At 51.9% G+C, this 56,884-nt stretch carries 48 protein-coding genes, 2 tRNA genes and 1 pseudogene (1 of these 51 only partly in view); 29 read left to right on the plus strand and 22 right to left on the minus strand.

Annotated features, from left to right (window positions below):
• The first annotated feature begins 573 nt into the window (after positions 1-573).
• The 4 genes from QJQ48_RS15130 to QJQ48_RS15145 all read left to right on the plus strand — a co-directional run bounded on the left by QJQ48_RS15130 (position 574) and on the right by QJQ48_RS15145 (position 5,599).
• Positions 574-891, plus strand: coding sequence for a DUF3067 family protein (locus QJQ48_RS15130; RefSeq protein ID WP_346292079.1), 318 nt, complete (start codon positions 574-576; stop codon positions 889-891).
• Positions 892-918: 27 nt separating this feature from the next.
• A complete protein-coding gene (locus QJQ48_RS15135) occupies positions 919-3,435 on the plus strand; it encodes a phospholipid carrier-dependent glycosyltransferase (protein ID WP_346292080.1) in 2,517 nt (838 codons plus the stop codon).
• 293 nt (positions 3,436-3,728) lie between these two features.
• Positions 3,729-4,721: a ribose-phosphate pyrophosphokinase gene (locus QJQ48_RS15140; RefSeq protein ID WP_346292081.1), complete on the plus strand. Its 993-nt coding sequence runs from the start codon at positions 3,729-3,731 to the stop codon at positions 4,719-4,721.
• 92 nt (positions 4,722-4,813) lie between these two features.
• Complete coding sequence (locus tag QJQ48_RS15145; RefSeq protein ID WP_346292082.1) at positions 4,814-5,599, plus strand: ABC transporter permease; 786 nt, start codon at positions 4,814-4,816, stop codon at positions 5,597-5,599.
• Here the strand turns inward: QJQ48_RS15145 and QJQ48_RS15150 are convergent.
• Positions 5,596-7,437: a hypothetical protein gene (locus QJQ48_RS15150; RefSeq protein ID WP_346292083.1), complete on the minus strand. Its 1,842-nt coding sequence runs from the start codon at positions 7,435-7,437 to the stop codon at positions 5,596-5,598. The two genes, QJQ48_RS15145 and QJQ48_RS15150, sit on opposite strands and share 4 nt — an antisense overlap.
• A gap of 153 nt (positions 7,438-7,590) precedes the next feature.
• On the opposite strand from QJQ48_RS15150, the gene QJQ48_RS15155 reads away from it, so the two are divergent.
• Both QJQ48_RS15155 and QJQ48_RS15160 read left to right on the plus strand, forming a co-directional pair.
• The gene (locus QJQ48_RS15155) at positions 7,591-8,292 is read left to right on the plus strand and encodes a response regulator (protein ID WP_346292084.1); all 702 of its coding nucleotides are present in this window, start codon (positions 7,591-7,593) and stop codon (positions 8,290-8,292) included.
• A gap of 113 nt (positions 8,293-8,405) precedes the next feature.
• On the plus strand, positions 8,406-9,059 hold the full coding sequence (locus QJQ48_RS15160; RefSeq protein ID WP_346292085.1) for a CHRD domain-containing protein: 654 nt from the start codon (positions 8,406-8,408) through the stop codon (positions 9,057-9,059).
• Between the two features lie 77 nt (positions 9,060-9,136).
• On the opposite strand, the gene rsmD is transcribed toward QJQ48_RS15160, so the two are convergent.
• Together rsmD and hisH are read right to left on the minus strand one after the other, a co-directional pair.
• The gene (rsmD, locus tag QJQ48_RS15165) at positions 9,137-9,679 is read right to left on the minus strand and encodes a 16S rRNA (guanine(966)-N(2))-methyltransferase RsmD (RefSeq protein ID WP_346292086.1); all 543 of its coding nucleotides are present in this window, start codon (positions 9,677-9,679) and stop codon (positions 9,137-9,139) included.
• 4 nt (positions 9,680-9,683) lie between these two features.
• A complete protein-coding gene (gene hisH / locus QJQ48_RS15170; RefSeq protein WP_346292087.1) occupies positions 9,684-10,328 on the minus strand; it encodes an imidazole glycerol phosphate synthase subunit HisH in 645 nt (214 codons plus the stop codon).
• A 153-nt stretch (positions 10,329-10,481) separates the two neighbouring features.
• Between hisH and QJQ48_RS15175 the strand changes: the two genes are divergently transcribed.
• Positions 10,482-11,183 (plus strand): pyroglutamyl-peptidase I family protein, encoded by a 702-nt coding sequence (locus QJQ48_RS15175; RefSeq protein ID WP_346292088.1) that lies wholly within the window; start codon positions 10,482-10,484, stop codon positions 11,181-11,183.
• Positions 11,180-11,872: a M15 family metallopeptidase gene (locus QJQ48_RS15180; protein WP_346292089.1), complete on the plus strand. Its 693-nt coding sequence runs from the start codon at positions 11,180-11,182 to the stop codon at positions 11,870-11,872. Before QJQ48_RS15175 ends, QJQ48_RS15180 begins: the two co-directional genes overlap by 4 nt.
• A 167-nt stretch (positions 11,873-12,039) precedes the next feature.
• On the opposite strand, the pseudogene QJQ48_RS15185 reads toward QJQ48_RS15180, so the two are convergent.
• Together QJQ48_RS15185 and QJQ48_RS15190 are read right to left on the minus strand one after the other, a co-directional pair.
• A pseudogene (locus QJQ48_RS15185) lies at positions 12,040-12,450 on the minus strand (ATP-binding protein); the annotation flags it as partial.
• Between the two features lie 2 nt (positions 12,451-12,452).
• Positions 12,453-14,147, minus strand: a complete 1,695-nt coding sequence (locus tag QJQ48_RS15190; RefSeq protein ID WP_346292090.1) for a SpoIIE family protein phosphatase — start codon at positions 14,145-14,147, stop codon at positions 12,453-12,455.
• A 347-nt stretch (positions 14,148-14,494) separates the two neighbouring features.
• Here QJQ48_RS15190 and QJQ48_RS15195 point away from each other — a divergent pair, with 347 nt between their 5' ends.
• Positions 14,495-15,415, plus strand: coding sequence for a hypothetical protein (locus QJQ48_RS15195; RefSeq protein WP_346292091.1), 921 nt, complete (start codon positions 14,495-14,497; stop codon positions 15,413-15,415).
• A 25-nt stretch (positions 15,416-15,440) separates the two neighbouring features.
• Here QJQ48_RS15195 and yvcK read toward each other — a convergent pair whose 3' ends face one another.
• On the minus strand, positions 15,441-16,823 hold the full coding sequence (gene yvcK, locus QJQ48_RS15200; protein ID WP_346292092.1) for a uridine diphosphate-N-acetylglucosamine-binding protein YvcK: 1,383 nt from the start codon (positions 16,821-16,823) through the stop codon (positions 15,441-15,443).
• Positions 16,824-17,013: 190 nt separating this feature from the next.
• Here yvcK and QJQ48_RS15205 point away from each other — a divergent pair, with 190 nt between their 5' ends.
• From QJQ48_RS15205 to QJQ48_RS15235, 7 genes are all read left to right on the plus strand, one after another.
• Positions 17,014-17,829, plus strand: coding sequence for an ABC transporter ATP-binding protein (locus tag QJQ48_RS15205; RefSeq protein ID WP_346292093.1), 816 nt, complete (start codon positions 17,014-17,016; stop codon positions 17,827-17,829).
• 23 nt (positions 17,830-17,852) lie between these two features.
• Positions 17,853-19,145, plus strand: a complete 1,293-nt coding sequence (locus QJQ48_RS15210; protein WP_346292094.1) for an MlaD family protein — start codon at positions 17,853-17,855, stop codon at positions 19,143-19,145.
• A 345-nt stretch (positions 19,146-19,490) separates the two neighbouring features.
• Positions 19,491-21,248 carry a hormogonium polysaccharide biosynthesis glycosyltransferase HpsE gene (hpsE, locus tag QJQ48_RS15215; RefSeq protein ID WP_346292095.1) on the plus strand — a complete coding sequence of 586 codons (1,758 nt, stop codon included), beginning with the start codon at positions 19,491-19,493 and terminating at the stop codon, positions 21,246-21,248.
• 80 nt (positions 21,249-21,328) lie between these two features.
• Positions 21,329-22,315 (plus strand): hormogonium polysaccharide biosynthesis glycosyltransferase HpsE, encoded by a 987-nt coding sequence (hpsE, locus tag QJQ48_RS15220; protein WP_346292096.1) that lies wholly within the window; start codon positions 21,329-21,331, stop codon positions 22,313-22,315.
• Entirely contained in the window at positions 22,305-23,111 is an 807-nt protein-coding gene (locus QJQ48_RS15225; protein ID WP_346292097.1) for a sulfotransferase family 2 domain-containing protein, read from the plus strand. Before hpsE (QJQ48_RS15220) ends, QJQ48_RS15225 begins: the two co-directional genes overlap by 11 nt.
• 13 nt (positions 23,112-23,124) lie before the next feature.
• Entirely contained in the window at positions 23,125-24,186 is a 1,062-nt protein-coding gene (locus tag QJQ48_RS15230; RefSeq protein WP_346292098.1) for a glycosyltransferase, read from the plus strand.
• Positions 24,187-24,199: 13 nt separating this feature from the next.
• Positions 24,200-25,117, plus strand: a complete 918-nt coding sequence (locus QJQ48_RS15235; protein ID WP_346292099.1) for a sulfotransferase family protein — start codon at positions 24,200-24,202, stop codon at positions 25,115-25,117.
• Between the two features lie 23 nt (positions 25,118-25,140).
• Here the strand turns inward: QJQ48_RS15235 and QJQ48_RS15240 are convergent, their stop codons facing one another.
• The 7 genes from QJQ48_RS15240 to ndhL form a co-directional block, all read right to left on the minus strand.
• Positions 25,141-27,543 (minus strand): DUF6923 family protein, encoded by a 2,403-nt coding sequence (locus QJQ48_RS15240; RefSeq protein WP_346292100.1) that lies wholly within the window; start codon positions 27,541-27,543, stop codon positions 25,141-25,143.
• Between the two features lie 78 nt (positions 27,544-27,621).
• Positions 27,622-29,670: an OmpA family protein gene (locus tag QJQ48_RS15245; protein ID WP_346292101.1), complete on the minus strand. Its 2,049-nt coding sequence runs from the start codon at positions 29,668-29,670 to the stop codon at positions 27,622-27,624.
• Positions 29,670-33,245, minus strand: coding sequence for a TonB-dependent receptor (locus QJQ48_RS15250; protein WP_346292102.1), 3,576 nt, complete (start codon positions 33,243-33,245; stop codon positions 29,670-29,672). The genes QJQ48_RS15245 and QJQ48_RS15250 overlap by 1 nt, the downstream gene beginning before the upstream one ends.
• Positions 33,242-34,189, minus strand: a complete 948-nt coding sequence (locus tag QJQ48_RS15255; protein WP_346292103.1) for a DUF7507 domain-containing protein — start codon at positions 34,187-34,189, stop codon at positions 33,242-33,244. Before QJQ48_RS15255 ends, QJQ48_RS15250 begins: the two co-directional genes overlap by 4 nt.
• Before the next feature lie 554 nt (positions 34,190-34,743).
• Positions 34,744-35,535 carry a tryptophan synthase subunit alpha gene (gene trpA, locus QJQ48_RS15260; RefSeq protein ID WP_346292104.1) on the minus strand — a complete coding sequence of 264 codons (792 nt, stop codon included), beginning with the start codon at positions 35,533-35,535 and terminating at the stop codon, positions 34,744-34,746.
• Between the two features lie 153 nt (positions 35,536-35,688).
• Entirely contained in the window at positions 35,689-36,021 is a 333-nt protein-coding gene (locus QJQ48_RS15265) for a DUF3007 family protein (protein ID WP_346292105.1), read from the minus strand.
• A 13-nt stretch (positions 36,022-36,034) separates the two neighbouring features.
• The gene (ndhL, locus tag QJQ48_RS15270) at positions 36,035-36,247 is read right to left on the minus strand and encodes an NAD(P)H-quinone oxidoreductase subunit L (RefSeq protein ID WP_346292106.1); all 213 of its coding nucleotides are present in this window, start codon (positions 36,245-36,247) and stop codon (positions 36,035-36,037) included.
• A gap of 1,078 nt (positions 36,248-37,325) precedes the next feature.
• Between ndhL and QJQ48_RS15275 the strand changes: the two genes are divergently transcribed.
• Complete coding sequence (locus QJQ48_RS15275) at positions 37,326-38,708, plus strand: hypothetical protein (RefSeq protein ID WP_346292107.1); 1,383 nt, start codon at positions 37,326-37,328, stop codon at positions 38,706-38,708.
• Position 38,709: 1 nt separating this feature from the next.
• Here QJQ48_RS15275 and larC read toward each other — a convergent pair whose 3' ends face one another.
• Entirely contained in the window at positions 38,710-40,023 is a 1,314-nt protein-coding gene (larC, locus tag QJQ48_RS15280; RefSeq protein WP_346292108.1) for a nickel pincer cofactor biosynthesis protein LarC, read from the minus strand.
• A gap of 83 nt (positions 40,024-40,106) precedes the next feature.
• Here larC and QJQ48_RS15285 point away from each other — a divergent pair, with 83 nt between their 5' ends.
• Positions 40,107-40,766: an L-threonylcarbamoyladenylate synthase gene (locus QJQ48_RS15285; RefSeq protein ID WP_346292109.1), complete on the plus strand. Its 660-nt coding sequence runs from the start codon at positions 40,107-40,109 to the stop codon at positions 40,764-40,766.
• 214 nt (positions 40,767-40,980) lie between these two features.
• Positions 40,981-42,360 carry a hypothetical protein gene (locus QJQ48_RS15290; protein WP_346292110.1) on the plus strand — a complete coding sequence of 460 codons (1,380 nt, stop codon included), beginning with the start codon at positions 40,981-40,983 and terminating at the stop codon, positions 42,358-42,360.
• 21 nt (positions 42,361-42,381) lie between these two features.
• Here the strand turns inward: QJQ48_RS15290 and QJQ48_RS15295 are convergent, their stop codons facing one another.
• Positions 42,382-43,095 (minus strand): response regulator, encoded by a 714-nt coding sequence (locus tag QJQ48_RS15295; protein ID WP_346292111.1) that lies wholly within the window; start codon positions 43,093-43,095, stop codon positions 42,382-42,384.
• Positions 43,096-43,516: 421 nt separating this feature from the next.
• Between QJQ48_RS15295 and QJQ48_RS15300 the strand changes: the two genes are divergently transcribed.
• Positions 43,517-44,125, plus strand: a complete 609-nt coding sequence (locus QJQ48_RS15300) for a CPP1-like family protein (RefSeq protein WP_346292112.1) — start codon at positions 43,517-43,519, stop codon at positions 44,123-44,125.
• Positions 44,126-44,158: 33 nt separating this feature from the next.
• Here QJQ48_RS15300 and QJQ48_RS15305 read toward each other — a convergent pair whose 3' ends face one another.
• Both QJQ48_RS15305 and hppD read right to left on the minus strand, forming a co-directional pair.
• Positions 44,159-44,866 carry an HAD family hydrolase gene (locus tag QJQ48_RS15305; protein WP_346292158.1) on the minus strand — a complete coding sequence of 236 codons (708 nt, stop codon included), beginning with the start codon at positions 44,864-44,866 and terminating at the stop codon, positions 44,159-44,161.
• Between the two features lie 64 nt (positions 44,867-44,930).
• A complete protein-coding gene (hppD, locus tag QJQ48_RS15310) occupies positions 44,931-46,031 on the minus strand; it encodes a 4-hydroxyphenylpyruvate dioxygenase (RefSeq protein WP_346292113.1) in 1,101 nt (366 codons plus the stop codon).
• 302 nt (positions 46,032-46,333) lie between these two features.
• Here hppD and psbQ point away from each other — a divergent pair, with 302 nt between their 5' ends.
• The 4 genes from psbQ to thyX all read left to right on the plus strand — a co-directional run bounded on the left by psbQ (position 46,334) and on the right by thyX (position 49,588).
• Positions 46,334-46,786, plus strand: a complete 453-nt coding sequence (psbQ, locus tag QJQ48_RS15315; RefSeq protein ID WP_346292114.1) for a photosystem II protein PsbQ — start codon at positions 46,334-46,336, stop codon at positions 46,784-46,786.
• A complete protein-coding gene (locus QJQ48_RS15320) occupies positions 46,783-47,868 on the plus strand; it encodes an NAD(P)/FAD-dependent oxidoreductase (RefSeq protein ID WP_346292115.1) in 1,086 nt (361 codons plus the stop codon). The genes psbQ and QJQ48_RS15320 overlap by 4 nt, the downstream gene beginning before the upstream one ends.
• An 82-nt stretch (positions 47,869-47,950) precedes the next feature.
• On the plus strand, positions 47,951-48,775 hold the full coding sequence (locus QJQ48_RS15325; RefSeq protein WP_346292116.1) for a hypothetical protein: 825 nt from the start codon (positions 47,951-47,953) through the stop codon (positions 48,773-48,775).
• A 90-nt stretch (positions 48,776-48,865) separates the two neighbouring features.
• The gene (gene thyX / locus QJQ48_RS15330) at positions 48,866-49,588 is read left to right on the plus strand and encodes an FAD-dependent thymidylate synthase (RefSeq protein ID WP_346292117.1); all 723 of its coding nucleotides are present in this window, start codon (positions 48,866-48,868) and stop codon (positions 49,586-49,588) included.
• Positions 49,589-49,592: 4 nt separating this feature from the next.
• Here the strand turns inward: thyX and QJQ48_RS15335 are convergent, their stop codons facing one another.
• The 3 genes from QJQ48_RS15335 to lpdA form a co-directional block, all read right to left on the minus strand.
• Positions 49,593-49,853 carry a DUF5340 family protein gene (locus tag QJQ48_RS15335; RefSeq protein WP_346292118.1) on the minus strand — a complete coding sequence of 87 codons (261 nt, stop codon included), beginning with the start codon at positions 49,851-49,853 and terminating at the stop codon, positions 49,593-49,595.
• Between the two features lie 27 nt (positions 49,854-49,880).
• Positions 49,881-50,762: an indole-3-glycerol phosphate synthase TrpC gene (gene trpC, locus QJQ48_RS15340; protein WP_346292119.1), complete on the minus strand. Its 882-nt coding sequence runs from the start codon at positions 50,760-50,762 to the stop codon at positions 49,881-49,883.
• A gap of 102 nt (positions 50,763-50,864) precedes the next feature.
• Positions 50,865-52,298, minus strand: coding sequence for a dihydrolipoyl dehydrogenase (gene lpdA, locus QJQ48_RS15345; RefSeq protein WP_346292120.1), 1,434 nt, complete (start codon positions 52,296-52,298; stop codon positions 50,865-50,867).
• A gap of 332 nt (positions 52,299-52,630) precedes the next feature.
• Between lpdA and QJQ48_RS15350 the strand changes: the two genes are divergently transcribed.
• On the plus strand, positions 52,631-52,885 hold the full coding sequence (locus QJQ48_RS15350) for a hypothetical protein (RefSeq protein ID WP_346292121.1): 255 nt from the start codon (positions 52,631-52,633) through the stop codon (positions 52,883-52,885).
• Here QJQ48_RS15350 and QJQ48_RS15355 read toward each other — a convergent pair.
• Entirely contained in the window at positions 52,882-53,682 is an 801-nt protein-coding gene (locus tag QJQ48_RS15355) for a TrmH family RNA methyltransferase (protein ID WP_346292122.1), read from the minus strand. The genes QJQ48_RS15350 and QJQ48_RS15355 overlap by 4 nt on opposite strands.
• Before the next feature lie 297 nt (positions 53,683-53,979).
• Positions 53,980-54,063: transfer RNA gene (locus QJQ48_RS15360), tRNA-Leu, on the minus strand.
• A gap of 188 nt (positions 54,064-54,251) precedes the next feature.
• On the opposite strand from QJQ48_RS15360, the gene murA reads away from it, so the two are divergent.
• The 4 genes from murA to QJQ48_RS15380 form a co-directional block, all read left to right on the plus strand.
• Entirely contained in the window at positions 54,252-55,643 is a 1,392-nt protein-coding gene (murA, locus tag QJQ48_RS15365; RefSeq protein ID WP_346292123.1) for a UDP-N-acetylglucosamine 1-carboxyvinyltransferase, read from the plus strand.
• A 102-nt stretch (positions 55,644-55,745) separates the two neighbouring features.
• Positions 55,746-56,618, plus strand: coding sequence for a M48 family metallopeptidase (locus QJQ48_RS15370; protein ID WP_346292124.1), 873 nt, complete (start codon positions 55,746-55,748; stop codon positions 56,616-56,618).
• Positions 56,597-56,678 (plus strand) — tRNA-Leu (locus QJQ48_RS15375). Before QJQ48_RS15370 ends, QJQ48_RS15375 begins: the two co-directional genes overlap by 22 nt.
• Positions 56,679-56,706: 28 nt before the next feature.
• Positions 56,707-56,884, plus strand: the 5' portion of a protein-coding gene (locus QJQ48_RS15380) for a hypothetical protein (protein WP_346292125.1). It continues 119 nt past the right edge of the window; the window shows 178 of its 297 coding nt (coding positions 1-178); it begins with the start codon at positions 56,707-56,709; its stop codon lies off the right edge, out of view.

A 56,884-nucleotide genomic window follows, 5' to 3' on the forward strand; every position in this document is an offset into this window, starting at 1 on the left:
GTCGATAGTTCGCGGGTCTTCAGAGGACTAACATTTCGCAAAATTTCGGAAGTAACCATCTTTTTACTTACCAGCTAGTTTTTTGAACCGTTCTGAGATCTCTTACCTTGCAAACGCTCTCGTCGTTTTACATTATTATGGACATCTTTTATACGTTTGAATAAAGTGTCTGCGAGTATTAGTCGTCTCATATGGACACTCCATCACGACCGTTGTCCGTCTACATAAGCACTCGTCAACGTCGCCGACCGACGAACTCACTTATGTAACGCCCGGACCCCAAAACTATGAAGTTCCATTCTCTAGAGTCTTGCCAAGTTTTTTGATCGACCATTCATTTTTCTACCAATGAAGGCTTTAAAACGCTTTACAATCAGGAGACTTCTGGGCGCTTGATAGCTGACAGTACCTGTCTATCAGCGTTCTCTAAACATCAGCCCGCATCAGTCCTGCACTTTTTGTTAATTAGTGTAAACATTGCAGTCCCTATAGGCAGTTTGCCTGCGGCCTAGCTTTGGCTAATAATCTGGCAGACTCTAGAGTATTTATGAGGGCTATGGGCTGAAATCAACTATGACCGGACAGGATCTACAGGAGCTGTTGCTAGACAAGTGGGGATATTCCTTCGATATTCAGCTGCGCAAGGCCCAGGGGAAAATCTTCGTTCAGATTATGTGGCGCTACTTGGAACAGGCGTCTTTCCCGATGGATGAGGCAGAATATTTGGAGCATTTGGACGATATTGCCACTTATATTGAAGGCTGGGACAGTGCCGCCTATGTCAAGCAATATATTGAGCAAACGTCGGAACGTCCGCGTTTGGGCAAGGCAGTCAGTATCCCTATTGATCTAGGAGAGCGGGCTTCAGAGTGGCTAATCACTGATTTTTAAGCAGCGATTCGATGAGCTGATTAGACTATGCGTGCTTGGCCTCGATTTTTCTCCAATCCTTGGTTAGTGATGCTGGTATTGTGGCTTTTAGTCGCGGTGGCAGACATCATCTGGTTGCATTTAGATCAGGCTCCTCCAGGGTGGGATCAGGGCGATCATCTTAGCCGCGCCCTGAACCACTGGCGATCGCTGCAGCAGCCCCAGTGGGGGTCACCGGACTGGTGGCAGACCCTATGGCAGCAGGCTCCAACCCAAAGAGGGCCACTGGTCTACTTATTGACGGTTCCTCTTTTCGGCCTCTTGAATCCAGGGGCCGACCAGGCAGTTTTGGTCAACCTGATGCTTACCGCGGTAATGCTGGTTAGCATTTACCTGATGGGCCGACGGCTGTTTTCGCCGCTGGTAGGTCTTTGGGCCGCTGGGTTGAGCTTGCTATCCCCAACGCTGGCGGCATTGCGAATTACCTATCTGCTGGACTTCGGCCTCGCGGCTGTGTTTTCAGTGGCGCTGATGAGTCTGACCTACTGGTGGATGGCCGAAAGCACCCGGCGACAATGGCTTTGGATGCCTATCTGGGGCATCAGCCTAGGACTGACTTTGCTGACACGCACCTCTGGTCTGCTATTTGTTATACCGCCGCTGGTGTGGGCCGTAGCGGTTAGCCTCTGGCAGCGGCGCTGGCAGCAGCTTTTACAGATTTTGGCGGGCGGGGCGATCGCAGTTTTGGTTATTTGGCCCTGGTTTAGCACCAACTGGCTAACGATTGTGTCTACCACGTTTGGCGGTGCTCAAGCTGGCGTGATCTATCGCAAGTCGCCCCAGGTTAATAGCTTAGCGGGCTGGCTGTTCTATCTGCAGGTCTTGCCGGAGATTGTTTCAATGCCTGTTTTGCTGGCATCCCTAGGAACTTGGCTGGCAGGAATAGGCGCGATCGCCTTGGGCAAGAAGTCTTCTGTAATTACAGCTTCACTAAGCACTGAGTCGGAGAAATTTTTAGGCGCAACGCGTCGAGGTTGGCTATGGCTGGTAGCTTTCCTCATCGGCATCTATTTATTAGGTACGATTGGCCCTAATAAGCAGCCGCGCATCATCATTGCCTTTTTCCCGGCAATGGCGATCGTTTTAGCACGAGGGCTAACCCTGAGGAGTACACTTCCCTGGCGGTGGCTGCGATGGGGCGCCGTGGCGCTGTCCGGCCTAGTCCTGCTGGGCAGAATGTTTGCGCTGCCAGATGTCGACCTGATTCAAGGGGCAAAGTGGCCTCCCTATAGGGGCGATCGCTGGCCGAACCATGCCGTCATCGAGACAATAACCCGCGATATGCCCTATTTGCAGTCAACCCTGGGCCTCGCGGTCAATACCCTCACGATTAATCCGCAGAACATGGACTTTTACGGGGCGCTGGCTGACTTTCAGGTAAATGGCCGCCAGCTCTCGTTTAGCTCTAAAACTGCTTTGCAGGATAGCCGTTATCTCAACTGGTATTTAACGAAAACAGGCTATCAGGGCGATTACGGCAGCATTGAAGCCGGACAGGCACGGCTGCGAGAAGCGCTAGAAACCTCCAATACGTTAGAAATCTTTCAGCGTTGGCAGTTGCCTGATCGGAGCGAGCTACGGCTACTGCGTCGAAAAACACCGCAGGTACGGGTAGAGCCGCTAGATCAAATTAAAACAGCAGTTGAAATTACCGTTGTTGAAGTGGCTGAGCAGCTAGCGCCGGGGCAGGCTTTTCCAATTACCTATCAGATTGAAGGCCCTTGGCAAGCTCTACAAAACGGCTTGCTGCTGCTGAGCTGGCAACCCCTGGAAACAAATAGCGATCGCCCGACCTGGATTAGCGATCACGGCATTGCGTTAGGGCAGCTAAAGGCGGGAGAGTCTAAGCCAAAATCCAACAGCGGCTTTCGCGTGACGGAGAGTTTGGCGGTGCTGCCACCGGCAAGCCTGCAGCAAGGACGCTATCAGCTTCAGGCCAGCTACCTCAATCGCAATACAAACGAGAGCTATGACTTAGCTTTACCCCCAGTCCAGGTGGAGCTACAGGCCGGTATAGCTGCTCCGGCTCAAGTACCGCCGCTTGATCTGGTCACTGTTCTGCGCCGACTGGCCGCCGATTTGCCGGTAGGTGCTATTGACCCCGTTTTTTCCGAGGTGGGACGCATCAACCAGTACGATGCCACGCAGGACTACCTGCGGCAGACCGAACAGGCGATGACTCACCGTCTTTCCCAATCCCCCGATCAGCTCGACTGGCTCTACTCGCTGCTGCTGGCTCAAATTCTGCAGCAAAAGGCTCCTGAGGCGATCGCCACCCTGGAAACCATCACTCGCCTGAATCCTGAAAATCCCTATAACTGGGCTTATCTAGGCTTTGTTCGCCTCTATCAGTGGCAGCCCTGGCGGGCTGATCAGGCTCTAGCTCAGGCCGAGCAGCTTCAACCTGATTTGCCCAATCTACGCTTACTGCAGGCGATCGCGGCAGCCCTAAAGCTCAATCTGCCACGCGCCCTCAAACTGCTGGAGCTAGAAGGCGCTCTGTAGGGCATCACATTGAGATGACCAGTTTCTTTAACAAGGCTTGCTAGCTGCGGTTTTAAAATTTTCTAAATAATCCTTTAACCGTTGCTTCACCAGGACGGTAATAAAAGCTACAATTGGGTGAAATTGAACGCTTAGTTTAGTTTCTACTGATTTTTAATTCGTTTTATTAATACTATTCACCGTACTTTTACTGGTTTAATACGCTGTTTCTCATCAGGGCCTATGAAAAATTTCTCAGAGACAATCTGAGTTAGGATGCTAGGATTTCCGTGAACACGCATTGAGGGCCTGTTGTGATTCGCTCTGCCACCCTATCACTTCAGACAGCACTTCCACAGATTGGTGACAACAACCGCTTGAAGCTATTCGCTGGATCTTCCAACGGAGAGCTATCTCGTGAAGTTGCTCGCTACTTAGGCATTGACTTGGGGCCAATGGTTCGCAAGCGCTTTGCCGATGGAGAACTGTACGTACAAATTCAAGAATCGATTCGTGGGTGTGATGTTTATCTCATTCAACCCACCTGCTATCCGGTGAACGATCACCTGATGGAACTACTCATTATGATAGATGCCTGCCGCCGGGCGTCTGCGCGTCAGATTACAGCCGTGCTGCCATATTATGGCTACGCCCGCGCCGATCGCAAAACCGCTGGCCGTGAGTCTATCACCGCCAAATTAGTGGCTAACCTGATGGCCCAGGCCGGGGCGAGTCGGGTGTTGGCGATGGATCTGCACTCGGCGCAGATTCAGGGATATTTTGATATTCCTTGCGATCATGTCTACGGCTCGCCGGTGCTAATTGACTATCTTGCCAGTAAGAGTCTGCCCGATCTGGTGGTGGTTTCACCGGATGTGGGCGGTGTAGCTCGCGCCCGCGCTTTCGCGAAGAAGCTAGACGATGCGCCACTGGCTATTATTGATAAGCGCCGCCAAGCCCACAACGTAGCCGAGGTGATGAACCTAATTGGGGATGTTGAAGGCAAGACGGCAGTTCTAGTAGACGACATGATCGATACGGCTGGCACAATTTGTGAAGGGGCGCGTTTGCTGCGGCAAGAAGGGGCACGTCAGGTCTACGCCTGCACGACTCATGCCGTCTTTTCGCCCCCTGCCGTAGAGCGGCTTTCGGGTGGCCTGTTTGAAGAAGTGATCGTGACCAATACGATTCCGGTAGCAGATGCTAAGCACTTTGAGCAGCTAACTGTTTTATCAGTTGCTAATCTGATTGGTGAAGCTATCTGGCGTATTCACGAAGAGAGTTCGGTCAGCAGCATGTTTCGCTAGTTTAGGCTAAATAGCAAGAATGGGGGTGTAGGGCACTTTATATGACCTTGCACCCAATTTTTGAGGCAGGGTTTAGCTAACGGCGCAGAATATTGAACACAGATACCCTAGTTGAACTTGATTTCCTGCGGCTCTTATGGGCTTTAGGGCTGATGGCAGCGGCGATCGCCTTGGCCAGCTGGCAGCGCTTAGGACTCACCTGGAACCTGGTGATGGCAACAGGGCGTACGGTGCTGCAGCTTGGCGCGGTGGGCTATGTGCTGGCGGTAGTCTTTGACTGGCGCAATCCGTTAGCAATCCTGCTGGTGTTGTTAGTTATGCTGACAACAGCCTCGCTGGTCGCCCGCAACCGTATTAGTAAAAAGCTGTCGCGGCTGCTGCCGCTGGTTTGGGGCTGTTTGCTTACCAGCACGCTGCTGACGCTGAGCTACACCAGCCTGGCGGTTATTCGCCCGGAAAACTGGTACGAGCCGCGCTACCTAATTCCGCTGGCCGGTATTGTGCTAGGGAACGCCATGAACGCCGCCGCGATCGCAGGCGATCGCCTCGTCAGCACCCTAAAACAGCGCCGCCGCGATATTGAAACTCATCTCAGCTTGGGGGCTACGCCAGCCCAGGCGATCGCCCAGTATCGCCAAGAGGCAATCAAGGCTGGACTCATACCCACCATTAACTCAATGATGGTAGTGGGTATTGTCAAGCTGCCTGGCATCATTACTGGTCAGCTCCTTAGCGGCGTCGATCCGCTCAACGCAGCGCTTTATCAAATGCTAATTATGTTCATGCTGACTTTTGCTGACCTGCTGACAGCGGTGCTAGTCACCCAGGGAATTGCCCGCCAGTTTTTTAACAAAGCCGCCCAGCTTGTGCTGCCTTAGTGCTTCACAAATCCGCCTAAATCAGGGCGATAGCGAGCGATAAAGGCCCCTTTGCTGTCGTAGATTTCAATTTCCGACTGGGCGGTACGGCTAAGATCGGCAACTTCTTTCAGGAGCTGGCTGGTATTGCGGGCTACTTCTACCGTCATTTGAGGTCGCCCAGCCAGGCGCGGATCGGTGAAGGTTTGCTCAATGGCATCGGCATAGAGCGCAATTACGTTGATGCGAACGCGATTACCTATGCGGCTATGACGGCAGATCCGGGAACCGGGGCCGCAGATTTGATCGAGTTTTTGCTGGATCTGCTGGGCACCCACGGCCCCCTGTAGCTGCTGCTGCGCTTCTGTCAGCGAGAGCCGATAGGGATCTAAAAGGCTCTGGGCATTGGTGGAGAAGCTCGTGTTAGAAGGAACCTGCTGGGCATATTCCAAAGCCTGACGCCAAGCCTGAACTGCCAGCGTCCACTGATTTTTCTGCTCGAACTGCTGCGCCCGCTGAGCGGCCTGAGTAGCCTGATTGTAGGTGCGACTGCCCACCTGCTCGCGATCGAGGCGATCGCGGGTTTCCATAAAGTTGCTGCGGTAGGTAGCTAGCAGATCCTGCGCATCCGCGTAGGCCACCGTTCCCTGAGGAATTCGGCGGAGCTGATTCATTGCAGTTTGCCATTCTCGGTGGGCCACCTGCCAGCTCGGCAGTGAGTCAGCCACTTCCATATGGTGTACCCCTAGCTGGGCAGCTTCAATGGCCTGGGTGAGAGCGGCGGCGGCGGCGTCTTCGGCCTGAATGCGATCGCTAATTTTGACTAAATTGGCCTCATATTCTTGCCGCTTATTTTGAGCAAAGCCATAGACCAGGTTGTCTGGGGGAACCTGTTCGAGCTGGGCGATCGCCTGCCGCCAATATTCCTCCACTACCTGCCAGTGAATCACCGGATGGGGCGGATTCTGGCTTTTTTCGGCGGCCAGGGTAGCGCTCTTTTGGGCATCAATAACCTGACCTAACACCTCTGCCTCCTGCCGGTAGGCATTCTGGGCGGCCTGAGCGGCTAGGTGATGCCTTGACCACGGGGGAATCGGCTGCAGGATATTGACGGCAGATTCTAACTTGGTGTGAGCCTGCAGCACATCTCCAGGGGTCGGCTGAATTTCCAGGCTGTCTAAGGCGGCATTGCTCAAAGCGGCAGCGGTCACCAGCCGTTCACAGCGGCCCACCACGCAGGGACGAGTAATACCGTAGCCAAAGCCCAGCAGCAGGGTAGCAGCGGCAATCGTACCTGCGAGCCAGAAGGGCGGCCTCGGCAAAGCCTTTAACCCGCGATGACGTTCCCAGCCCGGCTCGGATCCAACCTCTGATGGCGGATCAGGGGACGGTTCTGGAGCATAAAAAGGAACTAAAGCAGAGCTATCTAGGGGATCAGCCGCCTCTTCTAAGTCCTCATCTATCAGGCTATCTTCATCTAACAGCGCGGCTAAGGGATCGGCATTCTGCCAGACTACGGATTTGGCTTCATAAGGCCGTGATTCCCCCAGTCGCCGCAGATAGAGCCGCACCGGAAACTGAGCGGCGGATAGCTCGGCGGCTAAAGTTGCCTCTGAGGACATGAGCTGGTCTAGCAGCGATCGCAACTGCTGCGCGATCAGCTCCAAAACAGCCGCCGGATCGAGAACTTCTGCTGCTGCGTGCTCTACTAGCGCCAGTAAGGCTCCCTGACGAGTCGATAGGCGAATCCGCCAGCTAGCCGCTTTTGGCTGCTGGGCCTGCAAACGCTGCACCAGCTCTTGCCTGAGCTGATTGAGGCTGACTCTGTGAACTTTGTGAGAAGGGGGAGACGTTACCATTGGCTTTTCTGACTAAAAATAACCCACCATCACCCTGAACATTATCCGTAGAATCTTAGCGAAGGAATGGTATAACGCCAAATAAATCTGGCCCTGTTTGAATTGCCCTGGCTATCAGCTTTACTCTAGATCTCAGCGAGCGCTAGAGAATGCATGGATATCTTAATCGTTGAAGACGAATCTGAAATTGCTCAGCTCATTAAGCTTTATCTCGAAAAAGAAGGCTTTAGCTGCGAAACCTGTCGAGATGGCAGCCGGGCGCTGCAGCTTTTTCGCGATCGCCAGCCGGATCTGATTATTCTAGATCTGATGCTGCCGGGACTAGACGGTCTAGAAGTCTGTGCCCGCATTCGCCAACAGCCCGGCAGCAAAGATCCCTACATCCTGATGCTGACGGCCAAAGGTGAAGAACTCGATCGCATCATTGGCCTGTCTACCGGGGCTGATGACTATATGGTCAAGCCCTTCAGTCCACGCGAACTAGTGGCCCGTGTCCGGGCACTGCTGCGTCGTAGCCTGCGTCACGGTCAGCAAAGCCAGGTCTACCGCACGCCGCATTTCACGGTTGACTTAGACCAGCGCACGGCCATTCGCCAAACTGCCGAGGAAGAGGCGACGCTGCTTGACCTGACGCCGCTGGAATTTGACATGCTGGCGACTTTCATGAGCTATCCGGGGCGGGTCTGGAACCGAACTCAGCTGGTTGAAAGGCTCTGGGGCGAAGACTTTTTCGGCGATGAGCGGGTGGTAGACAGCCACGTCGCTCGACTGCGAAAAAAAGTGGAGCCAGATCCTTCCCATCCCAGCTTTGTCAAAACGGTGATTGGTGTGGGCTACAAGTTTGAGGATGAATAGGACTACCGTGAGCGTCGCTTTGCATCCAAGCGTCTGAGGTTTCCGTAGTAGCTATGAGTGCCAAATTGCTAACGAGCACTTACAGCAGAATCTATATAACCGGAAGAAGTTTTATGTCCAATATGTCCAGCATGAAGAAGATACGGTTCTTGCTCTTGGGTGGTTTGACTTGCCTATGCCTAGTTGTCAGCGGCTGGCTGAGTCCTATGTTGGGCCGAACGGTGGCAGCAGTGCCTTCTACAGTTAGCCCCGTTATGCAGGCAAATATGTCAGATGGCTTTTGGGGACAAGCGATCAACAGCAATCTTCAGCAGGCGCGATCGGTACTGATGGCGCAAGGGGCGACAGATAGTTCCCTGATATCCTACGTGGCGGTCATGAGTGAGGAGAACGTTGTGCCTAATTCACCTGATACCCTAGCTCGCGGGGCTGTAGGCGCGGTATTGTCAGGTGATCGACTAGTGGTTCGGGGCAGCTTCAACCATCTTTCTAGTCCAATGCGCAACTACACTACTGATCCAGTGAGTCCCCCCAACCCTAATATCACTTCAGCCTTTCATATTCATCAGGGAAGCCCCTCTGAAAATGGCCCCTTTCAATATGCCCTAGACGTAACCTTAGACACGGAAATGAGTGGCAGCGCGATGGGTGAATACACCCTCACGCCTGAGCAGCTGCAGGCTCTCAGCAACAATCGCCTATACGTGGACATTCATACAACTCAAAATAGAGGGGGCGAACTGCGGGCGATCTTGATGCCTTATTAAGCTTGACAGCAAGCAAAATTGTTCAATGGCTAGCAGACTTTGACAAGGGCGGGCAGTGCTCGCCTTTCCCTAACACTTCAACTTAGACCGTAAAAAGTGAGCGCGGTGCTGCCGTAGCGCTTTTGCCGCACGATTTCTAGCCCAGCGATCGCCTGAACTGACCCACTTTGGACCCGATGCTCCACCGCCATTTCGCCAGCAGGGGCCAGCAAGTCTAGCGGGGCGATCGCCTGTAAGACCGGCTGATACAAATCGCTGGCGTAAGGCGGATCAAAGTAGATATAGTCAAATATCTGGCCTTGAAGCCGCTGTATCTGCTGCCGCACATCTCCCCGCCGCACCTCAAAAGCCTGACCGCTTTGAGCGATACGCTGCCAGTTTTGCTGAATTACCCGGCAGGCCAAGCCTGATTGCTCAATGCCAATCACCACAGCCGCACCGCGAGCGATCGCCTCGGCTCCCATCGCACCGCTGCCCGCACACAGATCTAGCCAGCGGCAGCCCCTGATCTGTCCCTGCCAGATATTGAACAGGGCTTCTCGTACTCGCGCTGACGTCGGCCGGGTAGCTTGACCAGGCAGCGTTTTAAGCTGACGGTTGCCGTAAATCCGCAGGGACATGAGCCTACCGACTGCTCACTAGCTGCTTCGCTTCTACCAGCTCAACGAAGTTGGATAAAATCTGCAGTCCGGTGTGAGCTGACTTTTCGGGGTGAAACTGTACTGCCATTAGGTTGTCGCGAGCGATCGCCGCCGTGACCGTCTGACTGCCGTGGGTAATAGTCGCGGCGTTGATACTCGGATCTGCAGGAGCCGCATAGAAAGAATGCACAAAGTAAACCCAGTCACCAGAACTGACGGACTGCCACAGCCCCATATGGGGCTGGGTAAGTTCTAGCTGGTTCCAGCCCATGTGCGGAATCGTGAGGTTCGGTTCTGGCTGAAAACGCTTGATGGTACCGGGAATCACCCCTAAACCCGGCTCTTTCCCTTCTTCGCTGGCGGCAAACAAAACCTGAAGCCCTAAGCAAATGCCCAAAAAAGGTTTGCCGCTGGCAATAATTTGCCTAATGGACTCGACTAAATCACGCGATCGCAGATGTCGCATAGCCGGGTCAAACGCACCCACTCCCGGTAGAACGACGCCGTCTGCCTTAGCCAGATCGGCAGCAACGTTAGTGATCTGAGTTGTTGCCCCCGCTTTCTCCAGCCCCTTACAGGCAGAGTGCAGGTTCCCCATGTCGTAGTCAATGACTGCGATTACGGCCATGTCAGCCCCCTTTTAAGACAGTCCACTGCCCTATAGTAACCTCTGCGATCGCCCGTAATGGTTGCTGTCGCACAAATTAGGGGCACGGCTGCAGAAAAAGCGATAGGCAGAATTTGCCACAATAGACCATAGCCCGCTTTTAGAGACTTTGACATGTTAGGCCAGCCGCTACCCTACCAGGCCAGTCAATCGCTGCGGCAGCGTCTGAGTCCGGCAAATCTGGGTCATACGCCGCCGAACGCGCTTCCCCTTCTCCAGCAGCCAAATCAGACAGGTTTATCACCGTTACCCCCACCCCGTTTGCTGCTCACCGCTTTTCGTCCCTGGCGTACCCATCAGGTTTCCAATTCCTCAGACGACTTGCTGCTCGCTCTGCAGCGCCAAGCTTGGCTGCCTGAGAATACCCATGTACTGCGGCATTTGCCCGTTAGCTTTCAGTTGGCTCACCCGGCAGTAATTGCCAAAATTCTTTGGCTGCAGCCTCATTTTGTCATCTGCTGCGGCATGGCCGAAAATCGCTCTCGGCTTAGCCTAGAACTTCAGGGCATAGATATAGATAACAATCAGGCTTTACAAACGCCCCTGCCGCTCTCTACGCTCTTGCAGGGAACAGCCCTTACCGAAATTAGCAGCGATGCTGGCAGCTATGTTTGCAATCACCTCTATTTCCAAGTCCTGCAGTTTCTCAGGCGAAACCACATGGCCTGTCAGGCTTTATTCATCCACGTTCCAAAGCTAAATCAGGCTAATTTAGGCTTGATTATGCAAGACTTTAACCGAATTTTGCTGCAGCTTTCGCCCCCCGTTCATTCAGGCGCGATCGCTCCCGTTGTCCGTCTGCCCCTAGCGTCATGAAGCCCTATCAAAAAGTCCCGATTCGCGATCGCGGTGAATCCCTAGTACCCATTCCGCTAGACTGCTTTGCCGTCGTCCGGCCCCACCCCTACGAAAAGCTAGGAGCACCCTATGGCGGGCGATCGCCCTACTACCTACGGCAAGCTGTTTGCGATCGCCTCCTGCAGGCCCAAAAGGCTCTGCGGGCCCAAAAACCGGGCTGGCAGATCCAAATTTTTGATGCCTATCGCCCTGTAGCCGTCCAGCAGTTCATGGTAGAGCATACCTACAGACAGATAGTGCTAGCTCAGGGGCTATCTGCTAGCGTCATCAATGAGTCTGAGCGTCAGGCCATTATGGAGCAGGTCTACCAGTTTTGGGCTCTCCCCAGCGCCGATCCAGCGACGCCACCGCCCCACAGCACCGGAGCCGCCGTAGATATAACGCTAGTGGACGCGCAGAGTCAAACAGTCGATATGGGCTCTCCGATTGATGAACCCTCTAAGCGGTCTTATCCCAATCATTTTGCCAATAGCGCTGATACCCAGGCGCAGCGCCAGCACCAGCACCGCCAGCTACTGGCCGCAGTTCTAAAGTCGGCTGGCTTTCAACAGCATCCCCACGAGTGGTGGCATTTTTCCTATGGCGATCAGCTTTGGGCCTGGCAGACGCGATCGCCGGTCGCTTACTACGGTCAAGCTATGGCGTAAAATTATCCTCTAGATTCGAGTTTGCTATTGGCTGCAAACCCCTGATGCTGATAGGTATCCGTTGGCATAGATCTATCTTGAGCCGAATCACCTGCCGTTTTGGCTGAATTGGAGATGTCGGTTTCCGTAGCAGCTTTTGGCTTTGGCTGAGCAGCTTCGTGCGTAGCCAAAGAGGTCTTCATCGCCAAGCAGTTTTGTCCCTCGCCCACTTTGAGGCGATACTCCACCGTATCCATTAGCCGATGTAAAATTAACCAGCCATATCCGCCTTCTTGATAGTCCTGGGGTTCAGGCGCTAAATATTGTTCCAGCTCGAAGCCAGAGCCAGAATCCCAAATTTCCAGCGACAGGTTCCGTTCTTTCAGCTCTAAACGGATGAGAACAGGCAAGTTGGGCTGGTCTCTGTGGGCGTGGCGCACGACATTTGAATACGCCTCAACCAGCACCAAGCGCAGGCGGCTTTCAATCCGCGACCAGTCAACCTGACTGCCAAGTTCTGCTTTCAAAGACTCTAAAAGCCAGTTTTCAACAATGCCTAAGAACTTTAGATCACTGGGGACATGCAGCTCCGTTTTCATAACTACAGCACCTCCAGTGACAGAATAGTCTGGTCATCTTCCTGAACTGAGTTTGAGAGCGTGACCTGGGCCAAAACCTGATCTAGATCCAACAGCTCTGACTGCTGTTTCAAAATTGTCCACAATCCTGTTTGCCTCAGCATGGCGTCGCTGCCATTGTTGGAAGCGGGAATTGTGGCTTCCGTGATGCCGTCGCTGGTGATAACTAAGGCTGACCCTGGGGTCAGCGCGAGTTCTCCGGCGGCGGCTTTCCAGGTCGGCAGGATGCCGATAGGAACCCCGCGCGTGTCTAGATAGGTCGGTTCAGCATCATCCTCAGTCGCGGCTGAGCGAGACCAGGTCATTGGATAGACGTGACCCGCATTGGCATAGATGAGTTGGTATTGATCCGGAATGTAGCGAACCAGAACCATCGTAATGAAGCAGTTATTGCTGACCAAATCGTCTGACAGGCTGGCATTGAGATTTTGCATGACGATATTGGGGGGGGGAGGCGACTCCTGTGAAAGCTCACGGCGCAGCACCGAAATAGCGCTAGCCATGAAGAGAGCCGCTGGCACCCCTTTGCCAGAAACATCACCGACCGCTAGCCAGATATCGCCCTGAGGATGGACAAAAACCTCAAAGAAATCGCCGCCAACCTCACGAGCCGGGATACACCGGGTCTGAATGCGAATCCCTTCAATATGCGGCCAGCTTTGGCGCAGCAGATTGGTCTGAATTTGCCGCGCCACCGATAGCTCCGCCCGCATTTGCTCTGTCTGTAGCTGAATGCGCTGATAGAGCATCGCCTGAGAGATGGCTAGCGCAATTTGTTCAGAAACGCTGTTGAGCAGGTTGATAGTTTCGTCTGACCAAGCGTTGGGATTACCGATGCGGTGAAGATAGGCGATCGCTAGGCAGTCTTTTTGATAAATAAAGGGAACAACGAGGCTATTAAGCGCGACTTCATCGGTGAGCTGAATCACTCGCTGCTGGGTGGGACTGCTGCCGACTGAGGCATTTAAGTCGAGAGATTGTTCTAAAACCGCTGCGGCTGCCAGAGCCTGCTCGGCTTCAGCCGTAGACTTATCGGAGGCTATATAGACGAAGCGTTTAGCGTCTACCTGACAGTGATAGCGCGTTTTAAATCCCTCACTCACCGGAGTCAGGGTAGAACAGCAGGCTTTAAAGGTACTGCCCAGAGTTTCTGCAATTGTTTGCAGCATACTGTTGTAGTCTAAAGACTCTCGAATCGCCCGCATCACTTCGTTGAACAGGGATTCTCGACTGAGGGCACGGCTCAGCTCTAAGGTTCTTTGCTTTAGAACGCGGTAAGTTTCGGCAGCTTGTAAAACGACGTTCTTGAGCCGATCGGGATTCCACGGCTTCGTAATGTACTTAAAGACCTGCCCTGAGTTGATTGCCTCAACCAGGTCTTCGACATCGGTGTAGCCCGTCAGCACAATGCGGATAGAATCCGGGAAACGCTCAACCGTACGGCTGAGAAATTCCGTCCCGTTCATCCGCGGCATGCGCTGATCAGAAATGATCACCGCCATTTCTCCTTCTTGATCTAGAACTTTCAGGGCTGCGAATCCATTCTCGGCCTTGAAGACCCGGAAATCGCGGCGAAAAGTTCGATAGAGCAAGTCCAGATTATCCGGCTCATCGTCGACAACCAGCAATTTAAGCTGTTGATTCTGGCTTGAATCCATCGAAGACTCTGTTTGTCTGAAGTTTTCTGCGCGAGGGGCAACGCGACTAGTATCAATCATATTTGCTATCTAAGCTCAGTGAGGCTTAGCTCAATCAGTAAAAATACGGCAATCCTTAAAGACATCTTGCGATTAGGTTGCCCAAATAGCATCTTGATTAAGCTATGGACAGCTCGTCTTCTCAACAAGCCTCTGGCAACCAGGACGCAGATTTTTGATTGAATCTAAAGCGCTGAGCTAGATGATTGTCAAAAACAAGATAGATAACACCCCTGAGCAAGCGTGTACGGTAAACTCTGAAGCACAATGCCACAAAAAGCTTAGCCTACCTTTAGGCAGATTAAACGATGAAATTATTGATGGTGATTACTGGGCTAGGGGCGATCGCCCTCAGCAGTTTGACGTGGACTGTCAGAGCGCAGAGTATTCCAGCTAGTCAGCTCCGACAAGAGCTGCAGTTAGCAATCTGTTTAAATGCGTGGGGCTATGCGCTAGATCTAATTGATCCGCTGATTGGCTCAAACGAAATTTCTTTTGGCGAACGTAACCGCATGATTCAGCTCCGTCGTCAGCTCCAAACCTATCAAACTCGCCGCACGGTAGTCCGGCCTGATGCAGATTGTGAAGCGGTCTTAGCTCAAACCATTACGGCTGGTGCAGTCAACTTGCCCGATCGCCTAGTGGAGTGGGCAAAGGCCTATGAAGCTTTGTTTGCCAATCTCTACTATCGACCGGGCCAGGGGCGCAATCAGTCTTTTCGGCCAATCTTGCCCCTAGCTGGCGTCAGCTTACGCAGTCAAACAGACATACCGGCGCTATCGCCAGCCACGCCAATTGATACCCGCAATGGCTCAGGCGTAGTGGCTGGGGAAGTAGGCAGCAACTATCAGGTCTATAGCTTTGTCGCTGGGCTAGGGGATCGAGTGACGCTTGCGGTGGATGTCACTGATGTTTTGCCAGGAAGTCTCTATCAGGACGATGATTCGCAGCTATTTCTCTTCAACAGTGAAGGACAGCTTTTAGCTGAGAATGACGATTTGATCAGCTTGCAGTCACAGATCAGCGGCTTTTTGGTGCCGCGAACCGGCCTGTACTACATTGCTGTAACCACCTATGACAACGATCCGATATTTGACAGCGAACGGCAGGTTATCGGCTGGGAAGGGGACGGCGGCAGCCTGATCGAATACACCCTGACTCTGACCGGCGTGACGCCAACGGCAAGTCTGATGAGACCTACGCTGACAGATAACCCAGATCAAATGTAGCTCTGTGAATAAGGTCGCCAATAGGCTACCAAATTCCCTGGGTGCGCGAATACCAGCGCAGTAAAACCCGGGCCAGTCGATGCGGGTCGTGGCGAATTGAACCACTTTTTTCGTCCACTTTCATCACATTAGCGAGGACAATGCGGCGGCCTGAGGCAATGACGGTATCGCGATCAAAAGTGACGGGTTGGGCACCTTCTTGGGCGTAGCGCTCTAGAATCTCTCCGGTAGGCAATCGCTTTTGCACCAGTACTGCGTCAAACAGCGATCGCCCGCAGGTCTGATCGAGCGCTCGAATATGATCTGAAACGCTAAAATCCTCGGTTTCACCCGGCTCAGTCATGATGTTACAGACATAGATGCGGGGCACATTTTGCTGGGCGATGGCGGCGGCAATGTCAGGCACCAGCAGGTTGGGCGCAATACTGGTGTAGAGGCTGCCGGGGCCAATGATAATGTAGTCTGCCTCATCAATAGCCTTTAGCGCCCTTGGCAGCGCAGGGGGATTGGCTGGAGCGCAGCCAATGCGGACAATCTGGCCTTTGGCCTCCGTAATATTGGATTCCCCCTCAATGCGGCGACCGTCTTTGAGTTCGGCCCACAGCCGCACATCGCTCAGGGTGGCGGGCAGCACCTGACCCCTCACCGCTAAGACTTGAGAACTGGCCGCGATCGCCTGTTCCACGTCCCCCGTAATGTTATTCATAGCGGTTAAAAACAGATTGCCAAAGCTGTGCCCAGACAGACCGCTGCCGCCACTGAAACGATATTGAAACAGCTCTGTCAAGAGCTTTTCTTCATCGGCTAGAGCTGCTAGGCAGTTACGAATATCGCCCGGCGGCAAAATGCCCATCTCTCGGCGCAGCCGCCCGGAAGAACCGCCATCGTCGGCCACGGTAACAATTGCTGTGATGTTAGCGCTGTAGTCCTTCAGCCCGCGCAGTAGGGTAGAAAGCCCTGTGCCCCCGCCAATAACCACAATTTTGGGGCCGCGATGCAGTCGCCGCTGATTCATCAGCACATCAACCAGCCCTTCTTCGCTACCGGGCATCAGGACTTCAGTGATAGCGCCCAGCGTACGGGTCTGACCCCATAGAATTAACAGTACCCCAATTAAAATTCCCAGCGGGCCACTGATGTAGTTGGGAATAATCGTGCTGATCAGGCGGAGCAGTGCCCCCAAGAACTGCACGGTATAAAAAACCGGCGTTAGTTTGAGCCAGATAGCCAGACCAGTGCCTACCAGTAAAACGCCAATAGTGCTGAGAAACAGCCAGCGCTTGACTAAAAGCCCAGGAGCCAACCACTTAACCCAGCGATTGACCCGAGGCGGCGTGACGTAGGTGGTTTCTCGCCAAAGAAAACGAAAAGACTTGCGGAGCTTTCGTTTTAAGGAACTAAAGGGCATAGATATGAGTCAGGCACACGATGATGAATGGCATACTGGGGATCGACCAGCACTGAAAATCTTGAAATCCTCCCAATGCTATCGAGCATTTGATAGAGTCTAGGCAGAGCGAGAGGATCATCGAATCCACTTCGCCTCTGCTTAGTTTGCCATTCCCAAGCATCTGTTCTGCATAAATTTCGGATTAACTATGTATGAGCTAGAGCGCGATCGCCCAGAAAATTGCTTTGGCGAGTCTCTCGTTGAGTTGAGCAGTATCAGTAAAATTTTTGGCTCTAATCAAGTGCTTGACGGGGTTGATCTTGTGATTAATCGGGGTGAAGCGGTAGCTATTATTGGCCCTTCAGGTACTGGGAAATCAACTATTTTGAGAATTATTGCTGGTCTGCTAGCCCCCGATCAGGGCGATATTTATGTGGCTGGTCAGCGGCGAATGGGCCTGATTGATGACTCTCCCGATCCCATTCGTATCGGCATGGTGTTTCAACAAGCAGCTCTATTTGATTCACTTTCAGTGGATGAAAACGTTGGTTTCTTTCTGTATCAGCACTCTCGGCTCTCTCGCTCAGAAATTCGGCGGCTTGTCGATGATGCTTTGGAAATGGTGGGTCTGCCAGGCATCGCCGATCGCTACCCGGCAGAGCTATCCGGCGGTATGCGCAAGCGGGTCAGCTTTGCCAGGGCGGTGATTCCCAATCCCGAGAATCCGCGCGATCGCCCTGACTTACTGCTCTATGACGAACCAACCGCTGGACTCGATCCAATCGCCTCAACCGTGATTGAAGATCTGATTCGAGAGATGCAGCGGGGGCAAGCCTGCGGCTCCTACGTCATGGTGACGCACCAAGACAGCACCATTCGCCGTACGGCTGACAGAGTTTCATTCCTCCATCAAGGTAAAATTCAGTGGAGCGGCGCGGTTGCCGATATTGACACGACCGATAGCCCGCTTGTACGACAGTTCTTTAGTGGCAAGACGGAAGGCCCCATCCATGTCGTTGGATAGGCGAAAGTGACTCAGGAGAAACTATGCGAGCACGCACTATTCGGGAAGGGGCGGTTGGTTTACTAATCCTAGCCGGGGTTGGTTTATTTGGCATATTGGTGCTGTGGCTGCGAGGCTTAAATCCAGGACAGCGCAGCTATCAAATCTTAACGGGGCTAGAAAACACTCAAGGAATTCAGGTCGGCACGGTTGTCAGCTATCGCGGCGTCGTCATTGGCCGAATTGTATCAATCGATCCGGGCACCAATCAGGTCGGCGTTGCGATCGAAATTACGGAGCCTAACCTGATTATTCCAAGTGACTCTGTTGTAGAAACAAACCAGTCGGGCCTGATTGGCGAAACAACAATCGCCATTGTCCCCCAAGATTCGCTGCCTGAGTCTGCTTTAGCAATGAGTCCGTTTGGAGAAGACTGCAACAGCAACGTGATTGTCTGCGACGGCGATCGCTTACCCAGCACGCCAGGTTTAAGCTATGACACGCTGATTCGCTCAGCCGATAAAATTGCCTCGGCGCTTTCAGATCCAGAGCTGATTGAAGAAGTGCAGGTGCTGGTCAAAAACACCTCTGTCATTACTCGCAACGTCGTGGATCTCAGTGATGAGCTCACAGAGCTGACCCGCGAAGTCCGGCAAGAAGTTTCACCGATTGCAGCCAATACCCAACAAACGCTGGCTGCTGCTAATGCCGCTGCCGCTGCCGCCGGAGACGCCGCCCGCCAGGTCGAGCTGACAGCCGCCGAAGCCAGCAATTTATTAGCGGCCAATCGGGCTAGCGTAGTTACAACGCTGAACAATTTGAGTGCGGGTAGCGATCGCCTCGTACGGCTGATCGATTCGGTCGCTCCTGTGGCCGAGGAGGGTGAACTGATTACCAGCTTAGAAACCCTCTCCGTTAATGCGGCCGCAGCCTCAGAGAATTTACGGACAATTACGGCAGCCTTTAGCACGACTGAGAATCTGGTCATGCTGCAGCAAACGCTAGAATCTGCCCGCAGCGTTTTCCAAAGCGCAGAGAAGATTTTGGCTGACGTGGATGAACTCACCGGCAATCCCAGCTTTCGCAATGACATTCGCGATTTAGTCGATGGTTTAAGCGGTCTAGTTTCCTCTACTCAAACCCTGGAAGAACAGACCCAACTAGCTCAGCTCCTAGAACCTGCACCTACAGCCCCAGATACGGCAGTTGTCTTTGCGCTACAGCCTGTAGCTGAAAATTCAGATCGGGAATCGCTCAAAGCGGCTCGGCTACCCGTCATTATTCGAGATGGGCAACCCTACGTGCTGAGGGCTATCCATCAACCCGCAAGTAAGTAAAGTTCCTTAGTATTCCCGCCGCCAACGGTAAAAATTAAAACCTTGTCCCAAGAGTGCCTGTGTTTATCAAAGCGTAAAGGTCACCTAAAGTCGGCCCGGTATCCTAGCACAGGGCCAAAGCCGTATTCTAGACTGGTTGACAACCTTTATCAGCCTCACTATTAGGTAATCAAGCTTTATACTCAAGCAATAGGTGCTTCGCTACTCTGCTCATTCAGCTAGATTTCACGGCTTGAGCGTGAATACTCTAGCTTAAAGCTAAATTTTTTAACTCACTTCTCACTCCTTAGGTCTCGGCATGATTGGTAATAAAAACCAGAGCTAGATAAGCTGTGGCTTCGTTTCATGATATTTGTAACAGTTGCGATTCCAACCTACAACGGTGAAAAACGTCTATCCCAGGTCTTGGATTGCCTGCTGCAGCAGGTAAATTTGGAAAATATTTCCTGGGAAGTACTGGTTGTTGACAACAACAGCACAGATGCAACCGCAAAAATCACCCGCCGTTACCAGCAGACTTGGCCTGAGAGCAGTAGTCTGCAGTATTGTTTTGCCGCTAGGCAGGGGGCGGCTTTTGCCAGGCAGAAAGCCGTCGAATCAGCTAGCGGTGAAGTGATCGCCTTTTTAGATGATGACAATTTGCCCGCAGAGAACTGGGTCGAGCAAGTTTATCAATTCGCCGTAGCTCATCCTCAAGCAGGCGCTTTCGGTAGCCGCATTCATGCCTGTTTTGAAACCGAGCCACCCCAGCAGATATCAGAAAACATTGCGCCGTTTCTAGCCATTGTCAATCGAGGTGAAGATCCGCATCAGTATCGTGTCAGTCAAAGAGTCTTGCCCCCCGGAGCGGGCTTAGCCGTTCGCAAACAGGCCTGGGTTGAGTCTGTTCCCGACAATCTGTTTCTAAACTATTTGGGACAGTACTCCAGCGCCAATACGGCTAGCGAGGATTTAGAAGTCTTAATTCATATTCAAAAGGTGGGCTGGGAGATTTGGCACAATCCTGACATGGTGGTCTACCACCAGATTTCTCAAGAGCGCCTGCAAGAGCAAAATGTGCTCATGCTGTTGAGACGTATTGGCCTGAGCCGCTTTTATGTGCGAATGCTGCGGTATCCCCTCTGGCAGCGTCCCTTCTTGGGGCTGCTGCATTTCTTATTAGACATAGCCAAACTCTTAGTCCACTATTTAACTTTGCCGTTTGATCAACAGCGATCGCATTTCGAGCGTCTCTGTCAGAGGGAATACCTATTGACTAGCTTGCTCAGCCCCTTCTTCCTAGTCAAGAAATATCAGTCTGAGCGCAGAGTTCGTCAGAATCGAAAAAAAAACGCGCCCAACTACGAATTCTGGCTGAGCAAAATATCGCGCGCCTTTGAAGATCAGCTATTTTGTCTATTTCTGCAGCAAATAGAGCCCGTCAGCAAGCCTCAACAGGAACTCAAGCTAGCAGAAGTTCTGCTGAGATTACAGTTTGATGAAAATAACTCAGGCACTGTCTCAGCGACTGACTTTATGCCGACTGCCGTATCCTTCAGCTTGACTAAAGTGATCGATCGCTGGGTAATCGAAGAATTTGCTCGCTGGCTGGCAGCTTTGAAGCTAACGCCATCAGACAGACATTATCAGGTTGTGCCTACCCTCTATCTGATCAATCTCTCAGCAGCCTCTATTGAGGATGAACAATTTTCCAATTTTTTGGCTAGTTTACTTGAATATTATCCCTATTTAGCTAATCGGGTTTGCTTTGAACTGCCTGAATCGGCCCTACTAGCTAACTTAGATCAGGCGGTTCGATTTATTCAAGCAGTTCAGGCCCTAAATTTTGCGGTTGCAGTTGACAATGCCAGCGATTTTCTACAACTTAAAAAACTTACTCAGCGTGTCTCAATAGACTACCTAAAAGTTGATACAGCTCATTTGGAATCGGCTTACCCAGACCTGCTAGCACTGAGCTATCAGAAAGCCCATCCTCAAATCATTGCTATGCGTTTAGAAAATACTGCTTCAACAGATAAAATTCGGGATTTAGGTATTGATTATGCTCAAGGCTATGCTATCAGCGCGCCTCAGCCATTAGAAACGCCTAGCCTAGTGGCTTGAAGCCATCCCCCAGACTGCTTAAATGACAGGTGAAATCGTGGGCAATCTCAATATAGGAAATTAGAGCCAATAGGTAATAAATGGATAGAGAACTTCCCGTTATTGACCTAACTGTCGCTATTCGAGCCTACAACAGCGCTGCTTATCTGCCTGAAATTTTGAAGCGCCTTAAGCAGCAGCAGGCCATAGAGCAGCTTAGATGGGAAATCGTAGTTATTGACAACAACAGTACCGATGATACGCCTGCTATTGTTGAGCAGTTTCAAAAAGATTGGCCTGCGGCTTTTCCGCTGCGGTACTGCCTTGAGAAAAAGCAAGGGGCTGTGTTTGCTAGGCAGCGGGCCATTCAGGAAGCACAAGGAACGCTAATCGGCTTTTTAGATGATGACAATTTTCCGGGCGATCGCTGGGTAGCTGCAGCTTATCAGTTTGGTCAGGCTCATCCGCAAGTGGGCGCTTACGGTAGCCGCATTGTCGGTAAATTTGAAACCCCTCCTCCTCCCCACTTCGAGCGAATTCAGTCTTTCTTAGCGATTAAAGAACGGGGCGATCGGCCAAATCAGTATCGCCCAGAAGTTTTGAGCTTGCCGGCGGGGGCTGGCTTAGTTGTCCGTAAACAGATATGGCTAGACCATGTACCTCAAAACCAGAAACTACAAGGACCTGTAAGCAAATCTTTGGTAACCAAAGGCGAAGATTTTGAAGCGCTGCTCCATATCGCTCAAGCAGGCTGGGAAATCTGGTACAACCCAGACATGCTCGTTGAACACTGGATTCCCAGTTGGCGACTGGAACGTCAATACTTAATTTCGCTAATTCAATCAGTAGGATTAAATATTTACTACCTACGAAGCTTCAAGGCTTCTAGCTGGCAAAAGCCTATCATTGCAATCAAGATCATCTTTGGCAACGCTCGCAGATCTTTTTATCACATCGCAAAATACCGACTCAAAGCCTTTACGGATACAGTCTTAGCTTGCGAAATGAGATTTTTTACTAGCGCTTTAATCAGTCCGCTTTGGTATTTTTATAAAATTTTTAATTTTTCTTACAGGCATGATCTATAACTTTCTTTCTAAAAAACTTGAAAACCTATATTTTAAGCACAAGCCTAACTTCTTTTTCATGCATATCCCTAAAACAGGGGGAACATCCATTGACAGTGCTTTTGAAAAAATTTATCGCCTCAGCTATAGTCGCCTCAAGGAAGCCGCCTCACAAAAAACAGTAGAGCTTTTAAGAAACAGGTCCGCACAGAATCAAAGTATTGACTTCTTAGAGACAATGAGGTTTCGAAAAAGTCTGCTAGTCTATGAGATGTTTAGAAATACTCATTTCATTTCAGGACACACCTATTTCGATACAGAAGTATGGAACAGATTTGGACATAAGTACGCTTATATCACTGTTCTTAGAGAACCAGTCAAAAGATATATCTCTTATTACTTTTTTAATTTAGAGAAGCCAGATAAAGCTCATGGCAAGATTAATCAGAGCTTAACTGACTTCCTCAATAGCGAAAAGGGACGTAGAGCCGGAAAAGTTTATGCTCGATACTTATGCGGAAATCTGGAAAGAATTTCTGCTAATGACTTTCCTAACCATGACGATATTGCCAAAGCAAAAGAAAATTTGAAAAAGTTTAAAGCTGTTGGTTTTTTAGAAAATATTGAAGCCTTTAAACAGGCAGTGAAAAAAGACTTCAGCCTTAATATTAAAATACCCTATAAAAACAAAAACGTAGCGAAAAATATCAATATTAGCCCGGAGATAACCGATCAAATTAGAAGAAACTGCCAGATTGACTTAGAAATCTATAATTATGCAAAAAACAATTTTTTGTCTTTGAGAGGCGAAGGCTAACATGCGGGTTCTAATGGTAGCTCAATTACGACCTGAAAGTTCATATCTAAAACTGCTTAAAAAAGCGCTTGAAACTAATCAAATAGAAGTACGCTTCCTGAACTATTATCGTAGAAAACAAATTTTTCCTCTGCTGTTTCAAATTTTATTTGACAAGAAATCGTATGATATTATTCATCTTCATTGGATTCATCCTTATACTTCAAACAATTACTCTATTCTAGCTTTCTTGTACTCTATACAGTTTTCTTTAGACATTTTTTTGGTTCGTTTGTTTGGATGCAAAATAGTTTGGACAGTCCATAATCTTTTTTCTCATGAAAACTTTTTTCCGAAAATAGACTTATGGGTAAGAAAAGCTTTAACTAAGTTCGCAAACAAAATTATCCTTCTCAATCAGGTAACAGCAAAATCCATCACAAAGACCTATGGATTTACGGAAGAGAAATACACAGTAATTCCTATTGGAAACTATAAGACTTCTCACTCTACTTTAGTTGAGAAGAGTGAAGCTAGAAATCAGCTTGGTATAACGCACAAAGACAAAGTATTTCTAAATTTGGGGTTGCTTCGACCTTATAAGGGCATAGAAAACTTGATTAGAGCCTGGCAAAGCCACCATCAGAAATTTCCAGCGGATTATCTTGTCATAGCAGGAAAGCCAATCAATTCTGAGTATAGCCAACAGCTAGAAGAGTTAGTCGCAGAAACTAGCAATATCTTGTTACTGCCGAAGTTTATTAGGGAAAAAGATATTCCCACTTTCTTCGGCGCAGCGGATGTTGCCATATTACCTTTTACCGAAATTCTAAATTCCGCTAGTTTGGTATTAGCAATGTCTTATGAAAAGCCTATTATTGCGCCTGCGTTTCCCAGTATTGAAGAAATATTAGAAGAAGCCAACGAATTGCTTTACTCTCCTAACAATTTAGATGAGCTAGAAAGCGCTATGTCCAAAGTCCATAATTCTGATTTGAAAAAACTCTCTTCAAAGGTTGAGCAAGCTTGTCAAAAACTCAGTTGGGAAAACATTGCTAAACAGACTATTCAGGTTTATTTGTCTGCACAAACTTAAGTAGCTTCAGAGAATGTCAAACCTTAAAGAGAGTAAAAAACGCTTCTTTTTAGTAGGTTGTCCCCGATCCGGAACAACGCTTTTACAAATGCTTTTATCTGCCCATAGCAAGATTGCCTCATTTCCAGAAAGCCAATTTTTTTTGGATGCAGTTGGCTTGTATCAGCGTCGAGTTTTTGGTGAAATGCCCTCAGATTTCCGCGAAGCTTTTTACGATATAAGAGGAAATTTGAGAGTAGCGCTAGGAATTGCTTTTCGGCTATCTCATCAACGAGTTCAAAAATTCTTAGACGACGTCAATCGAGAAGATTTAATAGCTCTGTTTCCGCGTAATCATTCATTAAAACAGCAGACAAGAGCTTTTTTTAAGATTCTTGACGTTCTAACAGCAGATCAAGGTAAGGAACTGTGGCTGGAGAAATCTCCGCACCATCTTAGCTATATAGACGTTATTGAAAGGTATGAGCCAAACGCCAACTTTATTCATTTAGTACGTAACGGAACCGATACAATCGCATCAATCTATGCCGCGATGCAAACTTCTAGAGCCTGGAGCAAACGTTATCAAGACAGCCTTGAACGCTGCATTGAGCAATACAACTTAGCTATTCAACTCACTGAACGAAACCTACATAAGAAAAATCACGTTTTAGTTCAGTACGAGAAATTAACGCAAGATCCAGAGACGACTTTGAGAACTTTATGTCAGTTTATGGGCATTGACTTTGAGCCTAATATGCTAGAGCCCCAACCACAAGACACTCAAAGACTGGTACTAGATCAGGAAAACTGGAAAAGCAAAACTATTGAATCTATTAGCAATAGAAATACCCGTAAATTTTGTAGCCTCTTCAATGCTGAAGAGCAGAGAAAAATTTCAGCAAAACTCATTCAGTCAAAGTTTGCGATTTATCCAGATTGCCCCAGCTAAGATGCTAAGTATTTGCTAAATGCTTAGGGGACACGAATCGCAAATGTTAGCGTACCTCCTTGACTGGCGTCTAAATCAAACGAATCAATCACAATTCCACCACCGGGCACCGTACCCACAGTCCCCCCGCCGCCTGGAAAAGTGCCTGGTGCCCCTATACAGGAATCATTTAAAACTTCTAGCGGATCCTTTAAGTCAATATTTCCGCCAAAAGGACTGCCAGAGGTTAACGATACGCCAACGCTGTTAACAACAAGCGTGGTGTTTGGCGAGATTGCATCGCATATTTCAATACTGTTAGCAGGTCCAATACCCACATTTAAAAAGTAGATAGCATAAGTTATTTCATCACCACTCTGTAAAGTCTCTGAATCAATATTAACTACACCAACTGGAGAAAGACCTTGAGCATTTAAAACATCATCATCAGGGTCAACCGGATCATTATTAAAGCTATTGATACCAGCGACTGGAATTGCTCCGCTTCCTGGGCGATTAGCAGCAACGATACGCTTTACGACTCTAAGGTCAGGCCCAAAGCGAACAGTAGTAGGTGCGTTTTCTCCCGGTTCAGTTGGATCATTATCTCCGTCTGGATCAGGGTTAAAACCATCTGTTGAAGAATCAGTAACCCGCTGTCCACCAGGTAATTCCCCAGAGCCATCAACTTGATTTTCATAGGGGCCTGGAACTGGACGCGGCAGGGTTGCAGAGCTTGTATCGACCCTTACCGTCAATCTGAAGGTTGCAGTTGAATTAGCCGGTAAAACTTGACTGGCGGCAATTAAGTTTGTGTTGCCGCCCAAACCGTTGCCATCAAAACCGGGGAAATTTACGCTGATTGCACTAGTTGTCGTTAAGTTTTGAATTGAAAAACTTCCTGCACCAAAAGTAGTATTAAGATCTTCAACTAGCTGAAAGTTACTGAGATCTTCGGCACCAAAGTTTTCAGCTACGATTTCATAAGTGACGTCTATTTGATTTGCTCCACTGCTGGTCACTGAATCAACTCGCTTAGCAACACCTAGTAGACCGCTGGTCGACGGAGTGACTTCTGTCGGCGTTGGATCTGGAAAGGTTCCTGTGGTTGTTACCGGATAGTCAGAGCGTTGTCTTACTCTGACATTCGGGAAGGGGGTATCAGCTTCAAATTCAGCCTGATTCAGTAAGGGGTTACCAGCCGTAGTCGGTGGTGTGCTTGCCGGTACGGTTACCTCAGCTTCGATGATGACGGTAGAATTAGGGGGCACCGCAAAGCCATTTAGCTGAAACGTCTTATTCCCGTTAGAGAAACTAGTAGTACCGCCTATGGGGGGATTATTGGCTGCTCCGCCAGGATTAATTAACTGATAGGCCCTCACTGTGCCGTTAAAGACTCGCCCATCCGTGTTGGGCATAGTATCGGTGAAAACTGCGTTGCTGTAGGCGAAAGTAAAGTTAGGATTGGTGATGGTATAGGTATAGGTGATGGTTCCACCCTGAGCGATCGAAGGCGGAGTAGCAACCTTTTGAAATACTGGAGCCGCCGGACAACCCGCGCCATCGTTTTGCCCAAGTCCCCCCGACACATTGCTGAGCAGCGTTAAACTTGATGAGGCACTTCCCTGAGCACTATAAAGTTGACCAGGAGCGTTTTGGTAGAGTAACAAGTTTCCATTGGGCAAGAAATAGGTAGCGCCGACAGCATTGAGTCCCGGCGATGTTCCCGTCTGCGTAACCGTTGCAGTGTTGCTAGCCAGATTGAGATCGACCCGGACAATCTCGTTGGTGTCTGCTTCATAAGTAAAGAAAAAGACCTGGGTTGCTGAGACAACTCCGTTGACCGGAAAAACTAGGTCGAAGAAGTCAGGCGGATTACCACCAATGTCAGGAATAGTAATTTCGTTAACAATTTGCCCTGTGGTCAGATCAACGCGAACTAATAAGCCGGTATCGTCTGAGTAGGCGTAGTAGAAACCACTTGGATCGACATCTCCAGAACGAAAGCGATGGGTACCTGACGTTACTGGATCAATGCTTGTGACTGCTGTGGCTCCGGTAGGCCCAATCTGATAAATGGTGAACTGGTCAGCGGGGGCAGCAATGCCTTGCTCTGGCTCAATGCCATACAAAAAACCATCCTGCACCCGATAGCCAAGACCGTTGTAGCCAACGGTACCGCCAGGTAAGGGATTACCGTTTTCATCAGTTGAAACGATGTTGAAGCTACTACCCGAGGTATCAATGCGGTTGAGCTGAGTGGGATCAAGCGCTCCAGCAGCCTGACTGATATAAAGAGTTGCATCACAGGCGAACTGAGCGCGTGCGGCGGATGGATGACCGACTACTGTTGTCAGCGATAGGCAAGCAAGCGCATATTTCCACAGAGAAGCGGTTTGGGAAAATGGCTTTAGAAAGTTGGAGGGAAACGCAGATCTTTTTCTCATACGTCGAGCTTAGATTCAGCAACTATGTGTGTTTCTGGATGCAGGAAATAGCTAGTCAAGCGGTGGGTAGACAAAAAATCACTCCAGCTGTAGATCGCTCTCTTGGGATTCAAAAATAATGTCAAGGCCACGGGTATCTTCAAAGATGAACTCGACCCGGCGATCGCGGGCATAGTCCAAACGGGTGCTGCCTGTCGTGGCCCGCTGGCTTTCCCCTAACGGCACAATACGCATCCGCTCAGCCGCGATGCCCTGGCGCAGCAGATAGTCACGGGCAGACTTGGCCCGGCGATCGCTCAGTGCCTGGTTATAGGCTACGCTGGCCCGTGGATCGGTATGCCCCTGAACTTCAATTGTTAAAAACGGATATTCTAGCAGCACGGCCGCAATTCGATCGAGCACATCGGCACTTTCGGAACTGATATTGGAGCGATCGAGGGCGAAGTGGATATTGCGTGGCACCCGCAGTCGCAAAGGTTCTGGCGGTTCGACAATAGGGGGCTGCTGGGCTAATTCGGGTAAACAACTGGGCGGACGCACTGGCTCCGAGGGCAGGGTAGGAATGCTGCCGTCAAAGGCCGTCACCGTGGCGATCGCGGCAGGTTCAGAAGTGCCATAGCTAGGGTCAGTGGCGATCGCGCTGACCTTAGCCCCCGCTGGCAGCTCAACGACAGCGTCAAAAGTCCCCTGCTCGCTGACGGACACAGTGGTCAGCATCTTAGCGAGGGGGCTGTAGATATCTCCAGCTTCTGTGACCTGATATAGATCCACCTCCGAGCCTGGATCTGCCGTACCGCTGAGGCTGACCTGACTGTCCCGCAGCGGAAACTGATAGGCGCTGAACCGGGGCGCGTTGATAGCGGCATTGCCCGTATCTTCGCGGCGGTAGGGAGAATTGCGGGGCGGGTTGGGGCCATCTCCCTGCTGAAAGTCCTGCACTTGGACATTGTGGGCGTAGTTGAGATCGACGCTTAAACCGTCCAAGGCCGCAAAGCGGTTACTGCGGATGATATTGCGATCGCTTAGGGGAAAAGAGGTGACAGTTACGCCCGGCCCGGGCTGATAGCCAATGAAATTATCAATGACCTGATGAGAGTTACCCATCAGATAAACCGCTGCCCGTTCAAATCGTCGCCCGTTGAACTGAATAATATTGTCGCGAATCTCCGTCGCCCCAGACGGCTTGAACATAAAAATGCCGCTGCCGTCATTGCCGCAGAGCAGGTTGTCAACAATCGTGGTTTCAGCCACTTCACCTTCTAGGCGAATAGCATCGGGCATGCCAGCTAAACCGTTGCTGAGGATAGTGTTCTGCGTCACCTGCAAGCCTGTGGCTCGCACGCTGGTGATGATGCCGCTGCCCTCGTGGTACTCAATTCGGTTTTGACGAATGATTGGATTCGCGGCGTTAAAGACCGAGACGCCAAACGCCGAAGTCTGAGCCGGCATTTCACCGCTGGGCGGCAAACCCAGCCAGTTCTGCTCGATGACCACATCTGTCGGCGCTAGCTCAGCCGGGGCATAGTCAAAAAAGCTGACGGGAGGAGAGAGGGGGCCAGCATCGGCCGGGGGGGGCGCGTTGCTGATGAAAATATCCGCCGGGGGCGTTGTTTCTGTCGCCCGCGTCGCCGCTGCAAAGCCATAAATACTGAGGCCGCGAATCGTCACGCGATCGCCGCTAATGGTGAGTCCCCGAAAGACTTCAGCGCCCGCCGCCGGCGTCAGACTGACCAGGGGAACCGGTACTGCGACATGGGCAAGCGGAGCAGCTGATGCGTCATAACCGGGCTGAGTCGTTCCGTCTAGCGTGACATCCGAGGCCGTAATTGGCGGCAGCAGCTCGCCCAGAGCGATTGTCGTCTCGCCGGTGGGCAGATTAAAGCCGATCTGGGTGCCCCCAGCGGGTGAAGGACGGGCGAGGGCTTGTTCAGCCGTACTGAGAGACTCATAGGCGATCGCGCCGTTGGTCAGGGCAATCGCTTCTCGCAGCGTCAGCGCCGTATCCGGCTGAACTGCATCAAGATTGCTGTTGACCGTGATCTGATAGCCCGTCTCGGTAGGGATTTGAGCCTGAGCGATCGCGCTGATGCCGAGTAAGGCAACCGGAGCCAAAAAGAGTGACCGCATTAGATTTCACCTCCCTCAGCCGTGACCGCATCGGCCTCAGCCGCTGCCGAGTCTACGTAAGATTCTTGCTGCTGCGGGGGAGACACCATCTGCAAGCCAAAATCATTGAACAATTCATTCACCTTGAAGGTAATGCCCAGATAGGGGCCGCTTTGAGAGCGGTAGCCGCCGCCGCCGACAAATGAGTTGTCGTTGGCTTCACCGAAGCTGTAACCCACACCCAAACGTAAGTCAGGGGTGAGATAGTAGCCTAGCTCTGCCGCAAAGCCAATTTCGTTGTAGCTGACGCGGGGCTGGCCAATCCAGCGCGCCTCACCGGTAATGTCCCAGCGATAGGCAAAGCGATGGGTGGCTCGGATTTGCCCTAGATGAATGGCGTTGGAGTATTCAAAATCGTCTGCCAGCGTGGCAGCGCTGTAGCGCAGGGCGTACTTGCTGTAGAACTCCCAGCGCCAGCTAGGCGCGTAGATCCCTTCCAGCGCCAGGGTGTGATCTTTAGCGTCATCCCCGGCCCCAAACAGAATTGTGTTAGGGGTTGTGGCTGGGTTGCGGCGATACTCGTAGCTCAGCAGGCCGTTGAAGACGTCGCTGACCGGGTTGCGGTAGGCCAGTCCCAGTTTGAGGCTAACGGAATCATCTAGCTCATCAGTGATGAGCTGGTTAGCATAGTTGGCCTGACGGTAGCGAAACAGGGTCGTCAAGGCCGGTGTCACCCGTCCACCCACGGCGGCGGTCAAAACCGTGTTGCTGTCGCCACCGTCGTCAGAACTGCGATGCTCAATCCGAGCGCTGGCCTGAAAATCAGGATTGTCCGTATATTCCAGTCCGGCACTAAAAGCGGTACTAGACTGTAGGCCCAGCGCCGTATTGTTCTGACCAACAGCAAAAGGCTGGGCAAACTGCCGCCCCGATCCGGTGAGATTAAAGGCGTCACCATAGATGCGCTCAAAGCCCAGGGTGCCTCGCAGTCCGGGGGCCAGAATTAAACGGTGATTGAGGCCGATCGCCCCTTGCCCGGTCACGCCGTTAAAACCGCCTAGTAGGGAATAGCGCTGGGTGAGTGAGGTATTGTCATCTAGCTCGTAGCGAGCATTGGTATCTAGGCGGGTAATCGATCGCGGTTCTTCGCCGCTAAAGGCAAACTGCTGCGACAGGGTCATGGTGACCCCCGGCTGTACCTGCCACTCCAAGCCAATACGAGTGCGATCGGGGTAGAGCGGATCTTCGTCATCCGACAGATTCAGCTCACCCTGAGCTAAAAAGCGCAGGTCACTGGTAATCGGCAGGGTAAAGCGAGAAACGAGCTGATCGGTAACGGCATCGGTGTTGGCAATTTTGTCTTCGCGATCGCGGTGGATCCAGTCAAACCCCAGCACGGCGCTGCCCAACTGCTGCTGTATCCCGGCTCGAAAGGTAGTGAGGCGATTGTCAACGCGATCGCCTAGCACCGTCTCTCGCCCCGGCGAGAATAAATCATTCACCGAGTTGAGCACCTGAGGCGCTCGGCCCTCATTGTCTTCCTGATCAATTTGAAACGCTAAGACCGTATCGGGACTCAGCCGCGCTGCCAGCTCACCGCCCCAGCGGGTTTGCCCTGGGCGAAAGCTGGTGGTTGCCGTATTGGTAAAGCCGCTGTCTGCCGCCGAAAGGTAGGCGCGGGCACGAATGCCATTGGTAATATCGCCAACGGCTTCAAACCGATAGGCATTACCAGCGCTGTCATCAGCAGCTCCCACATCAAATGTGGAGCGAGCAATCTCCGCCACCAGTTCGCCGCTGTCACCTAAAGGCAAGAGGGCATCAAAGCCAAACAGCGTGAAGTCGCGAATCCCCTGATCTTCGATCACTGCGGTCGCGCCCAGCCAGCTATCTTCAGCGCTCAGACCCGTATTGAAGGTGTACTGCAGGCGCCCGGCATAGAGATTGCCGTCGCCGCCGTTGGGATTGTCTACCTGGTAGGTCACAATAATGCGACGTACCAGGATGTCGCCCAACGTATTGACCTCAGTGGCATAGACGGGCTGACGAAACAGCAGCGTCCCGCGATCGTAGTCAATGTCGTAGTCGCTGCCGCGATAGAGAGGACGCCGCTCCAAAACGGTGCCTGGACGGTTTAGCTCCTCAACTTCTAAGAAGACGTTTTCGCTGCCGCGTAAGACAAGTCGCCGCGACAAGAAGTAGAAACCACTAGTGCCGTCAGGAGCGATCGCATCTCGCTGAAAGGCGCGAATATTGTTGGCATAGAGGGCCGTAAGCTGGAACCCATTGCCGAACGTATAGTTGCCCTTAAAGCCGTGGAGCTGGCGGGTAATGCCGGTAAAGGTTTGAGAAGGACGGTTTAGCTCCTGGGTGTTAAAGTCACCCCACATGAAATAGTCAGGCTCCGCCCCCGGTATTTCCGAGTCCCGCTGAAAGCGGACATAGAAGCTGTCAGTGGACGGGGTGAGGAAGTCATTGCTGGAGCTATCGCCGTAAACCGGATAGGTCTGCTCGCAAAACTGCACATCGCGAAACAGGCTGTTGCTACCGTCACAGCGCTCATTCAGGGCGCGATCGCTGTTGAAAGCGCCGGTAAACTGCCACTCGCCAAAGCTACCAATGGCAAACAGCGAAGTGTCTAAATCAATCTCAAAATCGTCGTCAATGTCCCCCGGATTGAGAAAATCGCGGAAGCTGCCCCAAAAGTCAGTCGCCCCTGGCCCAATCCGCAAATCAATCACGCCCGAAACCAAAGAGGGCCGCAGGTCGGTGGTGAACTGGACGTAGGTGTAGGTGGCTAATTCCGGGTAGGATTGGCTGACCTCATCTGGATCCAAGCCTCTGGCTTCTAAGCCGTCAGCGGCAGCCCGAAGCTGTACCTGCTGCGCTTCCAAAGTCGATCTAAGCTGGGCCTGAAACTGCCCCTGACGGGCCAAGACCTGAAAGCCAGCGCGATCGCGGTTGTAGTCTGCGCCGACAAATTCCCCAGCACTCGCCGTCAGCGTCACTACCACATCACGCTCGATTGGCTCCCCGTCCGGGCCTGAGATTTGACCTTCTAACGGTAGGAGCGATCGCCCATTGGCGGGGACAGTCGGCTGCTCGGCAGATCTCAGCCTAATCTGCAGCTCCGTTTCCGTCTCTAGCAGCGGCGACGGAAACTCATCCACCACATCGGCAAAAGGGGTCTCAGCTCCCGGTTCGTTAAAAATAACCGGCTCAATCGCCTCGTTTGCTGGCTCGTCCGGAGTCTGGACAACTAAGGGCGTAGTCTCCGGCTCGGTATCGGCCACAACGGGCCTTGCAGAAAAGTCTGCCTCAGCCGCCGCAGAGAGTTCTCTTAAAGCCGCTGCGGTCGTCTCAGGCCGATCTGACTGCTGATTAATCGTTTCTAGCGTTGGAATATCTGTCTGCGACTCTGCGTTCTCGGCCTGAATTTCTTCCAACTCAGGTGATTCAGTGGCTGTCGGTTCTGCAGGTAGATCTGGCAGCTCTGTTTGAGCCGACGCCGGAGCCACTAGCGCTAACGCTCCCAAAAGGCTGGTCAGAGCGCCCATTGAAACACTGACAGATACTTTAGCTTGCTGCTTCATCATGACTCTCCCTCTCCAAATGTGGGAGTGACGGCAAAGTTCATGCGAGCCAGTCCTCCGGGGGCTAAGCGAACTAGGCGAGATTGGCTGTTATTTTCAATGCGATAGAGATTGGGGGCCAGCGTATAACCGGGCAGGCTGCTGAGATCCAGCGTGCCGACGCGATTACCCGAAACAACATTGGCGATCGAAAACAGACCTTCCGGGTCGGTAATGATGCGATTACCGTCGTCCATGAAAACAACGGCGTTGGGAACGCCCGCTTCTCCTGGCTGCTGCTCGCCATCAAAGTTTTTATCGACAAAGACGCGGCCAATAATTGTGCCGCAGTCGGACAAAATACCGGGCCTGATGGTGAGCTGAAAAACGGCTGCAGCCGGTGGAATACCGGGTGCGGAAACCTGCGCTACGTTCTGCCCAGAACCGCGAATCGCATCGGGTGTGAGCAGAGCTGCATAGACGACCTCTAAGCGCTGACCGGGGGCTAAGGACACCGTGGCAAACTGAAAAACAACCTGATTGCCGTTGGGCGTCACTTCACTGGGGGTTACCGGATTGCCTTCGACTGCGGCCCTGATGGAGTTGTCTACGTAAGCCAATCCCAGCGGCAACTGGTCTGCAACGGTAATCGGCGCAGCCGTAGCCTCGCCCGTGTTTTGAATCAATAGCCGATAGAGCACCACGTCACCTGGCTCAGCGGCTGCTCGATCCGCTGTTTTGGTGATACTGAGGGCGGGCTGCCCCGGCGTTTGAAATGAGGTTTCGTTGGAATTGACAGAAGTGCGATCGCCCGCTGGCCCGAAAGCTGCCCCCACCTGGTTTGTAACTACAGTTTGAGCCTGCCCCCAGGGAGCGGGCTGCCACACGTAGCTCAACAGATAACTAGCTAAGACAGCCGTTAGAAACAGTAAGCCACGCTGCAGGTTCTTTACAAGCCGTTTTTGCATTTAAAACACACGCTGCTAGGTAGCTGGAACGCAACTCGATAAGATGCGTTAACAAATTATCCTGATTTAGACGATGCGAGCTTGTACAGAAGAATAGGGAATCTTGTACGCACTGGCATGGAATCGATCACCCTGACAAAATCGCGCATTCACAAAGACTACATACCAGGCTTTATGAAAAGCGCTTCAGAATAGACTACTACAGCGAGGGGTCTAGCCCCCCAGCAGCCTGCTCAGTATCGCTCAAAAGCCGCCTTCAACCTCCGAGAATATACGGTTATCTCGTTCTCTTTTTAGCCAAATCAGACACCGATTTTTCTCGGTGCTGAGGCAAAAAAGCTGGCTGTCACGGGCTTTGAGGATACGTAAAATCCTACGGCTCAGAGTATTCCATGACCATTTACCTTTTTGCAAGACCTCTTGCCGGCAAATTGCGGTTAATTTGCTCTGATGGCAGCGTCAAGTCAGGAATAGCTTGCATATTGCCCCATAGTTAAAATTTTTATAAAGTCCATCTTCAGACTGATAATTCCAGCCTCTATCAGATCGATCTATCAGGAAAGTGCGGCTTTGAGCTGCTGACAGAAGGCTTCAATCTCAGCCAGTCCAGCGGACTGATTGGCAGCTAGCCGCTTAACAAAAGCGCTGCCGACAATCACAGCATCTGCTCCCCAGTCTTTAAGCTGCTGGGCCTGCTCTGGCTGCGAAACCCCAAAACCAACCCCAACGGGCTTGTCTGTCACCGCTCGCAATTCTTGCAGGAGGGACTGAACTCGCGACTGAATCTCAGAGCGCATCCCAGTTACACCCGTGACGCTGACGAGATAAATGAAGCCGCGAGACTTGGTAACGATTTGTCTGATGCGATCGCGCGGCGTTGTCGGCGCAATTAGCAGCGTAATTTCAATGCCAGCGGCGGCGGCTGGCGCTAGGAGCATTTCAACTTCTTCCAGCGGCAGGTCTGGCACCACCAGTCCTCTAGCCCCTGCCGCCGCAATTTCTTGAAAAAAAGCGTCTATGCCCCGATTTAGAATCGGATTGTAGTAGGTGAACAGAATAATCGGTGCCTGAATTTGAGGGCTGACCGATCGCACAATCTCTAAAACCTGATCTAGGGTAACCCCTTGCTGCAACGCTCTGGTGGCAGCCGCCTGAATCACTGGCCCGTCAGCAAGCGGATCAGAGTAGGGGACACCTAGCTCAATAAAATCGGCCCCGCTGCGATCGAGCACCTGAAGCGCTTCAGCGGTCGTAGCTAAATCAGGATCCCCCGCCGTGATGAAGGGGATTAAAGCGCACTGTTGGCGATCGCGGAGAAGACGGAACTGCTCAGAAACGGACTTCATCAATTTTCCTGCTTGACTAGCACCTGGCAGGCTATAGCGCTCAGCTAGCTACCTATTGCTTAGGCAGCCCAACTGAGCAAAACAGCCCCTAAAGCAGTCTAAGCTAACCGGAGAGTTTACAAAGGCCGTAATCAGAAATTTTAGCTGTCTGTGTTAGACAGGCGGCGTTTCTGAAGCCGACTTAGCCTCGGCCTCAGCCGCGATTTCCGCTTGCAAAGCTTCTAGTTCTGCTGGCGTCAGGGAGTCTAGCCGCTTTTGCAGCACTGCATCTTCGTAATCCTGGAGCTGCTGATGGTAGGTCATATTCTGACTCAAAGCCCTAAATAAATAGGTGGCAACCCAGCCAATCAGCCCTCCAACAAAAGCGACCTGACTCCAAATACCGGCTGAGACATTGTCCAACCCTAGGAGCTGCAGCCCAACATAGAGCAGCCCCCCCACTCCAAAAACACCCAGCCCAATGCCGATGACATCAATCCGTCTCATAGCACTGATAAATTTAGCTCTCTAGCTGACGCCGACGGGGTCGAAAATTAAGGAAAGGACTCAGCAGCAGCATTCCCGGGAAGAAGAAAAAGACTAAAAAGTAAAGCAGAGTGCGCTCCCATGAACCTGCTGTGTACCAGCGAGCCTTGAGGTAAAACAGCAAGAGGCCGGGCACAACTACTAGGTAAGCCCCGCCTAAAACCAGATACAGAATTGCAGTAATCATACAGCGCTTAGATAATCAGCCTTTCTCATCTTAAAACCTGTTTGACAGTTCGAGTGGTTTAGCTTCTAAATCACTTTTGAGCATCAGAGCAAAAATTCTCGACCTTCTGACTCAGCTTCGTGCTGCAGAGGTATTTTGCATAAGTCAAAGTAGCCCAGACATATAAGGTTTTGCACCGACTTAATCAGCTACTTTTTGAGTTTATGCAGAAGATAGTTGCATCTAAGGGCACTTGGTGGTGGAATAGACAATACGGTAAAAACCATCAGTGTGGCAGCCGCCACTACTGTCTGGGGGCGTGGCGGAATGGTAGACGCTACGGACTTAGGAAACTGAGCCTTGGCGGAGAAATCCCCCAAGTGGAAGCTCTCAAATTCAGGGAAACCTAAGTTCCTTCGGGAATATGGCAATCCTGAGCCAAGCCTTTTTTGGGAGGGCGGAAGGCAAAAGACAAAGGTAAGGTCAGCTTTATCCCTTGTCTCGAAGCTTTCTTCTTTTCAACTAGGGAAGGTGCAGAGGCCCGACGGGAGCTACCCTAACGTCAAGTCGAGGGTAAAGGGAGGGTCCAATCCTTAAAGCCGCCGCTAGTCTCAGTGCGCTGGCAGCAGCGAAAGCTGTGAAAGGGTGAAAATCCGTTGACCGCAAGGTCGTGAGGGTTCAAGTCCCTCCGCCCCCATACACTGGCCTGACAAAAGGTGCATTCCTAACGTGATTTTAGTTGGAGATAAAGCAGCAAGGAACTGAAGTCTAGCGTCAGGGCTCAGGGAGGATAAGTTTTTCTGATTGGCTGCAGCACCAGGGCTGTAGCGCCACTTCTGGAGATTTTCTTACTGAAGAAAAATCTTATTTTCTGGATTCCTGTGGAATTTACTGAGTATCCTTTGTAGGCTGGAATGTGGTGCTAAGGATTGTTCAGTAGCTAGAATGGCTTTTTTAAAGCTGGCGGTTTGTAGGCTAAGTGGCCTGCAGCAGCGAGCCAATAGAGTCAAATCTTTATGCTTTAAGCAACTGCTATGAAGCCAATAATCTTATTAGCCCCACCTTTGTCTCAATGTCCTCTGCTGTCTTTAATGTCGCAATGATAGTGGATAGAGTTCCGGGTGATTATCAGTCTGCATCTTCCTCCTCTCCTGAGCGAGCGCAGCTTGAGCTACAAGAAGCTCAGCAAACTATTTACGACTTTCTGCTCAACATCGTCAAAACCTGGCCAGCGGCTGAGGTTTTGGAAGAATTTAAGCACCTGTTCATTCAGCATAACGACACGACTACCGCAGAGACTTTGCCATCTCTGTATACCCTTGTCTTTGCCAACAATGAGCAGGAATTTTGTAATACGTTAAAGCGCTCATGCTACATCTTGATCAACAACTGGGAGGTCAAGCGTGAGCATGAAGCTATTCAGTCATTAATCGAGCTATTTGAAGATCCGGTGCTGCGGCGACACACCTATTCGCCTACCTTAAAGCGCTTGCGCAACTGGCTGAAACGCTTTGTCGAAAGCGAAGATTTTCAGACGATTCGTCTGTTTGTGGCACGTCTACGGGAGGAACCGCAAGAGGAGCAATGGTCATCTCGATATACGTCCTATCTGCTGGTACCGCAGTACACCGACATGCAGAACCCGGTTGAGCAGCGCGAAGCAGCTCGCGTTCTTTCCCGGCGACTGAAAGATCAGTTTAAGTTTGAGCTAGCACTTTATACGGCCCATTCCCAGTCAGCTATTCCTGTCAAAAACAAAAGGCTGCGCAATCCGACGGCCCTGGGTGAGGGAGCCCTGAGACTGATCAAGGCGATTGTGGCCCGGCGGGGGCGCTATAGCTATCACAATCTAGCCCACCTCTTTCTGCAGCAGACTCGTGAGTTGAGCTATCGCGGCTTTAAGAAGAGTTTGGTCAATTACCTAATTTTTTCGGTACAGCAAAAGGAATTCGTCAAAACGCTGAAGGTGCAGCTTTCAGAAAAGCTCAATCGGCTCCATGTTGACTACAACGATGACCCGGTGGACTCATCGCTAATTTTGCGTACCTGCAATCGGGCGATTGACTACCTGACAACCGAAGACAAAACCACACCTTCAGCCCTTTTTACGCTGTTGCTGTCGCAGGGGAGTGCGCTGACCCTGGCGATTGTTTTGCTCAAGCTGATTTTGGTTTCTAAAAGCTCCCATGCCTATTTAGAGGTGCGGATTGCGGAACTCATTCGCTACTACGAACAGTTTCCCCGCGATCAGTGTCGCTGGATTATCAACTTTTTAGAAATATTCAGCGTTACGTTTGCTATCTATGCCGAGAATATTGAGTACAACCTGATTCAGCTAGACGAAAACGGAGAAGTGTCTGCTAATTTGTCTAAGCGAGTTAACTTAGATGCCTGCCGTATTTTTTCTCAGGCGATCAGACAGCCTGAACCTTTATCAGGAGACAACCAGACTAAAGAAGAGACAGATCTGATCGATGAATAGCCTAATTGGGTGATCCTTTGCGATCGCGGTACCACTGCTGCAGCACTTCTCGGCAAACAGTTTGCCAGGGTAGTTTGTGTGTTTGGGCAGCTTGGGCACAGTCCTCGTATTCTGGCTGAACATTGAGTAGCTGCCCAGTCTGAGCATGGCGGGCAGTCTTGACGGCTATAGGGCCGTAGGGAGTTTCCAGCGTTTCTAGGGTTCTGGGCAGGCGATCGCGGGACTGGACGCTGCGGCGAATTCCCAAAGTTGTCGTTTCTTCAAACAAGACCGTCTCGCAGGCAGCAACCTGAGCGGGCAGGCAAATGACAGTGAGCAAAAGGCCGGGACGAGATTTTTTCATGCCGGCAGGCTGGCTAAATACGTCTAGAGCCCCGACCGATAAGAGCCGCTCAAACAGAAAGCCGACGGCTTGAGGACTCAAATCGTCCACCTGCGTTTGTAGTTTAATCACCGTCTCTTCGACTGCGCCACTGTAGGCGGCGATCGCTTCTGGCTCAGAGGCAGCAGGTTGAGCCGCCCGCGAGGCGGTAGCCACTGCAGGCATTTCCAGAGCGGCCTTGCCGAGCCATAGCCGCAGCAAGTTGGGGATGGGCAAGTCATGTCCGCCCGCCCCTAAACCGACTTTCTGGAGCTGCATCGGTGGCGGTGTCCCAAACCCAGTGGCTAAAGTTACGGCGATCGCCGCGCCGGTCGGCGTAACCAGCTCTTTTTGAATGCCGTTGCTATAGATTGGCACCTGGCCCAGCTCAAACAGTTTGAGAACGGCGGGGGCCGGGACAGGAAGCTGACCGTGAGCAGCGCGAATGAAGCCGCCGCCTGTGGGCAAGGCAGAGCAGTAAAGGGCGTCAATATCCAGCCAGTCTAGCCCCAAACAGGTTCCAACAATATCAACGATGGCGTCAGTTGCCCCAACTTCGTGAAAATGAACCTGATTGATATCAATGCCGTGAACGGCGGCCTCAGCTACTGCTAGCTGGCGAAAAATTGCCAAGCTCCAGGCGATCGCCCGCGCGGGTAAAGCGGCCTGCTGAATCAGCGCCTCAATTTCAGGTAGGTGGCGGCTATGGGCTGCTGTTCCAGAGTGAGCATGCGCCTGCTCAGCCGGATCTGAGCTTAGATCCACCCAAACTTTAGTCCCCGTCTGTCCCTGACGGACAACCCGCTCAGCTCGCAGCGAGAACTCTGCCGCCATCGGCAGGTGGGCTAACTGCTCGCTGAGATAGCTTAGCGGCACCCCCATATCCACCAAAGCGCCCAAGCACATATCTCCCGCAATTCCAGTCGGACAGTCTAGATAGGCTAACGTTTTCATAAAATCCTTGAGCAAGTGGCGATCGCGCCGCCATCATAGAACCAAGCCAACCGGCGGGCGTAGCATTACATCTCAACAGCACTATGGCAACCCTATACAACGTTCATCACCAAACTCCCCAGACCCGAAAAATCGAGAAAATTCGGCAGGCACTGCAGCAGGGAGCTGTTATGCTCTACCCCACCGACACGGTTTACGCCATTGGCTGCGATCTCAATGTTAAATCAGCGGTTGAGCGAGTCAGGCAGCTCAAGCAGATGAACAACGATAAACCCCTTACTTTTCTCTGTTCATCCCTCTCGAATATTGCGGACTATGCCAGGGTCAGCGACGGAGCCTACCGCATCATCAAGCGGCTGATTCCAGGGCCATACACGTTTTTACTGCCCGCCACTAAGCTGGTGCCGCGCTTGGTTATGAGTCCTAAACGGCGCACAACGGGCATTCGGGTGCCTGACTGTCCTATTTGTCTATCGCTGATTCAATCTCTAGGCAATCCGGTGGTTTCCACCTCAGCCCTATCAATTACGCATGGCGATCAGGTTGTCAGCGATCGCACCGCGAAAGCCGAGCTTTTTGCTCGCCTAGAGGGCCGGGTGGACATCATTATCGACGATGAACAGCCAATGGGCTACCAGGTTTCTAGCATTCTGGATTTAACTGCAGCAGAACCTGTAATGACGCGGCAGGGACTGGGGGCAGAGGCCGCTTCTGCCTGGGGGGTTGCCCCGGCTCAAGGCTAGACTGTCTACCCAACTGTCACACAGGCCGATATTACATTAACTTTTGTGAAGCATTTACGTAGAAAGCAACAGTGCTTGGCCTCATAGGGATACACCGCTGCTATTTGGACCGCTGCAGTTTTACGATTAACTGGCACAATCAAGGCTGTGACAGTTGGTTGTGATAGTGACACACTCATTGCCCGCAGGTAATGGCAGATTGCCTAGAGTGAGGATGTCAGATACAGACTGGGTAACTAAATCCGGTTACTGCCACAGTCTCTTGTTTGCCGTGCATCACCAGGTAATTTTTATGCATCCCCAACTCATTACTTCTTCTGTCGGCACCCATTTTCAGACTGTTTATGCGTGCCAAACTGGAAAATTTACCCAATCTGCTATTCACGTTCAGCCTGCGGCTAGCAGCCGTCCTTATGCTACTGGCGCAGCCACGCTGGCTGACAGCAATCAGCCTGACAGCGGCTTAGTCGAATATATTCAATCTGAGCTACAGGTTGAGCAGTCTGTTCGCCCCAAGCAGGCGGCCAAGACAGCCCAGCGCATGGCCGCTGAAGTTGAGCGCATCTGCACCAAGAGTCGTCGCATTCAGGCTTCTGGCGAAGTAGCAACCTGGCAGCGCTCTTTAGCCCAGCACCGAATTCGTAAGTGTCTGGATTTCTATCGCCTGGGTTCTCAAGGGGGCCGGGTGGAACTTCACAGCCGCTTGAGCGCGATCGCCTACCGCTATATTGCGCCGAGTCAGGCACAGCTAGGCTTCCAGGGGCGCTATACGCTGCTAGAAGACTTCATGCAGGGCTTTTATGTAGAGTCCCTGAAAGCCTTTCGCCGCGAAAACGAGTGCGCCGCTGACTATCAGCCTCGGACTCGCCTAGAGCTAGCTGAATATATGGGATTTACCGAGCAGTACGCCAAGCGCCGGATTGCGCTACCCGGCTGTCACAATCAGCAGTTGATCATTTTGCGGGCACAGGCTTTTGCCAAGCGCCAGCCCAATGAAACCTCCATTGACATGGAGCAGGCTATGGAGTCAGCCAGAGACGAGGCGGGGGAAGATGCCCTGCGATCGCCTGCGGTGCAGCAACTGCGGCAGCACATGGTATCTGAGGCCACTGATCCCTCTGAGCAGGTCATTCGCAACCGGGTGATCCAGGAGCTAATTGCCTATCTGCACGAGCAAAAGCAGTCTGACTGCGTAGACTATCTGACGCTGCGCCTGCAGGATATGGCAGCGGCGGAAATCGATGAGGTGCTGGGAATTACCTCCCGCGAGCGCGACTATCTGCAGCAGCGCTTTAAGTACCACGTAGAGAAATTCGCTCAGTTTCACCAGTGGGAGCTAGTGCATCAGTGGTTAGGCACTGACCTAGAGCGCCGCTTAGGACTGTCCCCGGAGCAGTGGCAAGCGTTTCAAACCCAGCTTACGGCCCCGCAAAAAAAGCTGCTCGACCTCAAGCAGCAGCAGGCCAAAGATCCAGAAAACTCTCAGCTCAGCGACCAGGCGATCGCCCAGCAGCTCAGCTATACCCCCAAGCAGCTCCGCCGTCACTGGGGACAGCTCATCAGCGCGGCCTGGAAGCTGCGCAACCAGGTCTAGAGGCTTAAAGAACGGAACCTATTATGAAGCTTCTTCAGCACCCTCGTGGGGGGGTTCAAACTTATAGCCAACCCCCCGCACTGTCTGAATTAGGGCTGGCTGGGTCGTGTCAATTTCAATCTTCTTGCGAATCTGGCCGATATGCACGTCTACAACCCGCTGATCGCCCACGTATTCGTAATCCCAAACCTTCTGAATGAGCTCCGTCCGTCGCCAAACTCGGCCCGGATGACTCGCTAAGAAATGCAGCAGGTCAAACTCTAAAGCAGTTAGGGGTACCAAATCCTCATTAAGCGTCACTTCTCGCCGCACCGGATCAATGGCTAGCTGATTAAACGTGAGACGCTGCTGTTCTGCCGCCGTGACCGGGCGCTGCCGCTTCAAAATAGCGCCAACTCGCACTTCCAATTCGCCCAAACTGAAAGGCTTAGTTAAATAGTCATCTGCCCCTTGATTAAAGCCACGAATCTTATCTGCTTCATCAGTGCGGCTGGTCAGCATCAGGATGAACACCCCGGTGCGGGCCTGCATTTCCTTGCAGAGATCATAGCCATTGGCGTCAGGCAGGTTGACATCCAAGATAACTAAGTCTGGGTTAAACTGCTCAAATATGGCAAGAGCCCCTTTCCCATCCTCAGCAGCTTCCATTTGGTAACTCTGCTTTGACAAAAAGCGATAGATGAGATTGCGGATTGCCGGATCATCATCAACAACAAGAATCTTGGCAGCAGCCATAACCGTTAAAACCTTGCAGTAAGATAGACAGCGCTTTGTCGGAGGTCAGCTCAATCCGCTATTGACTGGCTAATCCGAAAGCTTTAGCTTTAAATCTATTTCATAGATTTCAGTTCAGTTCAGCGAAAAAACTTCAATCTTGTCATAACCTCATAGTCAATTTAACTGAATTCTCAAGATAGATGAAATTTTCTTGAAGGAAAGAATGCAAAACTGCCCAAAACTCCATCTTTCAGCAGGTAGTCTTTACAATCAATCTACAGCTTTGTTGCAGGGAAGCTTTCGATTTAGCAACTCCCTCGCTACACTGATGGCTAGGGGTTGATCAAGTTCAAGCTATGAAGGTTGATTGCTTTAGGCCCTGTTTCCATCCTGTTAACTTAGGCAATAGTACTATGCGGGGTCTCTCGGAGGTTCTCAGATGAGCGTTCAGAGTTCATACGAGATATTAGGCGTTACTGAAGCTGCCTCATTTGAGGAAATTCAGTCGGCGCGGGATCGCTTAATGGAGGCGTGTTCAGACGATCGCAGGGAAAAAGAGGCGATCGAATCAGCTTATGATGCCATCCTGATGGAGCGGTTGCGGCTGCGACAGGAAGGCAAAATTAAGGTGCCCGATCGGATTCGCTTCGCTGAGAAGTCGCCGGAGCCAGTGCTAAACTCGCCGCCAGCGGTGCCCCGCCCCAATGTAGCATGGCTGAATCAGCTACTCGACACACCAGAGCGCAAAGACATCCTGCAGCCAGCCGGTATTTTTGGCTTGCTGGCACTAGCAGGCTTTTATTCGCCTCCCTTAGCTTTGGCTTTGGGCGTGGCCTGTAGTGTCTACTTTCTGAATCGCAAAGAGCATAAGCTTTGGCGTTCAGTCTTGCTGGTGCTTTTGGGGTTGGTGATTGGCCTGACGCTGGGACTGACTGTCGGGCAACTGCTGATTCCGCAAGGGGCGGAGTTTGAGTTTGCCAGCCCGGAAGCCGTAGCGGCGCTGATTACATTTTTAGTTCTGTGGTTGGTCAGCAGCTTTTTACGCTAGCTGATTGGAGCTATTCAAGGCGTAAGCGAACGGCTAGGAGCAGCTAACTGAGGCGGACACTGGCTGCTGCAAAATTAGCTCAACGGCGGCTTTCAAATCTGGCAAGATCAGGGTTGGCTGATGAGTGGCGAGACGCTCGCGATCGCGAATGCCGCTCAAGACTGCGATAACCGGCACATTGTATTCGTGAGCCGCTAGGATATCAGCTTCCGTATCGCCAATCATCCAGGTAGTGGCTGCAGCGGGCAGTTCGGCAAGCGCCTGCCGCATCAGCCGGGGCTTGTCTTTCACATCTGCCTGCTTCACATAGCCGTTGTTGAGACAGTAGCGTCGGTTCTGAGGGAAAAAGCGGCCTAAATCATGCTGCTCACAGGCAATTTCTAGCTCTTGGTCGTGGCGCATCGTCATGACGGCTAAATCGATCTGAGCCGCCTGAATTCGCTCCAAAGCCGCGATCGCCCCTGGAATAGGCCGATCGTAGACCAGATAGGGCTGGGAATGCACCGTTTCCCGTCGCAGTCGGGCGAAAGCTTGCGCTTGTTCGGCAGTTAGCCCAGAGCGGCGACCAATCTCCCGCTCTGGAATTTGCGCCCGTTTGCAGCGCCAAAATTCAGTTCTGCTGAGCTGCTGTACTGCCTGATCTGCCAACCGAGTAGTCTCAAGGCAGTACTGGTAGACCTGATAGTACCGCTCCGAAACATCCATAATTGGCCCGTCAAAATCAGTGATGATACGCAGCATAGGCAGTTCGTAGAACATGAACTTTTATTACAGGCTATCCCATATTCTTAGCTTTTTCAGAAATTTACAAGCTACCGCGTCTCTGCTGTTCCCGCTCAATTGCCTCAAACAAAGCCTGAAAGTTGCCTTCACCAAATCCTTCCACCAGCCGCCTCTGCCCGGCCACCTGATAAAGCTGACGCTCGATAATTTCAAAAAAGAATGTCGGTTCAGCAAAAATTGGCTCTGTGAAAGTTTGCAGCAGCAGCGCCTGGGGATATTCAGGCAGCCAGTCAACTAAAATTTGCTGCTGGGCGATCGCCTGCCAGTCAACGCTAGATGGCGGAGCTTCTAAGCGCTGGTCTAGCTGCTGGTAGTAGGTTTGCGGCACTGAGATGAAAGGCACCTGATTTTGCTTAAAGGTGCTGATAGCCCTAACGATGTCCGCCGTACGGAGGGCCGCATGTTGAATGCCAGTCCCGCGATTGTAGTTCAGAAATTCTTGAATCTGAGAGTTGCCAGAAGTGGGTTCATTGATCGGTATTTGGGCTGTTCCTTGGGTATGCACCATGACCTGACTGCACAGCCCAGAATAGGCAGTCTGAATCTCAAAAGTCTGCTGACGGTTGAAGCCCAGCATTGACTCATACCAGCCAGCAGCGGCCCCCAGTTGGCCAGCGGCTACATTGAGGACGGCGTGGTCAATCGCGACAAAATCTGAGGCAGTTACAGATTCCCAAGAGTCTGCTAAAAACTGCCAGTGAGCCTGGGGACTCAGCAGCGGCACAGGTAAAGTCGCCGCTTTTGACTCGATTAGGGTGTGGCGCAAATCCCCCCATCCCTGCACCTGACACCACCTCAGATCAAGCCGTTGAGGATCTGTCTGGATCGGCTGCAGCAGTGGCGTATTGGCTGCTAGCGCCCGCGCCACAATTGGCTCTAGACTTTGCACTGAAAAGGCAATGTCAGCAACACCGGGCGGATGCTGCTGTAAATATTGGGATACAGGACTCTCTGCCGTCAAGGGAGCCGATATCACCACTCTAACGCCGCCGTTCTGTAAAACTTCGGTATGGGTGTGGGGGTCTAGCTGGGAAGCGATCGCTTGAAATCTGAGCCGCTGAGAAAACCACTGCCTCCAAGCGATCGCATTTTCGACGTAGAAGTGCAGATAGCAAATATCCATAGCTGACAGAAAAGTTGGGTTCTAACGCTAGGCTAAGGCTGAGGTTCAGGAAAAATGACTGCTGAGCGAATTAAAATAATCGGCTAGCTGACAAGGTCTAACTGGCTGCGAGTTACGACAGTTTGACGGGCTGCCAGCAGTAAACGGCAACGCAGATGATCTAGTATCTGCTGAAGGTTTGAAATTCCGGGGTTTATCCCCGCAAATCAGAAATTATTGCCCCAAAAACCGTCAGAAGAGAGAATACTCGGCTTTGGCATTTTTTTATGATAAGTAGCAGCAAATTACTAGGAACAGACTCTATGACATGGTATCGATCGTTCACTAGTCTACTGATCGCTGCGATCGCGGTGCTAACGATTAGCTGCAGTTCTGCTCAGCAAGCGGCTGCCCCCACCTATACCTCCACTCAAATCGAGCAAATTCAAGCTTACAGTCCTCGCGTCGTAGCCCTAAGAGAGCGCATCCCCGAACTGAAAGCCTACATTCAAGATCAAGATTGGATCAACGTACAGACTTTCGTGCATGGGCCTTTAGGAGAATTGCGAGCGCGCATGAATCGGCTGGCTCGTCAGCTTCTGCCCCAGGATCAAGCCAAGGCCAATGAGTTGGCCAAAGACCTGTATAACCATCTAGTCGCCATTGATGAGGCCGCCGTAGCCCGCAACATTTCAGTTGCTAAGCGCCAATATCAGCAAGCTATAGAAGATTTTGACGCCTTTTTGGAGCTGGTGCCTCAGGCCGAGCGCCTGTGAAAGAACGGGTCGTTGTGATTGGCTGTGGCGTAGTTGGGGCCACCCTGGCCTACGAGCTGAGCCAACTGCCGCAGCTAGAGGTTTGGGTCTGCGATCGCCAGCCTCCAGCTCAGGGAGCTACTGGCGCGGCTTTGGGAGTGTTGATGGGCATCATCAGCCATAAAGTTAAGGGGCGCACCTGGCAGCTAAGAGAAGCCAGCCTGCGGCGCTACGAAAGCCTCATCCCTGAGCTAGAAAATCTTACTGGCAAAACGATTCCCTTTAACCGTCAGGGCCTGCTCAGCCTCTGCTTTGATCACGCTAAAATTCCCAAATGGCAACAGCTACAGCAGACCCGCCAGGCCCAAGGCTGGCCCTTAGAAATTTGGTCGCCGTCATTGCTGCAAACTCACTGTCCCGCTCTCAATGTTGAGTCAGTTGAGGCCGCTATCTATTCTCCTCGCGATCGCCAGGTCGATCCCACCGCCCTAACTTTGGCCCTCGTGCAGGCAGCTCAGCTCAACGGCGTCAATTTTCAGTTTGACTGTGCAGTACAGGCAATTGTCTCTGCAGCCGGGGATCATGCCTCCCAGGTGCAGACCGACGTGGGGGCGATCGCGGCTGACTGGGTCATTGTTTCAGCCGGACTGGGATCTGAAGCCCTAGTGGATCGGGCCGTTTCGCTCATTCCTGTCTTGGGCCAGGCCGTGCGCCTACAGCTAGAAACGCCGCTAGGCAACGCTGACTTTCAGCCCGTAATCAATGGCAATGACATTCATCTGGTGCCGCTGGGTCAAAATCAGTACTGGATTGGCGCGACGGTGGAATTTCCGCCAGAGACGCCACTAGAAACCCTAGAACCTCAGACAGAGCGACTAGAGGCAGTCATTCAAGGGGCGATCGCCTACTGCCCGGCGCTAGCGAGCGGCAAAATCTTACAAACCTGGTCGGGACTGCGACCCCGGCCCCAGGGTCGCCCGGCACCCGTGATTGAACAGCTAGCGAGCAACCCAAACGTCATCTTAGCCACAGGCCATTACCGCAACGGGGTCTTACTGGCTCCGGCCACGGCCCAGCAGGTGAAGCAGCTCATTACCGCATAGAACCGCGCCAAACCTAGACGCTGCGATTCCAGAACGGACAACATGCCATAGACTAGAGAAACAGACCGATCTAGGAGTTAAGGTGGCACTAGAATCCTCCTGGCAGGAGATGCTTACGTCAGTGGGAATGACGGCTGAAAAGCTGGCCCGCAATCTGAAACAAAGGCAATCCCGCTCAGTCCAAGCGAACGTACTCTCTGCGCAGACGCTTTGGCTGATTGGGCTGACCGGATTTGTCGTAGCCACATTTAACTGGCGACTGCTGTTGGCAATGTCAGTAGGCGCGGGGTCTGTGCGCTTAGCTTACTGGCTCGCTGATGACGCTCACTGGCAACTGATAGCGGAGATTGGCGAAAATCTCTGGCAGCAGATTAAACAGCCTGCGGTTCTAGCAGGGGCAGGTGGGTTCACGGCCACTCTTGGCACTTACGGCGTGCTATCCCTTTGGGCCACCGTAGATAATCCTTGGCTTGCTTTGGGACTGCTAACCCCGACGGCCCTAAGTATCGCCACGCTGGCTTTACTGCTTTGGCAGTTCAAAGCAGGTGACTCAGACAAAGGCAGCGATCCGCATCAGCTTTTAGGCCAGCTTACCCAACCCGATCCCCTGCGGCGTTTAGTCGCTATTCAACAACTGCTGCACTGGGTTGAGCAAGCTCCAGCAGCAGCGTTTTACACGCTCTCGGTGCGATCGCAAATCACGGACTGCTTTCGAGTGCTGCTGGTTCAGGAAAGCGATCCCATCGTGCGGAATGCGCTGCGGCAGGGACTGCGATCGCTTGCGGTCCAGCCGCCGCAGCTAGGCAAGGGAGCACCGCCGCTCCAGCTAGAAGCTCCTATCAAGGCAGTTGAACAGCGATCGCCGCTGCGCCGCTCTCAGGTAGAGTACGTTGAATCCATTCACTAGCGTCTCCGAAGAAAGCCTAAAAAGTTGGCTGAGATAGCAACATCAGGGCGTATGCTAAAAAGTCCTGTTGGCTATTGAGTACCCGTCACTATGGATCGCTTTCGCGTCGAAGTCATTGCCCAAACGCCCCAGCCGCAGCAGGCAATCTATGCGGCGATGCACCAAGATTACGCCGAAGGATTTGTCGCTGATGAGCGCGATCGCTTTCCTGACGAAGCTAAGGCTGGCGAACTGGTTATCCGCAATCTGCTCAAAGGGGGTCGTGGCCACTATGGCCCTCTAGAACATCCACAAATTGTCCTTAACTGCGGCTGGTTTCCCCACTCCACCATGCAGCAAATCCGCACTCATCGTGTGGGCGTCAGTTTCGATGTGCAGTCATTTCGCTATACAGGAAGCCGTATCTTAGAAGTGATTTCAGGCGATCGCGAAGTGGATGACGTTTTTTATTTGCGACCTTTAGGTTTTTATAGCGATCGCCAGGGCAAGCGCTATGAGTATACTGCCGAGCAGCGTCAGCAGGATCTTGACTGGTGTCTGGAAGCCTGCCGCCGCTATCAGCAGCGGATTGAACAAGGCTTTTCGGAAGAACACGCCCGCGGCCTGATTCCGTTCGATGTGCGGCAGCACTGGGTAATGTCAGCCAACGTGCGATCGCTGATGCATTTGCTAGACTTGCGTTGGAAAGCAGATGCCCAACTGGAGGCCCAAAAGCTTTGCGAATACATTTGGCCGCACTTTCAAGCGTGGGTACCTGCGATCGCCCAGTGGTATGAAGACAATCGCCTGAAAAAAGCGCGGTTAGCCCCCTAGCGCCTTAATACTCATCGGTATGGGGCGCGCTAGGAGCTGTCGCATCATTGAGCGACCAGTGGTACTCAACAGCAATACCGGAACTGCGACAGCTTTCCTCTAGCTGTTTTTGCTGGGACAGAGCCTTACGCAGCGTGAAGATCAGCTCTTGAATCTGCTGCTGCTGGGAGGAGCGCTGCTGCAGCGAAAACAAAGTCTGCCGCTCCAAAAGCTGCAGCAGCAGTTCGTAATGAATGTGGGAAGGCAGCGGAATTGGCCGATCCATAGGCTCCATAGGGCGGGGGCAGATAGTTTAAGTGAATAGCGCAGCGATCGCCTCGGTCGGATCGGGCTGCCGCATCAAGGATTCCCCAATCAGCACCGCCTGCGCCCCCGCTTTTTGCACAACTTGAATATCGGCTGGTGTAAACAAACCTGATTCGCTTACAACTAACACATCACGAGACTGCAGGATATCCCGCCGCTGGCCAATTATGGTTTCAGTTGTGGCTAGATCTGTCGTAAAGTTTTCTAAATTTCGGTTGTTAATGCCAATCAGCTGCACGCCATCAATCGCCAGCACCCGGTCTAATTCTTCTAAGATGTGTACTTCGACTAAAGCCCCCATTCCTAAAGCTTTGGCAATGCGGATAAAGTAGCTCAAATCTTCATCAGAGAGCACCGCCGCAATCAGCAACACGGCATCAGCACCACTCACCCGCGCCAGATAAATCTGATAGGGATAAATCAGGAAATCCTTACACAGCAGCGGCACATCTACGGCGGCCCGCACCGCCGAAAGATAGGTAAAATCCCCTTGAAAAAACTCTTTGTCGGTCAGGACAGACAGACAAGTAGCCCCCCCGGCCACATAGGCTTCGGCGATCGCCACTGGGTCAAAATCAGCGCGAATGATACCTTTACTGGGAGAAGCTTTTTTTACTTCTGCAATTAGCGCTGGCTGAGTTTTTCCCTGCCGCAGCGCCTCAATAAAGCTGCGAGGCGACTCAGTTGTCAGCACCCGTCGCTGCAGCTCAGCCAAAGAGAGCTGTTCCCGCATCTGAGCAACTTCAGCTTCTTTATGCCAGACAATTTTCTCCAGGATGTTGCGCGGTTCTGAGCCAGGAATCCGCACCTGATAGCTCAGCTCCTGCACTTTGACAGATGGATTGGGGGGGCGGCGACGAATCTTCATAAGCGCAAACTCGGTAGCAATAGGGGCAGGCTTGTAGCCAACTACATCTGACTAAGCATGAATTAGCTAGACCTGTACTCGCGGTAAAACCTTTCAGCGTCTCTAGTGGACAACCTCAGCCCGCTTGAAAGCTTCGTCAAGCACCTCTGAAAGGGTGGGGTGGGTATGAACCATAAAGGAGAGATCTTCTACCGATATCTTCTGGGCGATCGCATTAGCCGCTTCCTGAATTAGGTCAGAGGCGTGCAGCCCAATAATGTGCGCCCCCAAAACCTCACCCGTGTCTTTGCGATAGATTACTTTAGCCAGTCCCTCAACTTCTCCCTCCGCTAGAGCCTTAGAGTTGCCCTTGAAATAGGTGCGCACCGCATCTACCTGAAAGCCTTCCTGCTCAGCCAGTTCTTGAGCGGCTGGCTCAGTTAGCCCCACAAAGCTAACCTCCGGATGGGTAAAGGCAGCGGCTGGAATACTGCGATAGTTGACCTGACGCGGGCGATCGCAAATATTTTCCACCGCGATAACCCCCTGAGCGGAAGCGGCATGAGCCAGCATCATTTTGCCCATCGCATCGCCAATGGCCCAGAGGTGCGGTACCGGCTCACCATCCCGGAGGACAGCTAAATGCTCGTTTGTGGGAATGAAGCCGCGCCGATCAAGCTCTACACCAATGCTCTCAAACCCTAAATTCTTGGTGGCCGGGATGCGGCCAGTTGCCACTAAACAAGCATCAACTTCTAAAACTTCTTTGACTTCTTTAGTTTTAGGATCTGCCAGCTCAATCACCACTGGAGAACCTGGCTTGACCGTTTTGGCAATCAGGCCCACCTTGGTTTCAATATCACGGGGATTAATCAGCACCCGCTGGGCAATTTTGGCAATATCGGGATCAAACGTTGGCATCAGGCGATCGAGTGCCTCAATCATAGTCACTTCCGATCCCAGTGCCGTATAAATATCGGAAAACTCTAGCCCAATGTAGCCGCTGCCGATGATGGCAATCCACTGAGGCAGCCAGTCTAACTTGAGGGCTTCGTCGCTGGTAAAAACAGTTTTGCCATCCAGCTCAATTCCGGGCGGCACGAAGGGCACCGAGCCACTTGAGAGCAAAATATCTTTGGCGGTGAGAACCTGACTGCCGGATGACGTCTCAACTACGACCTTTTGCTCCCCTGCCAGCTTGCCCCAGCCCTGAATGATATCTACGCCCAACCGAGTGAGGCTGTTGCCCATATCGCCTTGAATCTTGCTGACCAGATCTTTGGCATGGTCTGCGATCGCCTGTCGCTCAAACGAGACGTCTCCCACCTGAATGCCCAGCGATTTGAGATGGTGAGCATCCCGCAGCTCTCTCACTCTGCCGGAGGCTGCTAGCAGCGCCTTAGAAGGAATGCAGCCGCGATTGACGCAGGTACCGCCCATGTCTGCTGCTTCGATAATGGCGGTCTTAAGACCACACTTAACAGCATGCAGCGCGGCACCGTGTCCACCCACGCCAGCCCCAATAATCACTAAGTCGTAATCGAACGCCTGACTCACGTCCCTCTCCTGCATCCAAATAGGCCAATCTAGGCAATTGCTAACATCGCTAATGTCTAAGGATGTTAGTCATACCATAGCTATCGTTACACAAAATTACACGCTTCCAACTGTTGCTCAGCAGCTCATGGCTGAATCAGCGGTTGGCGCAACGTGATTTTGTCATTAGTTTTGGGCATGTTCTAGAAATTCAGCCCTAGGTTTAATAAATTTGCGCTTTTATCCGGTTGATGTCTGTATCTATTAGCAACTAAGTTAAATATCTCAAGGGGGCATCTTGGATGAACGTTAGCAATCACAGACTTTCCTTATCGGCTTCTGGAGCAGATTTTATGCCAGATCCCCTGAAAAATCAGCGCCAGTCTGCTGCCAAAGAGTTTAGACAATCCTTGGCTGCCCTAGAGGCTTTTTTAAACTCGGTAGAAGCAGAGCAAGGTTCCGCCAATACCGCTTCAGAAACATCCTCACCCCAGAAGGGTGCGAAACAGTCCATCGATTTAGCAGCCCTAGAAGAGGCGGCTGCCGACATTGAGCGCTACATGGAAGATCAGTCTCACTCATCGCCTGAGTCCTCTTCTGAAGATTAGCGGTCCGATCGATTTTGCCGCTGGCGCTGGGCCTCAAATAGGATAACAGCAGCGGCGATCGCGACATTAAGCGATTCAACCTTGGGACTTACTGGGATGTTGATAATGTCCGTTGCTCGTTCAGTAAGGGCTGGAGAAAGTCCGCCTCCCTCATTGCCTAACAGCAAAACGGTTGGTCTAGATAAATCGCAGCTCCAATAGTTTTTAGAAGCTGCCGCCGCTGTAGCCAGTATCTGAATATCGGCGCGACGCCACTGGTCAATTTGCTCCGGCAGGTTGGGACTCACCTGCATTGGCAGATTGAACCACTGACCTACCGTTGACCGCAGAACTTTGGGATGGGCCAGATCAACACTGTCTTCACTGAGCCAAAGTCCATCAGCATTAACCGCCACCGCTGTGCGAATGATTGTTCCCAGATTGCCCGGATCTTGAATAGTCTCCAAAACCAGTCCTAGCTGAGGCTGACTAGGACAGGGATAGTAGGCTTCATCAGGGGCATAACGGGCCGTGGCAATGACGCCATCTGGCGTTACCGTCGTTGCCATTGCTTTCAACACTTCTGGCGCAACCTGTTCATGACGCTCAGCCTGGGCGATCGCCTGCTGCCAAAGCTGGGGATGCTGTTCTTGCCACAGAGCCGTATAGCAAACTATCTCAATGGGATATTTAACTGAGCAGGCCGCCTCGAGCAAATGAGTGCCTTCGATTAAGAACCGCTGCTGCGATCGCCGCTCTTTAGTCTGGCCTAGCTTGCGAATTTGCTTAACTAAAGGATTTTTGAGGCTGGTGAGCATCGGCGGAGAAAGATTGAATGGCAGCAATTGAAAAAGATTTGGCGGCAAAAACGGCGAAAAATGACCCATTCATCGCAAAAATACAGAAAAAGTATAGATATTAAATATTTCGTTGGAGAATGCGAGCAGTCATAAGACAATCTGACCGAATTATGGCTAATCATGCTCGCTGATAGCCACCCAAAATTTATCTATTGGCCATCCGTCAAAGCTTGATTTTTGCACCAAAATTTGCTGTCAATTCGGTAAAATTGACCTTTTCCCAACTGCCTGATGAGCCGATAAGCTCTTGCTCTATGCGGAACCCGGGACTTGAACCCGGAAGTTCTTAAGAACACTAGAACCTGAATCTAGCGCGTCTACCAATTCCGCCAGTTCCGCACTGGACGCAGTTATCACTGCGATTCATAATCATCCGGCAAAGGAGCACATTCGTCAACCTATAGAAACGCAAAAATTATTTAATTTTTTGTTGCCAATCCTTGACGGATTTCAGATCTGACAAAATACGGATATATCCTCTGGATGAGTTTCGGGTAGAATCTAACCGAAATTACTGCGCTGCACGTTTGGAGGACACTCCCATTACTTCCCCCATTATTACCCCCAACTCATCTGCTCCCAACGGCGCAAATAGCGTCCTCGAAATTTGGGGCAGACACACGCTAAGTGGACAAGTTCAAATTAGCGGTGCCAAAAATTCGGCTTTGGTGGTGATGGCCGGTGCTTTGCTTTGCTCCCAAGACTGCCGCATTCGCAACATCCCCTCCTTGGTCGATGTGGCTCGTATGGGTGAAGTTCTCCTGGCGCTAGGCGTCAAGGTGGAGCACAGCAATGACACGCTCACCATCGACTCTAAGCACCTGAGTCATTCCCGCGCGCCTTATGAACTGGTAAGCCAGCTCCGGGCCAGCTTCTTTGTGATTGGGCCGCTGCTGGCCCGTTTAGGCGTAGCCCGCGTTCCTTTACCCGGCGGCTGTGCAATTGGGGCGCGCCCTGTAGACCTACACGTACGGGGTCTGCGGGCGATGGGCGCTGAAGTACACATTGATCACGGCACGGTTCATGCCTGCGTCCGGGGCAGTCGGGGCCGTCTACAGGGCGCCCGGATTTACCTGGACTATCCCAGCGTGGGAGCAACGGAAACGCTGATGATGGCGGCTACCCTAGCTGAGGGGGAAACAATTATCGAAAATGCAGCCCAGGAGCCTGAGGTTGTCGATCTGGCTAACTTCTGCCGGGCTATGGGAGCGCGAATTCGCGGCGCTGGCACCAACACCATCACTATTTCTGGCGTGCCTAGCCTCCACTCCACTGACTACAGTATTATTCCCGATCGCATCGAAGCTGGCACCTTCCTAATTGCTGCCGCCATCACCGGCTCTGAAATTACCCTAGCCCCCGTCATTCCCGATCACCTTACCGCCGTCATCGCCAAGCTGCGCGAAGCCGGAGCTAAAATTACGCCTGAGGTACACAACCGCCTGCGGATTAAGGCCGGATCTCAGATTTTGGCCACCGATACGCAGACTCGCCCTTTCCCAGGGTTTCCCACTGATATGCAGGCTCAGTTCATGGCGCTAATGACGCTGAGCAACGGTAACAGCATGATCACAGAGACGGTGTTTGAAAATCGTCTGCGTCATGTGGGAGAACTGGTCCGCATGGGCGCGGACGTTCGGATGAAAGGCAACTGCGCTATTATTCGCGGCGTTCCCTATCTAGCGGGTGCCCCCGTAACAGCAACCGATCTCCGCGCTTCTGCGGCGCTGGTGATTGCTGGTTTGGCGGCAGAAGGTAAAACTCAGATTCAGGGTTTACACCACCTCGATCGCGGTTATGACAACCTAGAGCATAAGTTATCTAAGCTGGGTGCTAAGCTACAGCGGGTTGAGTCGGAAATGCCGGAAGAGGCCGCTAAGCCGGTTGAAGCTGCTGTGACAACACCTGCAGGTGAATAAGATTCGGTTATTTCGCCTCCGGGCTAGCCTATAGCCTCGCTATACTGACAGGAAGGCCACTTGCTGTCAGTACTTTGGCTATAAACTTACAGTCACGCTGAGATGAACGTTTCTAAAACGCTACTGGTCGGGCTAAAAGCAGATCATTTTCGCCATCCACTGGATTTGGAGGCGACTCAGGCGCTAAAGCAGCTCCCTGGACTGGATGTTTTGGTGCGCAACCTGGTTGGGCCAATTGCCGAGCAGTTTTTCTACCTAGAAAATATTGCCTCTAGCGTTTTGGTCAGCGATCGCCAGCTACCTCACCTGCACCAACTCCTACAGGAAGCCTGCCGCATCTTAGATCTTGAACTTCCCCAGCTCTACATTCGCCAGCATCCTGTCCCCAATGCTTATACCTTTGCTATGCGGGGCAAGCAGCCGTTCATTGTGGTTCATACGGCTCTGATTGATTTGCTGACACCGCCAGAAATTCAGGCGGTAATTGCCCACGAACTCGGTCATCTCAAGTGCGACCATAGCGTTTACCTGACGCTGGCCAACATTATTACCCTTGCCGCTAGCCAGCTCCCGATGGGGGCGGTGCTAGTGCAAAACTTCCAGTCTCAAATTCTGGAATGGGTACGCTGCGCAGAATTCACCTGCGATCGCGCGGCTCTACTGGTCACCCAAGATCCAAAAGTAGTGGCTTCTCTGCTGATGAAGCTTTCCGGCGGTTCGCCGACCCTAGCGCCTCAGCTCAACCTAGAGGCTTTTCTGGAACAGGCGCGCTCTTATGATGCCATCAGCAATTCGCAGATTGGGGAAATGCTCAAGCAGGCTCGCACCAGCGAGATGACCCATCCGGTTCCGGTTTTACGAGCTAGAGAGATTGATCGATGGGCCAGCAGCCGCAATTATCAACAGCTTTTAAATCGGAGCTTAATTCAGTATAATGATGAAACCCATCTCAAGGGCGGATGGCGGAATTGGTAGACGCACCACACTCAAAATGTGGCGGCTTCGGTCGTGAGAGTTCGAGTCTCTCTCCGCCCATGTTTATTAAATTACTAGGAGAACGCCGATGTCACAGCTCAAACGGTGGGAGTCTCCTCGCCGGCGAGGACGTAACCACAAAGGAAAAGGCGGCTCAGCCCGTCAGCGCCAAAAGATGAAGCAGCGACAGCTCTGGCGGCAGCGACTTCAGCAGCCTGACCCATCCGATAAAACACTGACAATAGAGAGCAAGAGAGAGGTTAACC

Origin of the sequence: Sphaerothrix gracilis Ecp01, from assembly GCF_030405905.1 — a bacterium.
In the GTDB taxonomy this organism is placed as follows: domain Bacteria; phylum Cyanobacteriota; class Cyanobacteriia; order Phormidesmidales; family Phormidesmidaceae; genus Sphaerothrix; species Sphaerothrix gracilis.

What these genes read in the sequence shown, in the direction of transcription:
- QJQ48_RS15130 (WP_346292079.1), top strand. Translation starts at nt 574, where the DNA reads ATGACCGGACAGGATCTACAGGAGCTGTTGCTAGACAAGTGGGGATAT.
- QJQ48_RS15135 (WP_346292080.1), top strand. Translation starts at nt 919, where the DNA reads ATGCGTGCTTGGCCTCGATTTTTCTCCAATCCTTGGTTAGTGATGCTG.
- QJQ48_RS15150 (WP_346292083.1), bottom strand. Translation starts at nt 7,437, where the DNA reads ATGGTAACGTCTCCCCCTTCTCACAAAGTTCACAGAGTCAGCCTCAAT.
- QJQ48_RS15155 (WP_346292084.1), top strand. Translation starts at nt 7,591, where the DNA reads ATGGATATCTTAATCGTTGAAGACGAATCTGAAATTGCTCAGCTCATT.
- QJQ48_RS15160 (WP_346292085.1), top strand. Translation starts at nt 8,406, where the DNA reads ATGTCCAATATGTCCAGCATGAAGAAGATACGGTTCTTGCTCTTGGGT.
- rsmD (WP_346292086.1), bottom strand. Translation starts at nt 9,679, where the DNA reads ATGTCCCTGCGGATTTACGGCAACCGTCAGCTTAAAACGCTGCCTGGT.
- hisH (WP_346292087.1), bottom strand. Translation starts at nt 10,328, where the DNA reads ATGGCCGTAATCGCAGTCATTGACTACGACATGGGGAACCTGCACTCT.
- QJQ48_RS15175 (WP_346292088.1), top strand. Translation starts at nt 10,482, where the DNA reads ATGTTAGGCCAGCCGCTACCCTACCAGGCCAGTCAATCGCTGCGGCAG.
- QJQ48_RS15180 (WP_346292089.1), top strand. Translation starts at nt 11,180, where the DNA reads ATGAAGCCCTATCAAAAAGTCCCGATTCGCGATCGCGGTGAATCCCTA.
- QJQ48_RS15190 (WP_346292090.1), bottom strand. Translation starts at nt 14,147, where the DNA reads ATGGATTCAAGCCAGAATCAACAGCTTAAATTGCTGGTTGTCGACGAT.
- QJQ48_RS15195 (WP_346292091.1), top strand. Translation starts at nt 14,495, where the DNA reads ATGAAATTATTGATGGTGATTACTGGGCTAGGGGCGATCGCCCTCAGC.
- yvcK (WP_346292092.1), bottom strand. Translation starts at nt 16,823, where the DNA reads ATGCCCTTTAGTTCCTTAAAACGAAAGCTCCGCAAGTCTTTTCGTTTT.
- QJQ48_RS15205 (WP_346292093.1), top strand. Translation starts at nt 17,014, where the DNA reads ATGTATGAGCTAGAGCGCGATCGCCCAGAAAATTGCTTTGGCGAGTCT.
- QJQ48_RS15210 (WP_346292094.1), top strand. Translation starts at nt 17,853, where the DNA reads ATGCGAGCACGCACTATTCGGGAAGGGGCGGTTGGTTTACTAATCCTA.
- hpsE (WP_346292095.1), top strand. Translation starts at nt 19,491, where the DNA reads ATGATATTTGTAACAGTTGCGATTCCAACCTACAACGGTGAAAAACGT.
- hpsE (WP_346292096.1), top strand. Translation starts at nt 21,329, where the DNA reads ATGGATAGAGAACTTCCCGTTATTGACCTAACTGTCGCTATTCGAGCC.
- QJQ48_RS15225 (WP_346292097.1), top strand. Translation starts at nt 22,305, where the DNA reads ATGATCTATAACTTTCTTTCTAAAAAACTTGAAAACCTATATTTTAAG.
- QJQ48_RS15230 (WP_346292098.1), top strand. Translation starts at nt 23,125, where the DNA reads ATGGTAGCTCAATTACGACCTGAAAGTTCATATCTAAAACTGCTTAAA.
- QJQ48_RS15235 (WP_346292099.1), top strand. Translation starts at nt 24,200, where the DNA reads ATGTCAAACCTTAAAGAGAGTAAAAAACGCTTCTTTTTAGTAGGTTGT.
- QJQ48_RS15240 (WP_346292100.1), bottom strand. Translation starts at nt 27,543, where the DNA reads ATGAGAAAAAGATCTGCGTTTCCCTCCAACTTTCTAAAGCCATTTTCC.
- QJQ48_RS15245 (WP_346292101.1), bottom strand. Translation starts at nt 29,670, where the DNA reads ATGCGGTCACTCTTTTTGGCTCCGGTTGCCTTACTCGGCATCAGCGCG.
- QJQ48_RS15250 (WP_346292102.1), bottom strand. Translation starts at nt 33,245, where the DNA reads ATGATGAAGCAGCAAGCTAAAGTATCTGTCAGTGTTTCAATGGGCGCT.
- QJQ48_RS15255 (WP_346292103.1), bottom strand. Translation starts at nt 34,189, where the DNA reads ATGCAAAAACGGCTTGTAAAGAACCTGCAGCGTGGCTTACTGTTTCTA.
- trpA (WP_346292104.1), bottom strand. Translation starts at nt 35,535, where the DNA reads ATGAAGTCCGTTTCTGAGCAGTTCCGTCTTCTCCGCGATCGCCAACAG.
- QJQ48_RS15265 (WP_346292105.1), bottom strand. Translation starts at nt 36,021, where the DNA reads ATGAGACGGATTGATGTCATCGGCATTGGGCTGGGTGTTTTTGGAGTG.
- ndhL (WP_346292106.1), bottom strand. Translation starts at nt 36,247, where the DNA reads ATGATTACTGCAATTCTGTATCTGGTTTTAGGCGGGGCTTACCTAGTA.
- QJQ48_RS15275 (WP_346292107.1), top strand. Translation starts at nt 37,326, where the DNA reads ATGATAGTGGATAGAGTTCCGGGTGATTATCAGTCTGCATCTTCCTCC.
- larC (WP_346292108.1), bottom strand. Translation starts at nt 40,023, where the DNA reads ATGAAAACGTTAGCCTATCTAGACTGTCCGACTGGAATTGCGGGAGAT.
- QJQ48_RS15285 (WP_346292109.1), top strand. Translation starts at nt 40,107, where the DNA reads ATGGCAACCCTATACAACGTTCATCACCAAACTCCCCAGACCCGAAAA.
- QJQ48_RS15290 (WP_346292110.1), top strand. Translation starts at nt 40,981, where the DNA reads ATGTCAGATACAGACTGGGTAACTAAATCCGGTTACTGCCACAGTCTC.
- QJQ48_RS15295 (WP_346292111.1), bottom strand. Translation starts at nt 43,095, where the DNA reads ATGGCTGCTGCCAAGATTCTTGTTGTTGATGATGATCCGGCAATCCGC.
- QJQ48_RS15300 (WP_346292112.1), top strand. Translation starts at nt 43,517, where the DNA reads ATGAGCGTTCAGAGTTCATACGAGATATTAGGCGTTACTGAAGCTGCC.
- QJQ48_RS15305 (WP_346292158.1), bottom strand. Translation starts at nt 44,866, where the DNA reads ATGCTGCGTATCATCACTGATTTTGACGGGCCAATTATGGATGTTTCG.
- hppD (WP_346292113.1), bottom strand. Translation starts at nt 46,031, where the DNA reads ATGGATATTTGCTATCTGCACTTCTACGTCGAAAATGCGATCGCTTGG.
- psbQ (WP_346292114.1), top strand. Translation starts at nt 46,334, where the DNA reads ATGACATGGTATCGATCGTTCACTAGTCTACTGATCGCTGCGATCGCG.
- thyX (WP_346292117.1), top strand. Translation starts at nt 48,866, where the DNA reads ATGGATCGCTTTCGCGTCGAAGTCATTGCCCAAACGCCCCAGCCGCAG.
- QJQ48_RS15335 (WP_346292118.1), bottom strand. Translation starts at nt 49,853, where the DNA reads ATGGATCGGCCAATTCCGCTGCCTTCCCACATTCATTACGAACTGCTG.
- trpC (WP_346292119.1), bottom strand. Translation starts at nt 50,762, where the DNA reads ATGAAGATTCGTCGCCGCCCCCCCAATCCATCTGTCAAAGTGCAGGAG.
- QJQ48_RS15350 (WP_346292121.1), top strand. Translation starts at nt 52,631, where the DNA reads ATGCCAGATCCCCTGAAAAATCAGCGCCAGTCTGCTGCCAAAGAGTTT.
- QJQ48_RS15355 (WP_346292122.1), bottom strand. Translation starts at nt 53,682, where the DNA reads ATGCTCACCAGCCTCAAAAATCCTTTAGTTAAGCAAATTCGCAAGCTA.
- QJQ48_RS15370 (WP_346292124.1), top strand. Translation starts at nt 55,746, where the DNA reads ATGAACGTTTCTAAAACGCTACTGGTCGGGCTAAAAGCAGATCATTTT.